General features: G+C 38.7%; 55 protein-coding genes and 1 pseudogene (2 of these 56 only partly in view). 18 read left to right on the top strand and 38 right to left on the bottom strand.

Annotated elements, in window-relative coordinates:
• On the bottom strand, nucleotides 1-955 hold the 5' portion of the coding sequence (locus H4J69_RS00985; RefSeq protein ID WP_182215677.1) for a fumarate hydratase. The gene continues 569 nt to the left of window position 1, outside the view; the window shows 955 of its 1,524 coding nt (coding positions 1-955); it begins with the start codon at nucleotides 953-955; the stop codon falls past the left edge of the window.
• Between the two features lie 169 nt (nucleotides 956-1,124).
• On the opposite strand from H4J69_RS00985, the gene pabB reads away from it, so the two are divergent.
• The 3 genes from pabB to H4J69_RS00970 all read left to right on the top strand — a co-directional run bounded on the left by pabB (nucleotide 1,125) and on the right by H4J69_RS00970 (nucleotide 4,679).
• Nucleotides 1,125-2,546, top strand: coding sequence for an aminodeoxychorismate synthase component I (pabB, locus tag H4J69_RS00980; RefSeq protein WP_182221565.1), 1,422 nt, complete (start codon nucleotides 1,125-1,127; stop codon nucleotides 2,544-2,546).
• Between the two features lie 39 nt (nucleotides 2,547-2,585).
• Nucleotides 2,586-3,155, top strand: coding sequence for a CoA pyrophosphatase (locus H4J69_RS00975; RefSeq protein ID WP_182215674.1), 570 nt, complete (start codon nucleotides 2,586-2,588; stop codon nucleotides 3,153-3,155).
• Between the two features lie 132 nt (nucleotides 3,156-3,287).
• On the top strand, nucleotides 3,288-4,679 hold the full coding sequence (locus H4J69_RS00970) for an L-serine ammonia-lyase (RefSeq protein ID WP_182215672.1): 1,392 nt from the start codon (nucleotides 3,288-3,290) through the stop codon (nucleotides 4,677-4,679).
• 373 nt (nucleotides 4,680-5,052) lie between these two features.
• Here the strand turns inward: H4J69_RS00970 and cysB are convergent, their stop codons facing one another.
• Nucleotides 5,053-6,027, bottom strand: coding sequence for an HTH-type transcriptional regulator CysB (gene cysB / locus H4J69_RS00965; RefSeq protein ID WP_182215670.1), 975 nt, complete (start codon nucleotides 6,025-6,027; stop codon nucleotides 5,053-5,055).
• Nucleotides 6,028-6,353: 326 nt separating this feature from the next.
• Here cysB and H4J69_RS00960 point away from each other — a divergent pair, with 326 nt between their 5' ends.
• The 4 genes from H4J69_RS00960 to H4J69_RS00945 all read left to right on the top strand — a co-directional run bounded on the left by H4J69_RS00960 (nucleotide 6,354) and on the right by H4J69_RS00945 (nucleotide 9,581).
• Nucleotides 6,354-7,121, top strand: a complete 768-nt coding sequence (locus tag H4J69_RS00960; RefSeq protein WP_220465241.1) for a hypothetical protein — start codon at nucleotides 6,354-6,356, stop codon at nucleotides 7,119-7,121.
• A gap of 73 nt (nucleotides 7,122-7,194) precedes the next feature.
• Nucleotides 7,195-7,578: a ribosome recycling factor family protein gene (locus H4J69_RS00955; RefSeq protein ID WP_182215669.1), complete on the top strand. Its 384-nt coding sequence runs from the start codon at nucleotides 7,195-7,197 to the stop codon at nucleotides 7,576-7,578.
• A 78-nt stretch (nucleotides 7,579-7,656) separates the two neighbouring features.
• A complete protein-coding gene (locus H4J69_RS00950) occupies nucleotides 7,657-8,190 on the top strand; it encodes a YaeQ family protein (protein ID WP_070374034.1) in 534 nt (177 codons plus the stop codon).
• Between the two features lie 32 nt (nucleotides 8,191-8,222).
• Nucleotides 8,223-9,581: a M20/M25/M40 family metallo-hydrolase gene (locus H4J69_RS00945; RefSeq protein ID WP_182215667.1), complete on the top strand. Its 1,359-nt coding sequence runs from the start codon at nucleotides 8,223-8,225 to the stop codon at nucleotides 9,579-9,581.
• A 107-nt stretch (nucleotides 9,582-9,688) separates the two neighbouring features.
• On the opposite strand, the gene H4J69_RS00940 is transcribed toward H4J69_RS00945, so the two are convergent.
• Both H4J69_RS00940 and H4J69_RS00935 read right to left on the bottom strand, forming a co-directional pair.
• A complete protein-coding gene (locus H4J69_RS00940; protein ID WP_259364748.1) occupies nucleotides 9,689-10,138 on the bottom strand; it encodes a GNAT family N-acetyltransferase in 450 nt (149 codons plus the stop codon).
• A complete protein-coding gene (locus H4J69_RS00935; RefSeq protein ID WP_182215665.1) occupies nucleotides 10,128-11,024 on the bottom strand; it encodes a DMT family transporter in 897 nt (298 codons plus the stop codon). Before H4J69_RS00935 ends, H4J69_RS00940 begins: the two co-directional genes overlap by 11 nt.
• 203 nt (nucleotides 11,025-11,227) lie before the next feature.
• Here H4J69_RS00935 and H4J69_RS00930 point away from each other — a divergent pair, with 203 nt between their 5' ends.
• Entirely contained in the window at nucleotides 11,228-11,680 is a 453-nt protein-coding gene (locus tag H4J69_RS00930; protein WP_182215663.1) for an isoprenylcysteine carboxylmethyltransferase family protein, read from the top strand.
• Nucleotides 11,681-11,791: 111 nt separating this feature from the next.
• On the opposite strand, the gene H4J69_RS00925 is transcribed toward H4J69_RS00930, so the two are convergent.
• The 20 genes from H4J69_RS00925 to rpsB form a co-directional block, all read right to left on the bottom strand.
• Complete coding sequence (locus tag H4J69_RS00925; RefSeq protein WP_070374039.1) at nucleotides 11,792-12,361, bottom strand: alkylphosphonate utilization protein; 570 nt, start codon at nucleotides 12,359-12,361, stop codon at nucleotides 11,792-11,794.
• A gap of 316 nt (nucleotides 12,362-12,677) precedes the next feature.
• A complete protein-coding gene (gene sstT, locus H4J69_RS00920) occupies nucleotides 12,678-13,916 on the bottom strand; it encodes a serine/threonine transporter SstT (protein WP_182215661.1) in 1,239 nt (412 codons plus the stop codon).
• A gap of 108 nt (nucleotides 13,917-14,024) precedes the next feature.
• Nucleotides 14,025-15,395 (bottom strand): tRNA lysidine(34) synthetase TilS, encoded by a 1,371-nt coding sequence (gene tilS, locus H4J69_RS00915; protein WP_182221570.1) that lies wholly within the window; start codon nucleotides 15,393-15,395, stop codon nucleotides 14,025-14,027.
• Between the two features lie 133 nt (nucleotides 15,396-15,528).
• Complete coding sequence (gene accA, locus H4J69_RS00910; RefSeq protein ID WP_070374042.1) at nucleotides 15,529-16,485, bottom strand: acetyl-CoA carboxylase carboxyl transferase subunit alpha; 957 nt, start codon at nucleotides 16,483-16,485, stop codon at nucleotides 15,529-15,531.
• Between the two features lie 171 nt (nucleotides 16,486-16,656).
• Nucleotides 16,657-20,214 carry a DNA polymerase III subunit alpha gene (gene dnaE / locus H4J69_RS00905; RefSeq protein ID WP_182215657.1) on the bottom strand — a complete coding sequence of 1,186 codons (3,558 nt, stop codon included), beginning with the start codon at nucleotides 20,212-20,214 and terminating at the stop codon, nucleotides 16,657-16,659.
• Complete coding sequence (gene rnhB, locus H4J69_RS00900; protein ID WP_182215656.1) at nucleotides 20,214-20,939, bottom strand: ribonuclease HII; 726 nt, start codon at nucleotides 20,937-20,939, stop codon at nucleotides 20,214-20,216. Before rnhB ends, dnaE begins: the two co-directional genes overlap by 1 nt.
• Entirely contained in the window at nucleotides 20,936-22,138 is a 1,203-nt protein-coding gene (gene lpxB / locus H4J69_RS00895) for a lipid-A-disaccharide synthase (protein ID WP_182215654.1), read from the bottom strand. The genes rnhB and lpxB overlap by 4 nt, the downstream gene beginning before the upstream one ends.
• A gap of 32 nt (nucleotides 22,139-22,170) precedes the next feature.
• Nucleotides 22,171-22,965, bottom strand: coding sequence for an acyl-ACP--UDP-N-acetylglucosamine O-acyltransferase (gene lpxA, locus H4J69_RS00890; protein WP_182215653.1), 795 nt, complete (start codon nucleotides 22,963-22,965; stop codon nucleotides 22,171-22,173).
• Nucleotides 22,966-23,418, bottom strand: a complete 453-nt coding sequence (gene fabZ, locus H4J69_RS00885; RefSeq protein ID WP_070374046.1) for a 3-hydroxyacyl-ACP dehydratase FabZ — start codon at nucleotides 23,416-23,418, stop codon at nucleotides 22,966-22,968.
• A gap of 4 nt (nucleotides 23,419-23,422) precedes the next feature.
• Nucleotides 23,423-24,463: a UDP-3-O-(3-hydroxymyristoyl)glucosamine N-acyltransferase gene (gene lpxD / locus H4J69_RS00880; RefSeq protein WP_220465242.1), complete on the bottom strand. Its 1,041-nt coding sequence runs from the start codon at nucleotides 24,461-24,463 to the stop codon at nucleotides 23,423-23,425.
• Between the two features lie 173 nt (nucleotides 24,464-24,636).
• Nucleotides 24,637-25,155, bottom strand: coding sequence for an OmpH family outer membrane protein (locus H4J69_RS00875; protein WP_259364978.1), 519 nt, complete (start codon nucleotides 25,153-25,155; stop codon nucleotides 24,637-24,639).
• Between the two features lie 146 nt (nucleotides 25,156-25,301).
• Entirely contained in the window at nucleotides 25,302-27,776 is a 2,475-nt protein-coding gene (gene bamA / locus H4J69_RS00870) for an outer membrane protein assembly factor BamA (protein ID WP_182243469.1), read from the bottom strand.
• 27 nt (nucleotides 27,777-27,803) lie between these two features.
• Nucleotides 27,804-29,159, bottom strand: a complete 1,356-nt coding sequence (gene rseP / locus H4J69_RS00865) for a sigma E protease regulator RseP (RefSeq protein WP_182244093.1) — start codon at nucleotides 29,157-29,159, stop codon at nucleotides 27,804-27,806.
• Nucleotides 29,160-30,407 (bottom strand): 1-deoxy-D-xylulose-5-phosphate reductoisomerase, encoded by a 1,248-nt coding sequence (ispC, locus tag H4J69_RS00860; RefSeq protein ID WP_182243467.1) that lies wholly within the window; start codon nucleotides 30,405-30,407, stop codon nucleotides 29,160-29,162.
• A 13-nt stretch (nucleotides 30,408-30,420) separates the two neighbouring features.
• Nucleotides 30,421-31,290 (bottom strand): phosphatidate cytidylyltransferase, encoded by an 870-nt coding sequence (locus tag H4J69_RS00855; RefSeq protein WP_182221573.1) that lies wholly within the window; start codon nucleotides 31,288-31,290, stop codon nucleotides 30,421-30,423.
• Between the two features lie 60 nt (nucleotides 31,291-31,350).
• Nucleotides 31,351-32,094 (bottom strand): polyprenyl diphosphate synthase, encoded by a 744-nt coding sequence (uppS, locus tag H4J69_RS00850; protein WP_182244092.1) that lies wholly within the window; start codon nucleotides 32,092-32,094, stop codon nucleotides 31,351-31,353.
• 99 nt (nucleotides 32,095-32,193) lie between these two features.
• Nucleotides 32,194-32,751, bottom strand: a complete 558-nt coding sequence (gene frr, locus H4J69_RS00845; protein WP_070374054.1) for a ribosome recycling factor — start codon at nucleotides 32,749-32,751, stop codon at nucleotides 32,194-32,196.
• Between the two features lie 24 nt (nucleotides 32,752-32,775).
• The gene (gene pyrH, locus H4J69_RS00840) at nucleotides 32,776-33,516 is read right to left on the bottom strand and encodes a UMP kinase (RefSeq protein WP_070374055.1); all 741 of its coding nucleotides are present in this window, start codon (nucleotides 33,514-33,516) and stop codon (nucleotides 32,776-32,778) included.
• 144 nt (nucleotides 33,517-33,660) lie between these two features.
• Nucleotides 33,661-34,533 carry a translation elongation factor Ts gene (gene tsf, locus H4J69_RS00835; RefSeq protein ID WP_070374056.1) on the bottom strand — a complete coding sequence of 291 codons (873 nt, stop codon included), beginning with the start codon at nucleotides 34,531-34,533 and terminating at the stop codon, nucleotides 33,661-33,663.
• A 122-nt stretch (nucleotides 34,534-34,655) separates the two neighbouring features.
• Entirely contained in the window at nucleotides 34,656-35,384 is a 729-nt protein-coding gene (gene rpsB / locus H4J69_RS00830; protein ID WP_070374057.1) for a 30S ribosomal protein S2, read from the bottom strand.
• 461 nt (nucleotides 35,385-35,845) lie between these two features.
• On the opposite strand from rpsB, the gene H4J69_RS00825 reads away from it, so the two are divergent.
• From H4J69_RS00825 to H4J69_RS00805, 5 genes are all read left to right on the top strand, one after another.
• The gene (locus H4J69_RS00825; protein ID WP_182215641.1) at nucleotides 35,846-36,454 is read left to right on the top strand and encodes a hypothetical protein; all 609 of its coding nucleotides are present in this window, start codon (nucleotides 35,846-35,848) and stop codon (nucleotides 36,452-36,454) included.
• A 76-nt stretch (nucleotides 36,455-36,530) separates the two neighbouring features.
• Nucleotides 36,531-37,319: a type I methionyl aminopeptidase gene (gene map, locus H4J69_RS00820; protein WP_182230101.1), complete on the top strand. Its 789-nt coding sequence runs from the start codon at nucleotides 36,531-36,533 to the stop codon at nucleotides 37,317-37,319.
• A gap of 116 nt (nucleotides 37,320-37,435) precedes the next feature.
• The gene (gene glnD, locus H4J69_RS00815; RefSeq protein ID WP_182215637.1) at nucleotides 37,436-40,057 is read left to right on the top strand and encodes a [protein-PII] uridylyltransferase; all 2,622 of its coding nucleotides are present in this window, start codon (nucleotides 37,436-37,438) and stop codon (nucleotides 40,055-40,057) included.
• A gap of 37 nt (nucleotides 40,058-40,094) precedes the next feature.
• The gene (gene dapD, locus H4J69_RS00810) at nucleotides 40,095-40,925 is read left to right on the top strand and encodes a 2,3,4,5-tetrahydropyridine-2,6-dicarboxylate N-succinyltransferase (protein WP_182215635.1); all 831 of its coding nucleotides are present in this window, start codon (nucleotides 40,095-40,097) and stop codon (nucleotides 40,923-40,925) included.
• Between the two features lie 268 nt (nucleotides 40,926-41,193).
• Entirely contained in the window at nucleotides 41,194-41,523 is a 330-nt protein-coding gene (locus H4J69_RS00805) for a hypothetical protein (protein ID WP_182215633.1), read from the top strand.
• A gap of 13 nt (nucleotides 41,524-41,536) precedes the next feature.
• Here H4J69_RS00805 and truC read toward each other — a convergent pair whose 3' ends face one another.
• Nucleotides 41,537-42,295 carry a tRNA pseudouridine(65) synthase TruC gene (gene truC, locus H4J69_RS00800; RefSeq protein WP_220465983.1) on the bottom strand — a complete coding sequence of 253 codons (759 nt, stop codon included), beginning with the start codon at nucleotides 42,293-42,295 and terminating at the stop codon, nucleotides 41,537-41,539.
• Between the two features lie 110 nt (nucleotides 42,296-42,405).
• Here truC and H4J69_RS00795 point away from each other — a divergent pair, with 110 nt between their 5' ends.
• The gene (locus tag H4J69_RS00795) at nucleotides 42,406-43,455 is read left to right on the top strand and encodes a DUF3549 family protein (RefSeq protein WP_182230102.1); all 1,050 of its coding nucleotides are present in this window, start codon (nucleotides 42,406-42,408) and stop codon (nucleotides 43,453-43,455) included.
• A 15-nt stretch (nucleotides 43,456-43,470) separates the two neighbouring features.
• Nucleotides 43,471-43,770, top strand: coding sequence for a DUF3301 domain-containing protein (locus tag H4J69_RS00790; protein ID WP_070374063.1), 300 nt, complete (start codon nucleotides 43,471-43,473; stop codon nucleotides 43,768-43,770).
• A gap of 306 nt (nucleotides 43,771-44,076) precedes the next feature.
• Here H4J69_RS00790 and H4J69_RS20425 read toward each other — a convergent pair whose 3' ends face one another.
• Together H4J69_RS20425 and H4J69_RS20420 are read right to left on the bottom strand one after the other, a co-directional pair.
• Nucleotides 44,077-44,427, bottom strand: coding sequence for a CZB domain-containing protein (locus tag H4J69_RS20425; RefSeq protein ID WP_259364954.1), 351 nt, complete (start codon nucleotides 44,425-44,427; stop codon nucleotides 44,077-44,079).
• 102 nt (nucleotides 44,428-44,529) lie between these two features.
• Nucleotides 44,530-44,892 (bottom strand): annotated as a pseudogene (locus H4J69_RS20420) (methyl-accepting chemotaxis protein); the annotation flags it as partial.
• Between the two features lie 453 nt (nucleotides 44,893-45,345).
• Here H4J69_RS20420 and H4J69_RS00780 point away from each other — a divergent pair.
• Nucleotides 45,346-45,861: a fused DSP-PTPase phosphatase/NAD kinase-like protein gene (locus H4J69_RS00780; RefSeq protein WP_182244091.1), complete on the top strand. Its 516-nt coding sequence runs from the start codon at nucleotides 45,346-45,348 to the stop codon at nucleotides 45,859-45,861.
• A 177-nt stretch (nucleotides 45,862-46,038) separates the two neighbouring features.
• Here the strand turns inward: H4J69_RS00780 and H4J69_RS00775 are convergent, their stop codons facing one another.
• From H4J69_RS00775 to H4J69_RS00765, 3 genes are all read right to left on the bottom strand, one after another.
• Entirely contained in the window at nucleotides 46,039-47,019 is a 981-nt protein-coding gene (locus H4J69_RS00775) for an MDR family oxidoreductase (RefSeq protein WP_182217968.1), read from the bottom strand.
• Nucleotides 47,020-47,064: 45 nt separating this feature from the next.
• Entirely contained in the window at nucleotides 47,065-47,697 is a 633-nt protein-coding gene (locus tag H4J69_RS00770; RefSeq protein WP_182217969.1) for a TetR/AcrR family transcriptional regulator, read from the bottom strand.
• A 72-nt stretch (nucleotides 47,698-47,769) separates the two neighbouring features.
• Complete coding sequence (locus H4J69_RS00765; protein ID WP_182217971.1) at nucleotides 47,770-48,210, bottom strand: MarR family winged helix-turn-helix transcriptional regulator; 441 nt, start codon at nucleotides 48,208-48,210, stop codon at nucleotides 47,770-47,772.
• 110 nt (nucleotides 48,211-48,320) lie between these two features.
• On the opposite strand from H4J69_RS00765, the gene H4J69_RS00760 reads away from it, so the two are divergent.
• The gene (locus H4J69_RS00760; protein WP_182244090.1) at nucleotides 48,321-48,749 is read left to right on the top strand and encodes an organic hydroperoxide resistance protein; all 429 of its coding nucleotides are present in this window, start codon (nucleotides 48,321-48,323) and stop codon (nucleotides 48,747-48,749) included.
• Between the two features lie 61 nt (nucleotides 48,750-48,810).
• Here H4J69_RS00760 and H4J69_RS00755 read toward each other — a convergent pair whose 3' ends face one another.
• From H4J69_RS00755 to H4J69_RS00740, 4 genes are all read right to left on the bottom strand, one after another.
• The gene (locus tag H4J69_RS00755) at nucleotides 48,811-49,833 is read right to left on the bottom strand and encodes a phospholipase A (RefSeq protein ID WP_259364953.1); all 1,023 of its coding nucleotides are present in this window, start codon (nucleotides 49,831-49,833) and stop codon (nucleotides 48,811-48,813) included.
• 107 nt (nucleotides 49,834-49,940) lie between these two features.
• Nucleotides 49,941-51,140 (bottom strand): sodium/glutamate symporter, encoded by a 1,200-nt coding sequence (gene gltS / locus H4J69_RS00750; RefSeq protein ID WP_182244089.1) that lies wholly within the window; start codon nucleotides 51,138-51,140, stop codon nucleotides 49,941-49,943.
• A 217-nt stretch (nucleotides 51,141-51,357) separates the two neighbouring features.
• On the bottom strand, nucleotides 51,358-52,143 hold the full coding sequence (locus tag H4J69_RS00745; RefSeq protein ID WP_182244088.1) for a 2OG-Fe(II) oxygenase: 786 nt from the start codon (nucleotides 52,141-52,143) through the stop codon (nucleotides 51,358-51,360).
• Nucleotides 52,144-52,222: 79 nt separating this feature from the next.
• Nucleotides 52,223-53,554: an aldehyde dehydrogenase gene (locus H4J69_RS00740; RefSeq protein ID WP_182244087.1), complete on the bottom strand. Its 1,332-nt coding sequence runs from the start codon at nucleotides 53,552-53,554 to the stop codon at nucleotides 52,223-52,225.
• A 136-nt stretch (nucleotides 53,555-53,690) separates the two neighbouring features.
• Here H4J69_RS00740 and H4J69_RS00735 point away from each other — a divergent pair, with 136 nt between their 5' ends.
• Nucleotides 53,691-54,047 carry a winged helix-turn-helix transcriptional regulator gene (locus tag H4J69_RS00735; protein WP_404842393.1) on the top strand — a complete coding sequence of 119 codons (357 nt, stop codon included), beginning with the start codon at nucleotides 53,691-53,693 and terminating at the stop codon, nucleotides 54,045-54,047.
• Between the two features lie 255 nt (nucleotides 54,048-54,302).
• On the opposite strand, the gene H4J69_RS00730 is transcribed toward H4J69_RS00735, so the two are convergent.
• The 4 genes from H4J69_RS00730 to H4J69_RS00715 all read right to left on the bottom strand — a co-directional run.
• A complete protein-coding gene (locus H4J69_RS00730) occupies nucleotides 54,303-54,632 on the bottom strand; it encodes a YbaB/EbfC family nucleoid-associated protein (protein WP_146798582.1) in 330 nt (109 codons plus the stop codon).
• A 63-nt stretch (nucleotides 54,633-54,695) separates the two neighbouring features.
• On the bottom strand, nucleotides 54,696-56,918 hold the full coding sequence (dnaX, locus tag H4J69_RS00725) for a DNA polymerase III subunit gamma/tau (RefSeq protein WP_182244086.1): 2,223 nt from the start codon (nucleotides 56,916-56,918) through the stop codon (nucleotides 54,696-54,698).
• 8 nt (nucleotides 56,919-56,926) lie between these two features.
• The gene (gene apt / locus H4J69_RS00720) at nucleotides 56,927-57,481 is read right to left on the bottom strand and encodes an adenine phosphoribosyltransferase (protein ID WP_220465244.1); all 555 of its coding nucleotides are present in this window, start codon (nucleotides 57,479-57,481) and stop codon (nucleotides 56,927-56,929) included.
• A 52-nt stretch (nucleotides 57,482-57,533) separates the two neighbouring features.
• Nucleotides 57,534-57,671: the end of a response regulator gene (locus H4J69_RS00715; protein WP_182230109.1), read on the bottom strand. Its footprint extends 255 nt past the window's final position; the window shows 138 of its 393 coding nt (coding positions 256-393); the start codon falls outside the window, past its right edge — the gene reads right to left on this strand; its stop codon occupies nucleotides 57,534-57,536.

Raw genomic sequence — 57,671 nt, 5'->3', positions numbered from 1 at the left:
CATTAACACGACGTACGTTTTCACCGACTTCCCAAGTTATTTCTGGCCAATCTTCTAATTTTGGTGGTGTTAAGTTAGCCGGACCAGAACCATCTAAGTGAAAATGAACATGACGCGTTGCCGCACAATTGGGTATCATCACCACAGGTTTTGATGCAGCGTGGGTTGGTGCTGACATAATTTTAATGTCTACAACCGTCGTTAAACCGCCAAGACCTTGTGCGCCAATACCTAATTTATTAACACGCTCGAAAATTTCTAGACGCAGCTTTTCTTCGGCTGTTTCAGCACCACGGTCAATAAGGTCTTGAATATCTACCGGTTCCATTAAACTTTCTTTGGCAAGTACCCCTGCTTTTTCTGCTGTTCCGCCGATACCTATGCCTAACATTCCCGGTGGACACCAACCTGCGCCCATTGATGGTAGTGTTTTAACTACCCAGTCAGCGATTGAATCACTAGGATTTAACATCACCATTTTAGATTTGTTTTCACTACCACCGCCTTTCGCTGCGATCATGATATCGACGCCACCACCGGCAACCATATCGATATGAACAACAGATGGTGTATTATCTTTAGTATTAATACGCGCGCCAGCGGGGTCTTTTACAATAGAAGCGCGCAATGGGTTGTCTGGATTTAAGTAAGCTCTGCGAGTACCTTCATCAACCATTTGCTGAACTGTTAAGTCAGTTTTGTCCCACTGAACATCCATACCCACTTTAACAAAGCAAGTCACTATGCCGGTATCTTGACAAATAGGACGCTGGCCATGGGCTGACATTCTAGAATTAATTAAGATCTGAGCAATAGCGTCTTTAGCTGCGCTACTTTCTTCTTTATGATAGGCTTTTTCAAGCGCTTGAATAAAGTCTAAAGGGTGATAATAAGAAATGTACTGTAATGCATCGGCAATACTTTCAATTAAATCTTGTTGTTTAATGATAGTCATGAGGGTCTCTTTTTATGCAGATCGACAGATGTAGTTCAACGGCATTTACTTACTTACCTGAAATTATAGATAAACTAGGGAAGCTGAAAATGGTTGAAAGTTATAAATTTGCAGATATCATACCCTTCTTGTTAACGAGCTTCCACAATATTATCGAGTAAAACCTGTCATGTTCACTATTTCTGCCCAGCATTTTACTGTAGAAAAATCTATCGATGTAAAAGCTTTATTTTCAGCTTTTAGTCATCAACCTTGGGCGATGTGGCTTGACTCTTGTGGTGAACAACAGTCACCTGCCCACGTTGATAGCAACTTTGATATTCTGGTTTGGCAACCCGAAATTACGCTAACTACTCGCGGCGATCAAACTGAAGTACGCTGGTTAAAAGAAGACAAAAAGCAAATCAGTCATCAAAATCCATTAACGCTGTTAAAAGAAATTCAACAACAATGCTTCAACAACATAACCGTTGCCACCAGCCACTTACCTTTTAATGGCGGCAGTGTCGGTTACTTTTCTTACGATTTAGGCAGACGTTTTGAGAACTTGCCTCATCAAACAACGCAAGATATAGATTTAGCCGACATGTCGATAGGGCTTTATTTTCAGGCATTAATATTTGATCACCAAGCTCAACAGTTTTGGTTGGTTTGCCCACAACCACAACGAGAAAGCCTAACAAAAGCAATAAATCAGCAGTTAGCTTTGATAAAGAAAGCCACACAAGTAAAAGAAAAGTTTTCATTAATGACCGACTGGCAGTCGAATATGAGTAAAGCGCGTTATGATGAAAAATTTAAGCGCATACAAGACTACTTATTGTCTGGAGATTGCTACCAAATTAATTTAGCACAACGCTTTAGTGCTCAGTATCAAGGTGATGAATTCGAAGCTTATTGCGCGTTACGTGATAAAAATAAAGCACCGTTTTCTGCTTTTTTACGTTTTGAAAAAGCCAGTATTCTCAGTATTTCTCCTGAACGATTTTTACAAAAATCAGGCCGTAAAGTACAAAGTAAGCCGATAAAAGGCACTAAACCACGAAGTGATGATGCCGTCATAGACCAACAAAACTCAGTTGATTTACAGCACTCAGAAAAAGACCGTGCCGAAAACTTAATGATTGTTGATTTACTGAGAAATGATATCAGTAAAGTCTGTATTGCTGGCTCGGTAAAAGTTCCTAAGTTGTTTAATATTGAAAGTTTTCCTGCCGTTCATCACTTAGTCAGCACCGTTGAAGGTGAGTTAGCACAACCTTATCAAGCGACTGATTTATTAGCGGCTTCATTTCCTGGCGGTTCAATTACTGGCGCTCCAAAAATAAGAGCCATGGAAATAATTGATGAATTAGAGCCTCATCAGCGAAGTATTTATTGTGGTTCTATTGGTTATATTTCTGCTTGTGGCAATATGGACACTAGCATTACTATACGTACCCTACTGTGCGAAAAAAATAACGCGACCAAAGCGAGTATCATTTATTGCTGGGCCGGTGGTGGCGTAGTAGCTGATTCAAAAGTTGACGCTGAATATCAAGAAACCTTTGATAAAGTAAACAAAATATTACCTGTGTTATCAGCGCTTTAACTTATTGTAGTTTTGGCTTTCGCCATTGATGGATTTATAATGAACAAGCATGATTTTTTACAAAACTTTCAATTTTCAACACTTGATGTTTCCCTCCATCAATACCAGCACCTTGGCGCACTAAAACCTGCAGCCGTGTTAATCGCGCTAATAGAAGAGAATAAACAACTCTCTGTTGTGTTAACAAAACGTGCTAGTCATTTAAAACATCATCCTGGGCAAATCAGTTTTCCCGGTGGAAAAATGGAAGACTTTGATACAAGCTTTATTAGCACCGCCATAAGAGAAGCTGAAGAAGAGATTGGTTTAAATAGTAACAACATTAATATTGTTGGCCAATTACTTCCTTATGAAACAATCAGTGGTTATGTGGTTACGCCCATCATTGCTTTTATTGATAAAAAACAAAATTATGTGATCGATAAAAATGAAGTTGCTGAAATATTTCAGGTGCCATTACAACATTTTCTAGATTTTAATAATCACTACATGGTGACCATTGAGCGTCATCGCAAACCCTTTTCAATTCACTTTATGCCTTTCGAGCACCATAATATATGGGGCGCAACCGCGGTAATGCTGAAAGATTTGGCAATTCAATTATCTTGAACCTTTAAGTTTTTAGTTAATATCAACTATAATTAAACTATTATTGTTTTTCATGATGGTAGCTTTCAGTTACAATTACCGAAGATAATTCCATCTTTTGATAATTTTATCAAAATAAATTCAGGTTTTAGTATGATTAGTGTATTTGATATGTTTTCTATTGGCATTGGCCCGTCAAGTTCTCACACTGTAGGTCCAATGAAAGCAGCGAAATTGTTTGTTGAACAACTTAAAGATGAGCATAAATTAACCCAAACAACACGGGTGAAATGTGAACTTTTTGGTTCGTTAGGGCAAACAGGTATTGGCCATGGTACCGGCAAAGCGGTAATTTTAGGTCTGTCTGGCGAAAATCCAGATACGATTGCCGTCGACGCTATTGATTCAATTCTAGAAGCCGTAGTGGCTAGCCAAAAAATTTCGCTTAATGGCGAGCACTTAGTATCATTCCCTAAAAATGATGCAATTATTTATCATCGCCGTAAAACGTTACCTGCTCATTCAAATGCCATGACTATTTTTGCCTTTGAAGATATCCCAGGAAAAGAAAGTACGTTATTACTAGAGCAAACATATTATTCAATCGGTGGCGGCTTTATTGTTAACGCCCGCGACTTTGAAAAAGAAAAAGATAAAGCATTATCTCTGCACAACAATATCAAACGTCCTCATTATTTCTCATCAGCGACTGAGCTTATCAACGAAGCTAATGAGAAAAATCTCAGGATCAGTACCATCATGATGAATAATGAGAAGTGCTTAGCCGATGAAGCCACGGTTAGGGCTAAACTAGTTAATATCTGGCAAGCAATGAAAGATTGTGTTGACCGTGGTATTAAAACAGAAGGTATTTTACCCGGTGGCTTAAAAGTTGCGCGCAGAGCCCCTGCCCTTTATAAAGCATTATCAGTTGAAAATAACAACGATCCGCTTATAGCGATGGACTGGGTTAACTTATTTGCTCTTGCAGTTAATGAAGAAAATGCCGCAGGTAGTCGTGTTGTAACGGCGCCAACCAATGGTGCAGCCGGTATTATACCTGCCGTATTATGCTACTACGATAAGTTTGTTAGACCTGTTGATGAAGATACCTGTGTACGCTATTTATTAACTGCCGCAGCCATTGGTATTTTATATAAAACTAACGCGTCAATTTCTGGTGCTGAAGTGGGCTGTCAAGGTGAGGTTGGCGTAGCTTGTTCTATGGCAGCTGGCGCATTAACTGAAATTATGGGTGGTTCGCCAAGTAAAGTAGAAAACGCGGCAGAAATCGGTATGGAGCACAATTTAGGATTAACCTGTGACCCTGTTGGTGGCTTAGTTCAAGTTCCTTGTATCGAACGTAACGCTATGGGCTCGGTAAAAGCGATCAACGCATCGCGTTTAGCTTTACGCGGCACCGGTAATCAAAAAGTCCCGCTGGATAAAGTGATTAAAACCATGTGGGAAACCGGCAACGATATGAAAACCAAATATAAAGAAACTTCTCGTGGCGGCTTAGCGGTCAACATTACTGAATGTTAAGACGTTTTTAATCCCAAAGCTGCAACGGACAAAGGGTTAATGGCTGAACATTTGTCGTTCCTTGCTATCGCCGTGCAGCGAAACACTTATGCTTTGAAATACAGGATGTCTGAGAAAGGCCATCCTGAACATTCGTCGTTCCTTGCCATACTTTACATAATTGCCACCACGACATACCCTTCATCCTGAACATTCGTCGTTCCTTGCCATACTTTACATAATTGCCACCACGACATACCCTTCATCCTGAACATTCGTCGTTCCTTGCCATACTTTACATAATTGGCATCACGACATACCGTTCATCCTGAACATAAAAAAGCGACTGATATCAGTCGCTTTTATGTGTTTATTGATTTATATCGCAGCTGCTTTAACGAACAGGCAACTTAATATTTGCAAACATCTCATCTATTTCAGCATTATTTTTCAATAAAACAGCTTTAGTGACTAAATCACGATTTAAATGAGGAGCAAAACGCTCAATAAAATCAAACATGTAACCACGTAAGAAAGTACCGCGTCTAAAGCCTATTTTAGTGGTACTTGAATTAAATAAATGACTGGCATCAATAGCCACTAAATCACTATCAATTCTAGGGTCGATAGCCATAGTAGCAATCACACCAACGCCAACACCTAAACGCACATATGTTTTAATTACATCAGCATCGGTGGCAGTAAAAGCAATTTTAGGCTCTACTCCAAGACTATTAAAAGCAATATCAAGCTCTGAACGTCCAGTAAAACCGAACACATAAGTCACTAATGAATACTTGGCTAAGTCTTCAATAGTAATGCCTTGTTTTTTAGCTAAGGGATGATCGGGTCGCACTATTATACTGCGATTCCAGTGATAACAAGGTAACATCACTAAATCGTTATACAAGTGTAATGATTCCGTCGCAATGGCAAAATCTGCGTCACCTTTGCCTGCGGCATCACTAATTTGCGCTGGCGTTCCCTGAGACATTTGCAAAGAAACTTTTGAATACTTTTTCATAAAGCCTTTGATCACTTCAGGCAATGCATATCGCGCTTGGGTATGCGTGGTTGATATACGTAATTTACCTTCATCGGGTTGAGTATGCTCACGCGCAACCGCTTTAATCGCTTCAACTTTAGAGAGAATTTCTGTGGCAATATTAATAACTTCATTGCCTGGGGCAGTAACATGGGTTAAATGTTTGCCACTGCGGCCGAATATTTGAATACCGAGTTCATCTTCTAGCATGCGAACTTGCTTGCTTATGCCCGGTTGAGAGGTGAATAAACTTTCTGCTGTTGCAGAGACATTTAAATTATTGTTGAGTACTTCAACAATATAGCGCAGTTGTTGCAGTTTCATAATTATACTTCAAAATTTTTGATGCTGATTGCTTATGCAAAAAATATATACTTAAATGAAGACTTATTCCATATTAATTTTCATTATTCTGCTTATATGCGAGATTTAATTTAAAAATGTAGGATTATTACAACAAAAACCACGTAACTAAGTTAAAAATGACTTTTATAGGATAAAATGAAGTTTTTTATTCAAAATAAAAAGTTATATAAATAGCCTTCATTAGTATCAGAGATAAAAGGTTGATATAAGGCTATGCTAATGTGTCCATTTTTTGTAGACTGCATAAAAGATATTTCTATTTTAACAGACGAGTAGTTAACATTATGGGCATTATCATTGCTTTAATTATCGCATTAATCATTATAGTTGTGAGTGTTGGCGCAATTCAACAGCACAAAGAAAAACAAGAAAAAGACAAACGCACAAAAGCGGCTAAGCAAAAAGCAATTATAGATGAAAGTGAAGACCTTATTCTTCATCTTGCTAACCTGCCCAGTAATCCTGGCATCGTCAACATTCTTAATCGACGCAGTTTAACCGCAGCAAAAGCGATGAGATCAATTTTACCTGATTCAAAACAAATTAAAGGTAAAGTGAATGAAATTGAGGCAAGGTTGAAGGCGTCACAAGAACTTGCGGCTTCAACTTCAGGACAAGAGGAACCATTCCTTCTCCCTGATAATGAACAACAACTCGTCAGTATTTTGCAATGTATTAAAAAATTACGAGCTACACTTAAGTCAGAGCAAGTAAAAGGAGCTTTAGACGCACAAACATTTACCCATGAAGATAAAAAGCTTGATGCTATGCAACTACAGATTGGTGTTGAAAGCCTGCTAAAACGTGGCAATATGGCTTACCAAAAAGAAATGTTAGGTTCAGCGCGCCAATATTTTGAGAAAGCTTTGCAAACATTGTCCGCTCATCCTTCGCAAACAGAATATACCGTCAGTAAAAAAGCTGAGGTTGAGATCCAACTTGAAGAAATAACCGATGCACTTAAAAGCACTAATGCTAAAGATGCAGCGAAAAAAGCCAAAGATCAAGAAGATGATTTAGACTTATTATTTCAACCGAAGAAAAAATGGTAATCAACTATTATTAGTAAACTGAAACCAGCATTTTGCTGGTTTTTTTATTCTCTGTTAACGTTACTCGCTCCTTATGAAAACATCGCCGAATCATATACCTGTCATTAATCTGCCCTCATTGCTTAGAAAAGTAATAAAAGCTTATGCGTTAAAAGCAGGAATAAGAGCTAGTGGCTGTGAGCTTTATAGAATTGGCCGTTCACGCAATTGGCAGCTCAAAGCTAGCTTTGAACAACTAGAACACGTTGTCGCTTTTATACAAGACTCAGAAGAGCCGAGTTGGCAGTGGCTAGTTAATTACTTAATGAGTCAAAGGCAGGCACTTAGTCACGATGAACTTATGCGTATTGCTAAATTAAAGTCAGACATTACTGTTAACCAATTGATGGCTCGCACTGATTGCACGATTGCTGAAGCCAGAAAAGTCATTGATGAATTAGAGTGGTTGGTCGAATAAAAGCACTTACCTGCTGTATTCCTTGATGTTATACGAGTATTATAAGCTGAATTAGCATTTCTTACTTTACGGATAATCATGGCACTAAAAGCAACAATAAATAAAGCCAGTATACAACTGTCAGATATGGACAGAAATTACTACGACACCCTCAATTTAACCATCGCCCAACATCCTTCAGAAACAGATATTCGTATGATGGTGCGCTTGTTAGCTTTTATTTTAAATGCAAATGAACATTTGCAGTTTGGTAAGGGTGTAAGTGACGAAGAAGAAGCGGCTCTGTGGCAAATTAATTACTCTGAAGTGATTGAGCTATGGATAGAGCTTGGGCAACTGGATGAAAAACGTCTCAAAAAAGCCTGTAATCGTGCCCAAAAAGTGATTCTTTATGCTTATGGCAGCAGTGCTGAAACCTGGTGGAAACAGTCGCAAAACAAATTACGTCTACTCAATAAACTTTCCATTGAGCTCATTAGCCAAGAAACCTGTGATGCATTAGCAAAACTTGCTGGTCGCTCTATGGACTTTCAGTGCAGTATCCAAGATGGCCAATTATGGTTAACTGCCGGTGATGAAACACTGTTAATTGAGACAACAAAATTACAATAATTAATACCAACATGGATAGGGAAATAATAAGCATGAAAAGTCACCTTACTAAAAGCCGCTTAACTTTAGCTCTTTTTACTGGCATTACACTCCTTTCGGCATGCAGTGAGCCTGAATCACCTAAAGCCAAAATTGCTGAAATGTCATCGGAACAAGTTATTAAAGATATTACTTATCTCGCAAGTGACGATTTAAAAGGCCGAGCCAGCTTCTCTGTTGGTATTGACCAAGCGGGTGATTATATTAGCCAAAGGTTTACCGAAATTGGACTAAGCCCAATGGTAGGCAATAAAGATTTCAAACAAACATTTAATGTAACCAGTATTATGCCAACAGCATTAACGGTGACCTTAAATGGTAAGACTATTGCTGACGCTAACTTAGGCATGGCAAGTACTATGGCCACGCTTTCATGGCAGAGCCTTGAAAATGTTAACACCCATATTATTGCTGAAGCGGATGATATGCGCGCGGCCCTTGGTAAAATGAATAATGACGGTGGCCAGCATCTGGTTATTATCCATAGCGCTCACGCTAAAACCTTTGCCGGTTACCGAGGTTACTTTCAACGAGGCTTAACTAAGCTTAACCTTGAGCACCAAGGGGCTATTGTTATGGTTTTAGCCGATGATAATGAAATTACCACGGTAGACGTTAACGCGAGTACTTCGATAACTGAAAAAACCTTAACCAATATTGTTGCGATACTACCGGGTAAAGATAAAAATCCAGCGACAGCAAAAGAAGTGGTTTTATATTCATCACACTATGATCATTTAGGTGTAACGGCTGATGGTAAAGAGGTTTTTAATGGTGCTGATGACGATGCGTCGGGCACCTCTGCTGTTATTAATCTGGCACAACACTATGCCCATCAAGGTGAGAACAAAAGAACCTTAATGTTTAGTGCTTTTACCGCCGAAGAAATTGGTGGCTTTGGCTCTAAATATTTTTCACAACAACTAGATCCTAACAACGTTGTGGCAATGATAAACATTGAGATGATAGGTAAACCTTCAAAGTTTGGCGCTGGTTCAGTTTGGATGACAGGAATGGAGCGTTCAAATTTAGGTGAATTACTTAACGTCAGCTTAGCGGCTAAAAACAGTGAGATTTACCAAGACCCTTACCCTGAACAGGGTTTGTTTTATCGTTCAGACAATGCAACACTTGCCCGTTTAGGTGTTCCAGCTCACAGTTTTAGTAGTACCCAACTTGATAAAGACCAGCATTATCATAAAACGTCTGATGATATTAGCAGCCTAGACTTAGCGTCGATGTATCAGGTTATTGAGTCGTTATCAGTGGCTACGCAAGGACTAGTTGATGGCAGTATTACCCCAACACGTATTGATGTAAACACCGTTCGAGCGAGTGGTAAAATCTACTAAGTTTGACCGTTCATCCTGAACATCGTCACTCCTTGCCATCCATGGCATCGTGACATACCGTTCATCCTGAACATAAGGTCAGTGATTTGTTAATTACTGGCCTTATTTTATTGTAACCAGCACATTTGATACTCAACTTTATTCTGGCCAGTGACAACAAAACCATGGCGTAAATATAAAGAAATAACCGGATTTGCTAACAAAACATTTAATGTTATTGGTAGTTTTAACTCTTTTGCTTTTCTTTTAATTAAGGCTAAAACCTTACCACCAATTCCTTTTCCTTGATGTATAGGTATAATTTGTAGCTGCCTGATGTGTAACTTATCCGCTAAAACTGCTATTTTTATTAAGCCTATCGGGGCATTGTTCATCAAGATAATAGTTGAATCTGCAAAAAATTCATTCACTCGTGCAAGGTGTTGCTGATCAGATAAATCCAAACCTGCGGCAATAAGATGTTCACCCATTGAGGCTTTTCTTAATTGTAATAAATAGCCTATATCACTCTGCTGGGCTTGTCGAAATCCTATGGTTACTTTTTCATCAGTGATCATATTTATTACGATGGTGTTTAATCACTAAATCGCCCCATTGATAAATAGCTAAACCAGCAATGATAGCTAATGCGCCAACGATTAAATTAATATTAATTGTTTCATTATTTAATAGTAACCCCAGTGAAATGGCAATCACTGGGGTGATCATAGTGATCAATGCCACCGTACTCGCTTTTAGGCGTTGTAATATATAGAAATAAGCAATAAAGCCCACTAAAGAGCCAATAACACCAAGATAAACGACACTTAATATTGATTTGTTACTCCATGTTTGATGCGCAATATTGCCATCGAAAATAAGCCAAACTAAGATAAATAAAGGCAGACTTAATAATAGTGAACCTAGGGTTGTTGCCATAGGGTTTATAGCAACTTCAACACTTTTTACCAATACACCACTTAAACTAAAAAATGAAACAGCAATCAATACCGCGATAATGCCAATATATCCATCATCTTTAAGTGATATTTTATCAAAACATACCGTAGCTAAGCCGCAAATAGCGATCGCCAATGCTATTTTTTTTGCTGGTGATAATGCAGACTCAGCCAAAATGCGCTGACTTAGTACCCCAGATAAAATAGGTGCCAAGCCGAACATTAACGACATCAGCCCAGAAGAAATGTAGCCAGCGGCTAAATACGCAAATAACATCCCACCAAAAATACCTATCGCTGAAAAACTATAAAGTTTAAGCGCACTTTTATGCCAAGGAAGCTCAATACGAAAAGCTTTCAGTATTAACCAACCAGGTACAACCGCAATCAGCATCCGCAACAAAACCGCTAAGGTTGGATGAATAGTTTCACTGCTCCACACTATCGCTAGAGGTGTTGTTGACCAGATAAGAATAACGGCAAAATAAGCGATGGGGACTGACATTTCATAAATCCTTTATCGGTACTATATTGAAAATTTAACAGGAAGAAAGCTAAAGAAACATAACGAGTATACAAATGAACAATGGCGATATTATCTGACTACGTCAATAACACCTAAAAATAAACTTATCGAATAGTGTGCTTAATAGCCACTAATACCTGCTAAAATAACAGCCAATAAACTTTTTAAGCTTAAGGTAAATCATGGAGTTAAAAGTAATACCCGTTGTGCAGATATTAATAGCCGTGTTATTAATGATGATTTTTTATAAAATATCACCCGATCTCACCTTGAGCTGGCCGGCTCATGTGCCTGTTGCCCTCGCGCTGTTATTTATCGCGATAGTTGTGGGCCTTTGTGCAATAGTCAGTTTTAAAAAACACAAAACAACTGTTAACCCCACTAAACCAGAAACAAGCTCAACCGTGGTAAGTTCTGGTATATATTCATTTTCAAGAAATCCAATGTATTTAGCCATGCTGATTTCACTGATCTCGCTCGCTTATTACTTACAACATTTAGCATCTTTACCTATTATTTTAATATTTATTGGCTACATGACACGTTTTCAAATAATCCCCGAAGAAAAAATGTTAACAAAAATATTTGGTCAACAATACCGTGATTATCAGCTAAAAGTAAGACGTTGGTTATAAACGATATGAGTAAGACAGTAAAACCGCAATGTTGGGGCTTTACTGACTTACTTTGATGCTTTTTTTGACTTTACATAGCTTTTTAAGGCGATTATAAACAGCAAGTTTTGCTTAAGCTTTTTTCAGATACGCCGAGACTAAAACAATACGTGTACCGTTAACTTTTCCTTCAATATGCTCAGGATTATCCGTTAAGGTAATGCCACGCACCATAGTGCCCTGCTTAGCCGTAAAGTTAGCGCCTTTAACTTTTAAATCTTTAATCAAGGTAACATCGTCGCCGTCTTGTAAATCAGTGCCATTACTGTCTCTTGTTGGCCCCTCTCGCTCAGCAGCGGCAATGCCTTGCTCAGCCCAAGTTTTAACATCATCTTCCATGTAAATCATTTCTAAAGCGTCTTGTGCCCAACTCTCTGCTGACAGTTTATGAAGCAAGCGATACGACATAACTTGCACAGCAGGTTCTTGATTCCACATACTGTCGTTCAAACAACGCCAGTGACTTACATCCATTGCAGTGTCACCATTAATTTGTGCTGTGCATGTAGCACATAGATATACACATTGCTGAGCACTTAAGTCGCTAGTTGGTGGCACAGGAAACACCGCTAATTGTTCAGTTGACGTACATAATTCACAGCTAGCATTACTGCGTGCTTTTAAGGCATTTTCGGTAGGCATAATATTAATTCACTAATTTTTGAAGAAGATTTTTCGCTATTATGCTCCTAATTCAGTGATTTAAAAAGTGCTGATTAAAAACGGGGAATAATTGACCTGAGCCATTATTTAAAGGCTGCACTTTACTTTGGCTAAAACGTGACCATATAGCTTAGTTGCTGAATACTAAAGTGGCGGTATAGCTCTGTTGCTGAATATTAAAGTGAAAGTATAGTTTTGTTACAGGGCTATAAAGTGGCAAAAAAGCTATCCCCTGAATTAGCTTCAGGGTCTAAAATCAACCACCTCTATATGAGGTGGTTAACGAAGACTTCATTTATTCTAGATTTTTAGTGATGTGATGCGAAGCGGCTGCGGTGAAAATAACATCGGTAGAGCTATTTAAGGCTGTTTCGGCAGAGTCTTGAATAACACCAATAATAAAACCTATCGCGACTACTTGCATAGCAATATCACTGTCTATACCGAATAAACCACAGGCTAATGGAATAAGTAACAATGAACCACCTGCAACACCAGAGGCACCACAAGCTGATACTGAGGCGATGACACTCAATAAAATAGCGGTTGCAAAGTCAACTTCAATATTTAAAGTATTGGCCGCAGCCAGCGTTAATACCGTAATGGTGATCGCCGCACCAGCCATATTAATGGTGGCACCTAAAGGAATAGAAACCGAATAGGTATCTTCATGTAAATCAAGTTTTTCACACAGTTCCATGTTAACCGGAATATTTGCTGCAGAGCTACGCGTAAAGAAAGCGGTAATGCCGGATTCTTTTAAGCAAGTAAATACTAGCGGATAAGGGTTTTTACGCGTAATAAAATAAACGATCAGCGGATTAACCACCAAGGCAATAATAACCATAGATCCTAAAAGTAATAGTACTAAGTGTCTAAACTCGCCTAAGGTATCAAAACCTGTGGTCGCAACCGTATTTGCGACTAAGCCCATAATACCTAAAGGTGCAAAACGAATAACCAATTTAACGACACTTGAAATTGCTTCGGCTAAATCATGAACCATGACCTTCGTTGATTCACTGCCTTTTTTCAACGCGAAACCTAAGCCTAAGCCCCACGCTAAAATGCCAATAAAGTTTCCAGTAACAACCGCATTAAACGGATTATCAACAATTTTAAACGCTAAGGTTGATAAGACTTCACCTAGTCCTTGTGGCGGATTAGCACTTGCGCCAATAATATCTAATGTTAACTGTACCGGGAACGCAAAGCTTAGTGCTACAGCAACCAGCGCAGCACTTATTGTGCCGAGTAAATAAAGCCCAACAATCGGTTTTAAGTTAGCATCGCTATTTTGTTTTTGGTTAGCAATAGATGATGCGACTAAAACTAACACCAAAATAGGAGCAACCGCTTTTAGTGCACTAACAAATAAACTGCCGAGTATTGAAAATGACTGTGCAACTTCAGGTAAAACAAGCGCTAAAACAATACCAACAACAAGTGCAATAATGATTTGATTGACGATGTTAATAGCTTTTAGCTTACCAAAAAGTGATGTTTTTTCTACAGAGGTATTTTGTGTTGTCATAGTTTGTCTTATTTTAGTTATTGTTTTTGTTATTAAGATAACGCATCGATGAAAGATTTTTACCACTTATGCACCGACACTGTCTAGTTTATTCGTTACACGGTACCTTTAAAGAGGCAGTTGACCATGCCATGATAGCGTAAATGCTGAGTCACTGTTCTCGGCTAGATAGCGCTGACAAACAAACTGTCCGACTACCGCAACCAACTCATTATCATAAAAGATAAAAGGTAACCTTTTTCTCTGCCATGTTGGTATAGCAAGCTCTTGTAAGACTTTCTTTAATGGTCTTGAATGCTGTCGATATTGTGGCAAACACCTTGGGTTTTCGTGAGAAAAACTAATCGTCACTTTTTGTTGCTCTGCCGGTTTTTTTATCACCGACTGCCAGTCACTGTTTTCTTGTACTTGTGCTGATAAATTCGAAAAACTTAACCAACCTAATTGATCGGGAAGACAAACATCTAACGGTTTATCATCGGCTAACAGCGCTAATGCTAGGTTTTGTTGCCACAGCGACAGGTCCTGATAGATACCCGTTAGATGTAACTCACCTTGATAACGTCTGATGCAACACTCAGCTAATTGCACAACTGGCGACTTATCCGCTTGTGCATTAAGCTGCTGGCATATTTGCATTAGTTGCTTTTGGCTTGGCATTAAAAATCCATGGCAAGATAAAAAATAGCGCAATAGATTTTTAAGACGTGCTTCGCTGAGCTTATTTAAATCAACAACACTCAGCTTATTAGCTGAAGACTGGCAAGCAATTAAATCTTGCTGCGCTAATTCATCGAGTAATTGTTGTGCTTCAAAGCAATGTTCAGCACTGCGTGCAATCGTCTTATTGATGCTTGGCCAACGTTGATTTAACTTAGGTAAAATTTGATGGCGGAGAAAGTTTCTGTCGAAACGCTCATCCGTATTCGATTCGTCTTCTATCCAAACTAAGCCATACTCTTTCGCATAGGCTTCAATATCGGCTCGTGAAATAGTTAATAACGGTCTGACCAGTAATTGCTGCCCCAACATCATTTCACTTTGCATCGCTGAGAGCCCTTTCAAACCTGCGCCTCTTTTTAGGGCGAGTAGAAAAGTTTCAGCCTGATCGTCACTGTGATGACCAGTAACAATTAAATCACCTGCTTTAGCTACTGATTTTAGTGCTTGATAGCGGGCATCGCGCGCAAGCGCTTCTAAGCTTTTTTGGGCAACAGCTTGCACGTTTACTTCAATAATGTCTAACGGCAGGCCAAATAGTTGGCATTGAGCTTTAGCAAAGGCTTGCCATTTAACGGCATTAACACTCAATCCATGATTAACATGACAAACACGAATATCGCTATTAATAGCATGTTGTGTTTTTAAAGCACCAAGGCAATGTAACAGCACTTGAGAGTCGATACCGCCACTGTAGGCAATAAGCAGTGATTTTTGAGGGTGGTTGGAAAAAAAATCTATTAAGGTCTGTTTAATCATAAAATACTTGGTTAATTGACACTGAAAACAAAAAAACTGTAGCCTTAACTTAGAGATAGAATCAGTAAGATAAGACTACAACTTCATCAGCAAAGTATTCAATACTACTTTGCTCGTGTCGATTTATAACAACTTAACAATAACCGAAAGACATTAATCTGTCATAACGTTTTTCAATTAATTCTTCTTTTGACAAGCCTTCTAGTTCGGCAAGATTTGATTTTAATTCTTGCTTTAAGTTAGCCGCCATAATATCCATATCACGATGCGCGCCACCTAATGGCTCTTCAACGATATTATCGATAAGTTCTAATTCTTTAATACGCGTAGCGGTAATACCCATAGCGGCAGCTGCAGTAGGTGCTTTTTCAGCAGTTTTCCACAAGATTGATGCACAACCTTCAGGAGATATTACCGAGTAAGTAGAATATTTCAGCATGTTGACACGGTCACCAACACCAATCGCTAATGCACCACCAGAACCACCTTCACCAATAACCGTACAAACAATCGGCACGGTTAAACGTGACATAACCTTTAAGTTCATCGCTATCGCTTCACTTTGGCCGCGCTCTTCTGCACCTATACCCGGGTAGGCACCAGGAGTGTCAATAAAGGTAATAATGGGCATATTAAAACGTTCAGCCATTTGCATTAAGCGTAAGGCTTTACGGTAACCTTCTGGACGAGGCATACCAAAGTTACGTTTAACTTTTTCTGCTGTTGAACGCCCTTTTTGATGACCAATAATCATCACAGGTTTACCGTCTAAACGCGCAGTACCACCAACAATGGCTCTATCATCCGCATAGTGTCTATCACCGGCAAGCTCATCGAATTCAGTAAAAATGCGTGGTATGTAATCAAGCGTATAAGGACGCTGAGGATGACGTGCCACACGAGCTGTTTGCCAAGGGTCAAGATTTGCAAAAATCTTTTTGGTTAACTCAGCGTTTTTACCGCGTAATTGAGTAATTTGATCTTCAAGGTCAAGATCTAATTCTTGACCGTTATTGACTAATTGTAGCTCTTCAATTTTGGCATCAAGCTCAGCAATAGGCTGCTCGAAATCTAAAAAATTTAATGACATATGATTATTCTTACCTATGTTCTATGCCGTTTTATAACAACAGCATGATTATTCAAATAGAGTACTTAATAATTTTAATTTGATTATTAAGTTGCTAACAAAGCCGTCATCGACCTTGTTATAAATTTTTTATAATGGTTAACAATAAATAACCCTTTAATGCGCCCTAAATTATTTAAACCTTAAAGTAACGTCGCCATCACCTAATAAGGTTCTTAATTCATGTAATAAAGGGTCTGCAGGCGTAACGCGCCATTGTACGCCTAATTCTAGCATAGCTTTTGCTTCATCTCTTTGATAAAACAACCGAACAGGACACGTACCATCCTTATAAGGTGTTAATACCTCGGTAAATTTATCAATAAAACCTGCGCCTGCCTTGTTTTTATTGACATTAATATCTACTGAAGAGACATAGTTTTCACGAGCATCACCAACCGTCATGATATCTCGAGCGGTCATTGTAATGCCTCCGGAGTATTCATCAAAGCTGACCTGTCCGCTACAGACCAAAATAGCATCACTTACCAGCAATTCAGCAAAATTATCATAGTCATCGGGAAAGAGTCTAATGTCCATGCGAGCGCTTTTATCGTCAAGCGTAACTAAGGCCCATCGTCTGCCGCGCTTATTGACCATGACTCTAACACCTAACACTAAACCAACCGCAACCGTGGTTTTGTCTTTACTGGTCGGTTGCAAGCTTACTAACCGTCCAGTCGCATAATGCTTTATTTCACTTAAGAAACGATTAATGGGATGACCGGTTAAATATAAACCTAACGTTTCTTTCTCTGCATTGAGCCAAACTTCTTCAGCCCACATCGGCACATCTTTAAAGGCTTGTCGCGGCTCTGCTGACGCTTCATTAATTAAGCCAAATAAATCATTCTGTCCAACTGCCTGTGCTTTTGCATATTGGTCTGCAGCCTTTATTGCTTCAGGTAATGTTTCAAATAAAACAGCACGATGTGGTACTTCTTTACCGTTGATAATTTTTTTAGGCCCTAAACTGTCCATGGCCCCAGCTTTAACTAATTTTTCTAAAACACGTTTATTAATTTTTTTAAGATCGAGTCGCGCGCAAAAATCAAAAAGATCGGTAAATTCACCGCCGGCTTCGCGTGCGGCAATAATGGCATCAATAGGACCTTCACCTACACCTTTTACTGCGCCAATACCGTAGACAATTTGATCTTGCTCGTTAACGGTAAATTTATATTGACCGGCATTAACATCAGGAGGCAGTAAATCTATCCCCATATTGCCACATTCATCAACTAGGGTAACAATTTTATCGGTGTTATCTATGTCGGCTGACATTACCGCTGCCATAAATGGCGCAGGGTAATGTGTTTTCATCCATAAGGTTTGATAAGAAACCAAGGCGTAAGCCGCTGAGTGCGATTTATTGAAACCATAACCCGCAAATTTCTCCACCAGATCGAAGATCTTCATCGCAAGTTCGCCGTCAACACCTCGGTTGATCGCGCCTTGCTCAAAGCCATCACGCTGTTTGGCCATTTCTTCAGGTTTTTTCTTACCCATAGCGCGGCGAAGCATATCCGCGCCACCTAACGAGTAACCCGCCAATACTTGCGCAATTTGCATAACCTGTTCTTGATATAAAATAATACCGTAAGTCGGTTCAAGAATAGGCTTTAAGTCAATATGTTGCCAAGTAGCATCCGGATAGCTTACTTCTTCACGACCATGCTTACGTTCAATAAAGTTATCAACCATGCCAGACTGCAATGGCCCCGGTCTAAAGAGCGCAACCAAGGCGATAATATCTTCAAAGCAATCAGGTTTTAATTTGGCAATAAGTGATTTCATACCACTAGATTCGAGCTGAAACACTGCCGTCGTCTCAGATCTTAATAACACTTTAAAACTGGCTGGGTCTTCTAAATTAATCCGGGTAATATCAATAGGCGCTTTGCCTTGTTTTAACAATTTTGCATCAGCCATTTCGATGGCCCACTGCAAAATTGTTAACGTGCGAAGTCCCAAGAAATCAAACTTAACTAAACCGGCATCTTCAACATCATTTTTATCGAACTGAGTAACCGGGTTTTTACCCTCTTCGTCACAGTAAAGTGGCGCAAAGTCGGTAATGGTGGTTGGTGATATAACCACACCACCGGCATGTTTACCGGCATTACGTGTTGTGCCTTCTAAAATACGGCACATATCAATTAAATCTTTGACTTCACTGTCTTGTGCGTAAGCTTCTGGCAACTTAGGCTCTTCTTCAAAGGCCTTGGCTAGTGTCATGCCTGGTGTTGGCGGTATAAGCTTAGAGATGCGGTCAACAAAACCATAAGGGTGACCGAGTACTCGACCAACATCTCGGATAACCGCTTTGGCTGCCATGGTGCCAAAGGTAATAATTTGCGACACGGCATCACGGCCATATAGTTCAGCAACGTGATCAATAACTTCATCACGCCTGTCCATACAGAAATCGATATCAAAATCTGGCATGGAGACACGTTCAGGATTCAAAAAACGTTCAAAGAGCAAATCGTATTCAAGGGGATCTAAGTCGGTAATTTTTTGGGCATAAGCAACCAGAGAGCCTGCACCAGAACCACGACCAGGACCAACAGGAATATTATTATCTTTACTCCACTGAATAAATTCCATCACGATTAAAAAATAACCGGGAAAGCCCATATTGTTAACCACTTTAAGTTCAATGGCTAAACGTTCGTCGTAGGGTTTACGCTTTTCAGCAAAATCTGCTGCGTCTTTATCAAATAAGGTCTCTAAGCGGTCTTGTAAACCTTCTTCAGACACTTTAACCAAGTAATCTTCTATCGATAAACCTTCTGTTGGAAAATCAGGGAGAACATACTCTCCAAGCCTAACCGTAACATTACAGCGTTTGGCGATTTCAACCGTATTCTCAATCGCTTCAGGGATGTCTGAAAATAACTCACACATTTCCTCTTCAGTTCGAAGGTACTGCTCTTTAGAATATTTTTTCGGGCGACGTTTATCGTTGAGGGTAAAACCATCATGTATGGCAACACGTATTTCATGGGCATCAAAGCGCTTAGGAGAAATAAACATCACTTCGTTCGTCGCTACCACAGGGAGTGACGCTTTTTCTGCCAGCTCGACTGCCAAATGGATATAGTTTTCTTCGTTTTCTCTGTTGGTTCTGATCAGTTCAAGATAAAAGCAATCAGGAAAGTAGCTTTGGTAGAAATCGACCATTTTATTGACCAGCTCGAAATTTCCCTTAATCAGCGCTTTACCAATATCACCTTCGCGACCCGCCGACAATAAAATCAAACCCGGAGCATAGTCAATTAACCAATGCTTATCGATAACCGCCTTGCCTTGAACATGACCCCGAAGGTAGGCTTTAGAAATGAGTTCAGTGAGATTTTTGTAGCCGACATTATTAGTGGCTAAAACAACAATGCGGGAAAGTTCATTCTCTAATTCATCACTTTTAACCCAGAGATCGCAACCAATAATTGGTTTTATACCCGCGCCGTGAGCAGCATGATAATATTTAACCAGACCACAAAGGTTTGTTTGGTCGGTTAGCGCGATGGCTGGCATCCCTAAAGCTGAGGCTTTGGCGACAATAGGTTTTACTTTATTTAAACCATCACATAATGAATAGTCACTGTGCACTCGCAAATGAATAAATTTTGGTTGAGCTTTGACTGACACTAATTCGGCTGCATCAACTAATACTTGCTCTGACATTAACACTTCACCTGAGAGTCTTCTTGTTTAGTTTTTGTTGGTAAAACACCCTGCATAGCAATAACTTGTGCTACTGGCTTAAAGCTTGCTCGGTAGCAATCAAGTACACCGTGCTCTACTATTTTTTCTAAATGGGCTTTGGTTGGGTAACCTTTATGTTTTGCAAAACCATACTCGGGATGTAATTCATCTAAAGCGAGCATTTCATCATCTCGAACAACTTTTGCAAGAATTGATGCCGCACTTATTTCACTAACCCGATCATCGCCTTTAACCACAGATTGGCTAGCAATGTTGCCGTTCACCTGCATAAAAATAGGGCAACGATTACCATCAACTAAAACATAATCAGGTGTTACTGATAAATCTTGTACTGCTCGCTGCATCGCTAACATAGTGGCATGAAGAATATTTAAGGTGTCTATTTCTTCCGGGCTTGCTCTTCCAACAGCCCAAGCAATAGCTTTTTCTTTGATTTCCACCGCAAGTAACTGACGCTTTTTATCTGATAGTTTTTTTGAATCCATTAAACCTTCAATAGGGTTTTCGGGATCAAGAATAACCGCCGCGGTAACAACGTCACCCACCAAAGGTCCTCGCCCAACCTCATCGACTCCTGCGATACAGTAAGCAATAGGGTATTCAAAAGGTGGGAAAATCTTTTTAGCTTTTGCCACTTTCTTACGGGGGGTTAAACTGGTATCGCTTACCGCTTCATTACTCATTTTGACATTAGATCCATTACAGCTTTCGCCGCTTCTTGACTGGCATTTTGTTTTAAAGCGAGATGAATTTTCATATATTCATCTTCAAGTGACGATTGGTCTTGGTATAAACGTTCTTTAACTAACGGCACAATGTTATCAACGCTGACTTTACCTTGCAGTAATTCAGGTACCAGTGTTTTTTTCGTCAATAAATTAGGTAGTGAAAACCATTCTAATTTTACTAGGCCTTTAAACATGTGATAAGTAAAAGCATTGAACTTATAGCAAATCACCATGGGGCGTTTAACTAACGCAGCTTCCAGTGTTACCGTACCTGAGGCCATGAGTAAACAATCACTGGCAGCCATCACTTGTTGGGTTTTATTAGTAATAATTGTTACCGCTAAATTTGGCGCTATCTTTTCTTTCAATTGGCTAAATTGTTCGGTTCTCTTATCGCTGATCATCGGCACAACAAAATGTAATTGTGGGTCTTGTGCTAAAAGTTGTACCGCAGAAAGTAAGAAAGGCTCGGTTAATCGAGATAACTCACCACCACGACTACCAGGCATAAGCGCAAGTATTTTTTTATCAAGCGGTAAGTTGAGTGCTTGTCTCGCTTCACGCTTATCCGAATGAAATGGAATGTCGTCTGCTAGCGGATGGCCGACAAAAGTACAGGGCACTTCATATTTATCATAGAAATCTTTTTCAAAAGGCAATAACGACAGCACCATATCGGTAGCCGCTTCAATGGTAAAAATACGCTTTTCACGCCAAGCCCAAACAGATGGGCTAACGTAATGAACTGTTTTAATACCCGCTTTCTTTAGTTGTCTTTCTAGCCTTAAATTAAAATCGGGTGCATCGATGCCAATAAACACATCGGGTCTATTATTAATAAACTGCGCGGCTAAACAGTCTTTGACATGAAATAAGCGTTTGAGGCGGCCCAATACTTCAAAAATGCCCATCACGGAAAGCTCTTCCATTTCAAACAAACTTTCGAAACCCAAAGCTTGCATTTTTGGACCACCAATACCGATAAACTTGGCATTAGGATAGACAGATATTAGAGAGCTCATAAGACCAGCGCCGAGCGTATCGCCAGAATGCTCGCCAACAACAAGCCCAAACACGGGCGATTGTTGAGCAGTTGAACTATTTATAATGGGTGATGTTTGGAGAATAGCCTGTTTTTCTACTGTTTTTGTCATTAACCTTTACTCTATACTTTTAACAATCGTGTTTAGCGGGCAATGCCACGGCTAGAGTTTTTAATAAACTCAGCAAACAAGGTTAACTCTGGCATATCATCGGCTAATGCGGCAACTTTTTCTAAAGCTTCGTTAACGTTTAAACCTTTACGATAAACTTCTTTATAGGCTCGTTTGATCGTTAAAATAACCTCTTTGTCAAAACCTCGGCGTTTTAACCCTTCTGAGTTTAAACCAAAAGGAGAAGCCGGTTGACCAGACACCATCAAATAAGGCGGTATATCTTTTAAAATCAGCGAATTTGCCGCAACAAAGCTGTGCGCGCCAATATGACAAAACTGATGAACGCCTGTCATACCACCTAAAATAGCGTAATCACCTACATGAACATGGCCAGCAATAGAGGCATTATTTGCAAGAATACAGTGACTGCCAACAATACAATCATGGGCAACATGGGTATACGCCATAAACAAATTATTACTGCCTATTTGCGTTAGGCTGTTATCTTGAATCGTGCCGCGATGGACTGTACAAGATTCACGAAAAACATTATTGTCACCAATAATCAATTCGGTTAACTCGCCGGCATACTTTAGATCCTGACAATCTTCACCAATACTGGCAAATTGAAAGAATTTGTTGCCTTCGCCAATTTTTGTTGGGCCTTTAATGACAACATGAGAATTAATCACACAGTTGTCACCAATAACGACATCTTTAGAAATATAACTCCAAGGGCCAATACTAACATTTTTGCCAATGCTAGCGCCTTCTTCGATAATCGCCTGAGGGTGAATTAAGCTCTGCTTATTGGAAGTCACCATTTATACCACTCTTCTTGCACACATAAGTTCAGCGCAGCAAACAACTTTACCTTCAACCCTAGCTTCGCCATAAAATTTCCACATACCACGACGCTCTTTTAAGAACTCGACATGCAAATGCATAGTATCGCCTGGCACAACAGACTTTTTAAATTTTGCCTTATCAATTGAAGCAAATAAGTACATTTCATTTTTATCTCTGCCATCTGTACTTTTAAAGCCTAAAAGCCCAGTTGCTTGCGCTAAAGCTTCGAGGATCATCACACCAGGAAAAATAGGGAGATCAGGGAAATGACCATTAAACACAGGTTCGTTAATACTAACATTCTTAATAGCATGCAATGTTTTCATTGGCTGATAATCTAAAACGCGATCGACCAAAAGCATGGGGTAACGATGTGGCAGTAATGCTTTGATTTCTGCAATTTCAATGGTGTTTTTTGGTAATTCCAACGGACTATTCCTTTTCAATAATATTGTTTAAGTGCTCGATGTCATGCTCTGCACTCTTAATGCGCTTAAGTATACTTTCTAATTTGCGAATTCTGGCATTATTTTTATTCCATTCTTTATTTGGTTGGCACGGCATGCCCGAAGAATAAACACCGGATTCATTAATATCTTTGGTCACCATGGTCATGCCGGTAAAAACACAACCATCAGCAACTTCAATATGACCATTAATACCAACAAGGCCCGCTATCACACAATTTTTGCCAATAACGGTACTGCCTGCAATAACACTACAAGCTGCCATCGCGGTATTTTCACCAATAACAACATTATGAGCAATTTGAATTTGATTATCTAAAATAACACCATCTTTAATCACTGTATTTTCTAGCGCGCCACGATCGATAGTCGTGCTGGCACCAATTTCGACTTTGTTACCAATAATAACGCTTCCCAGCTGAGGTATTTTCAACCATTTACCTTGGTCATTTGCATAACCAAAGCCATCAGAGCCAATAACCGTATTCGCTTGAATTAGACAATCTTGGCCAATTTCAACACGATGATAAATGCTAACATTGGACCATAATTTAGTACTTGCGCCGATTTTTGCTTGAACACCAATAAAACAGCCCGCACCAATAGTAACATTATCACTAATAACTACGCCCTGCTCTATCACAGTATTAGCGCCGATGGCGACATTATCACCTAAAGTAACATCCGCTGAAATTTGAGCCGAGGGATGAATACTGTTAGCCGGTTTTGGAGTGGTATCAAGTAATTGTGCGGTAAGTGCATAACCCAAATAGGGATTATTCATCACTAGCGCATGGGTATTACAGTCATTAAGGTGTTGAGAAGAAATAATAACCGCACCAGCTTTAGTATCAGCAAGCTGTTGGCTGTATTTTTTATTGGCTAAAAATGCAATTTGTTGTGCATTAGCGGTTGATAATGTGGCAAGTGAATGAATGATATATGTTTCATCACCATGAACCTCAGCACCAATTTTTTCAGCTAGCTGTTTGAGAGTATAAGACATAAACACTTAATATTTTTATGGATGCTCAATGAGCATAACTGGAAAAGACGCTAAAACCAATATGATTTTATTAGGCTAGAAAAAAAACTTGCAACTAATATTATTAATAATAGTTGCAAGTTTTATAACGGTAAGGCTTAAATTAACCTTATATCTACTACTTAGCGGTAGACTTAGTTAAGTTTACTAACCTGTTCAACAACCTTATTAGTGATCATTGCATCTGGCTTAGCAAAAATAACGGCTTGCTGTTCTAAAACAAGGTCATATTTGTCTTTTGCTGCAATGCTGTCGATAGCTTGACGAACCAAGGCTATAATTTTGTTTGTTTCTTCGTTCTTACGCAAGCCAGTTGCTTGTTGGAACGCTTTACCTTTAGCTTGGTAATCTTGATATAATGTTGCGATTTGAGTATCAAGTTCTTCGATATCTTTAGCGCTCATTAATGAACCGTCACGCTGTTTCTTTTCTTGGTAGTACTTAATGTCTTTTTCTAACTGAGCTAAAATAGCTTTATCATCTTTAAACTCAGCTTCTAGTACCTGCATTACTGCCGTTGTTTGTGGGATTTTACTCATCACTTCTTGGAAATTAACCACGGCGATTTTTTGATCAGCAGCCATTACAGAGCTTGCTAATAACAACGTTGACGCTACTGCAGAGCAAGTAACTGTTTTAATGAATTTTTTCAATTTTATCTCCAAAATATTATTACTTCACAACTTTGATATAAGTTGCATTAATTTTTATAATTGTCATGTAATAGCTATGGGGGCTAACTATAAGAATTAAACCCCCTTAGTAAATTTATACGCACTATGCCTAAAAGTTCTCTTTATTAAAATGTTTTACCTATATTAAAACTAAAGAACTCTTTATCATCGTCTTTTTCTGATTTTAGTGCTTTCGCGAAACTAAAGATCATTGGGCCCATAGGAGATAACCACTGCACTGATAAACCGGCAGAGCTTCTATAACGACCAACATCTGAATAATCATCAATCTTTTCAAATTCAGAGGTTACTAAATCGTTGTAGTCTTCTAAGTTGAACTCTGTATCCCAAACATTACCAACATCGACAAAAAAGCTGGTACGAACACTGTTCGAAAAACCTTCATCAAGTAATGGTGTCGGTACAATAAGTTCGATACCCGCGACAATAATGGCATTACCACCAACAGAACGCTGTGAGACGTTAATAAAATCGTGATCTTGCCCTAAACAACAACTACTTCCACCCTCGACCGGATCAGGAGTACCTGTGATTTGTGTTGGATAGCGAAATACCGCACGTGGGCCAACAATGTTATTTTCAAAGCCACGTAATGTATCAGAACCACCCGCTCTAAAGTTTTCCCAGAAAGGCAATATCTGGTCATTACCATCTATGGTGCCATAACCATTACCGTAACCGGCGTTTAAACGTGCTAGCACTGTCCAACGTTGATCTTGTGTTAATGGGAAGTACCATTTAGTGTCTAAGTTAATTTTAAAATAATCAACATCTGAATTTGGCGTTGTCATTTTATAAGTCAAACTTTGACTTGAGCCGTCTGTTGGAAAGGTACCACGGTTCAATGTCGTGCGAGATATAGCCATCGACAAATCGAAACTTTCAAATTCTAAACCACCATCAGGATTATTAGGATCAGAATATATCTCGTAAAATTGTTGAATTTGTTCATAAGTTTGTAAACGTGTAATACCGTTACTTTTGTAACCTACGCCAAAGTTTAAACGAACATATTCATTAATAGGAAAGCCTAAGTTAAGCCCAACACCATAAGTTCTATTATTGTATTCAACTAAGTTCGCATTACCCGCATTAAACTCGCTGTAATATATTTGCCCGCCTAAAGAAACAGCATCTACAGTAAAGTATGGGTCGGTATAAGAAATACTCGCACTTTGCTGATAACTCATGGTATTAACATTAAATGCCAAGCGGTTACCTGTTCCTAAAAAGTTGTTTTGCTGTATACCTGCACTTAAACTTAAATTAGTCGTAGAACCATAACCAATACCGGCAGTAAAAGACCCTGAGGGTTGCTCTTTAACCGTAAAGTCAATATCAACTAAGTCATCATCACCTGGTAACTGTTTAGTTTCGTATTCAACATCTTCCAAATAAGGTAAACGCTGTAGCCATGCTTTTGAACTTTCGGCAGCATTATTCGATAACCAAGCACCTTCCATTTGACGCATTTCACGGCGTAGTACTTTATCGGCAGTAACATTATTACCTTCGAAGTTAATACGGTTAACGTAAACACGTTTGCCAGGGTCAATAGAAATAGTCAGTTTAACCGTTTTTTCTTCTTCATTAATTTCAGGAATAACGGTTACTTTCGGGTAAGCATAACCATAACGGCCTAGATAACGGCTGATAGTTTCTTCGGTATACGTTACCTCTGCACCATTATAAAGTTTACCTGGACGTAATGGGTTAATAGCTCGGATCGTACGTTCAAACCCAACCATATCACCAATAAAATCTATTTCACTGACTTTAAATTGTTCACCTTCAGTGATATTCAAGGCAATATAAACCGCTTTTTTATCAGGGGTCATTGACACCTGAGTCGAGTCTACTTTGTATTGCAGATAACCACGGTCTAAATAGTAACTTTTAATCGTTTCTATATCACCTTGTAAGGTTTGTTTTTGATAGCGGTCTTGCGCCATAAAATCCCACCAAGGAGAATCAAAGGTAAGTTCTATGCGTTCAAGAAGCTCAACATCAGAAAATATCTCGTTACCAACGACGTTAATCTGCTCTATAGCTGCAGCATCGCCTTCGGTGAAAACAAAATTTATGTCAACACGGTTACGAGGCAAGTGAATAATTTCAGCTTTTACATCGGCATTATATTTACCAATACTGTGGTAGAAATCTTCTAAGCCTACCTCAATACCGGAAATTATAGTCATGTCGAGTGTTTCACCGACTCGAATATTACTGCCGTCAAGACTCTCAGTTAGTTGCTCTGCTTTTAAATCTTTATTGCCATCGAAGGTGATTTCACTGATCGTTGAACGCTCATGAACACGATAGATAACTCTATTACCTTCACGATAAACGACAACATCATTAAAATGTCCTGACTTGTAGAGAGACTTTATCGACTGAGAAATACGGAATTCATTGAGCGTATCTCCCGTATTAAAAGGGATATGAGTCAAAGCAGCGCCGAGTGCGACACGCTGTAACCCTTTTACTTCAATATCTTCTACTTGAAATTCTTCAGAGGCTTGTGCTGTTGTACCTAAGGCACCTAATAATACCGCAAGGGCAATTTTTTTAATTATCATAAATGCTAACTTTTATTACTTCTTTTGTTATAACCGCGAAAAATCGTTAAATAATGCGATACTCATTAAGCCTAAGAGGGCTAGTGTACCAAACTTAAAACCTATTTCTTGTATTTTTTCTGATACGGGTTTACCTGTGACAATTTCCACAAGATAATAAAATAAATGCCCGCCATCAAGCACTGGTAAAGGTAATAAATTTATAATACCTAAGTTAATGCTAATTAAAGCCAGAAAACCTAGGAAATATACCAAACCATATTGTGCACTACTTCCTGCTCCTTGTGCGATAGAAATAGGCCCACTTAAGTTCTTAACAGAAATATCACCCGTCAAGAGCTTGCCTATCATGTCAAAACTCAATACTACTAAGTTCCAACTACGCTGTAAGCTTTGTCCTAAAGCATCAACAACGCCGTAACGTAACTCAAATAAATATTCTTTTGGGTAAGAGTCAGATTTTGGAACCACACCCAAATAACCTATTTTCTTACCCGCACGTTCAATTAAAGCCGGTGTTACCATTATCTCTTTGTTTTCACCAAGTCTTTCGACGACTAAAATAACGTTTTGTTCCGGAAGTTGACTAATATTTTTTGAAAACATCGCCCAACTGCCATTAATACTTTCGTTATTGATGCTAATTAACTTGTCATCAACTTTTAGGCCGGCCTTATCTGCAACACTACCTTCTTCAATAAAAGCTAGCTCAGCATAAACAGCGGCTCTATAAGGAGCAATACCTAAACTACTAATGGCTGATTCTTTATCGGGTGAAAAAGACCAGTTAGCCGCATCCAAATTATAAGTTTTCGGTGAAGCACTACCTTGTTCTTTTGTTTTTATAGTAAAAGCGCTCTCACCTATTTGCGAGACTAACGCTAGATTGACATCTTGCCAATCTAAGGTCTTTTGACCGGCAACTTCAATGATTTCACTGTTACTGGTAAGATTCGCCCGCTGCGCTATAGATTCTGGCATTATTTCACCAACAATCGGTTTTACACTCGGCACACCAATTAGAAACATCAGATAAAAAGCAAAAATAGCAAAAGCAAAGTTTGCTAGAGGCCCAGCAGCAATAATCGCTATACGCTGATAAACCGTTTTATTATTAAAAGTTTTATCGATATCTTCGGGCTTGACCTCATCAACGCGGCCATCAAGCATTTTAACGTAACCACCCAATGGAATTAAGGCGATAACAAACTCTGTACCTTCTTTATTAACTTTTCGCCATAATACCTTGCCAAAGCCAATTGAAAAACGCTCTACTTGCACGCCGTTTCTGCGGGCAACCCAATAATGGCCGTATTCATGCACCGTAATCAAAATACCTAAAGCGACAACAAAAGAGGCTAAATTCCAAAAAAAATCAAACAACTATAGATTACCTTTTTCGTTAACTTCATTAATCGCCACATCATTGACTACAAAGCAGCCACTGGCAATTAAATTACGTGAAAATTCTCTAGCACTTGCATCAAGCGCAACGACATCATCAATTGATGCCACCCTTTCTGAGACAAATTTATTCACAGAAGTTTCATTTATTTTTGCAATATCAGTAAATTTTATTTTTTCGTTCAAAAAAGCATCAACGGCAATTTCATTAGCGGCATTTAAAGCTGTACATGCACCTTGGCCACTTTTACAAGCCGCTATGGCTAATTTTAAATTAGGATACTTTTGATAATCGACATCTTCAAATTCAAATGATGGCGTATTGAAAAAATCTAAGGGTGCGACACCTGAATCAATTCTCTGCGGATAAGCCAAGGCATGAGCAATGGGGGTACGCATATCAGGATTACCCATTTGAGCTATCACGCTACCGTCTTTATATTGCACCATTGAATGAATGGTACTTTGCGGATGTAAAACAACGTGGATATCGTCAGGGTCGATATTAAATAACCATTTTGCTTCAATAAATTCGAGGCCTTTATTCATCATGGTCGCAGAGTCTACAGAAATTTTACGGCCCATTTCCCAATTAGGGTGGGCACACGCTTGTGCTGGGGTTACTTCTGCTAACTGTTCGACTGAAAAAGTTCTAAACGGACCACCTGAGCCGGTCAGTAATATTTTACTGATGCCATTACTTGCTAAGTCGCATCGACCTGGCTTAGCTTGTACATTAGCGGGTAAACACTGGAAAATAGCATTGTGTTCACTGTCTATCGGCAATAATTCTGCACCATACTTTTCAACCGCATCTATAAACAAAGCGCCTGAAGTCACTAAAGCTTCTTTATTTGCTAACAGTACTCTTTTACCCGACTTAACTGCAGCCATAGTAGACAAAAGACCTGACGCTCCAACAATAGCAGCCATGACCGTATCTGAGGTATCAGCTTGAGCAATATCAATTAAGCCTTGTCCGCCACTGAGTACTTCAATATTTTGTAAACCGTTTTGGTCGAGTTTTACTTTTAAAGCTTGTGCCGCATGCTCGGCCACCATAACGACAGTGCTCGGTTTAAACTCCAGACACTGCGCCAACATTTCATCAACCCGGGTATTCGCCGATAAAGACTCAACAGAAAATAACGTGGGATGAAGCCTAACAACCTCTAAGGTGCTAACACCTATCGATCCTGTTGAACCTAAAATACAAAGTTTACGCATCGTTTATATCAACCTACTGCCAGCCTAATAAGGCATAACATAATGCATAAATCGGCGCAGTAGCCGTTAAACTATCAATTCTGTCCAAGATACCGCCATGACCAGGTAAGATTGCGCCACTGTCTTTTATGCCTGCTTGTCGTTTAAACATACTTTCATTTAAATCACCTAGCACTGACACTGTTGTGATGATAGCGGTGACAATTAACGCTAACGTAAATTGATGTTGCTGCCATCCGAGCGAGTAACCGGCAATACTGATAAAGATACAGGCACAAACAACACCACCAATAAAGCCTTCGAGGGTTTTGCCTGGACTGACATTGGGTAGTAGTTTACGTTTACCGATAGATTTACCAACAAAATAAGCACCTACATCAGCACTCCACACCATTAAGAATAAAAACATAATCAGCTGAGCGCCATTATACGGATCTTGGTTGTAATCATTACTGCGCAGCACCATAAAAGCGAGCCAAGTAGGAATAAGCGTTAACCAGCCAAATACACCACGAATCGAGCGATGGCTTGACCAAAACTTACTGTAGCGAGGATAAAGAAAGGTTAGCGTTGCTGATAGCACCCACCAAGCAACAGCAATCCATAATACCAGCGACACCCCTGAATGGAGCTGCCCATCATTAGACCAGAGTTGTAACAATGGTAGTGCGTACCAAAGCACAGATATAAGAATAATCGTCGCACAAACAAAAGCAAGACGACGGCGTTTATTGGCAAAGCCCATTAAAGGCCCCCACTCCCATGCACCAATAGCCATAACAGCCATAAACAAAGCCGCAAATTGATCTAGAGGTAAATAGAAAATGGCGAAAATAGTTAAAGGCGCTAAGATAACAGCGGTAATAATACGTTGTTTTAACAAATGGAAACCCTTATAAATGCTATTTAATTTTATCGTTATTATTGTTTTAAATTTATAGTCTTAAATTTTTATTTGTTCACCTGTTTGACCAAAACGTCGTTCTCTTTGGTCAAAGCATCCCATTGCGTTAATGAGCGCTTGTTCATCAAAATCAGGCCATAGTGTTTCTGTAAAATAAAATTCTGCGTAAGCTGCTTGCCATAGCAAAAAATTACTTATGCGAAAATCACCACCGGTACGAATAAGTAAATCAAGTTCAGGCAAGTTAGCTAAACAAGTATATTGATGGAGTGTTTCTTCGGTTATATCATCAACAGACATGGTGTTATTGGATACTTTTTCAGCTAAAACTTTAGCGGCATTAGCTATGTCCCAACGTCCGCCATAGTTAGCTGCAACAGACAATACCATACCTTTATTGTTTGCGGTTAAATCTTCTGAAACTTTTATTTTTTTTTGTAAATTTTCTGAAAAACGTGAAACATCGCCAATCACTTGGAAGCGCACATCATTTTTATGAAGCTTTTTCACTTCTCGTGTTAGCACAAACATGAATAAATCCATCAATACGCTAACTTCTTGTTCTGGACGTTGCCAATTTTCACTACTAAAGGCAAAAAGTGTTAATGCTTTCACCCCGTATTTTATCGCAGTACTCACTGATGTTCGAACTGATTCAACACCTGATTTATGACCTGCAACCCGTGTTTTTCCACGTTGTTGTGCCCAGCGTCCATTACCATCCATTATAATGGCAACGTGTTGCGGTACTTTGATTAAAGTATCTGTTATTGCTTCAGTCATAATCGTTCCGTCATACTAATCAAGCTAGATTCAAATTTTCTGTAAAAAAAACCGTAGTGATCATTTAATAACTACGGTTTATATTATCGGTTAAAGAAGTTATATTTCCATTAACTCTTTTTCTTTAATAGATAAGATATCATCAACCTGTTTTACATAAGTATCGGTTAATTTTTGAATATCATCTTCAGACTGATGCATTTCATCATCATTAATTTCTTTTTCTTTATTCAATGATTTTACATCTGAATTAGCATCGCGGCGAATATTTCGAATAGCGACCTTGCCATTTTCAGCTTCATTTTTAACCACTTTAACAAGATCTTTACGACGCTCTTCTGTTAAAGGTGGTAAAGGAATACGAATAAGTGTTCCTTGAGATGATGGGTTCAAGCCCAAATCAGATTTCAAAATTGCTTTTTCTACCGCGCCGATCATGCCTTTATCAAAGACAGTAATCGCTAAAGTACGCGCATCAGGTGTAGCAATGTTGCCCACTTGACTTAATGGTGTTTCCATACCGTAATAATCAACAACAATATTATCAAGTAAAGAACGATGTGCTCGCCCCGTTCTTACTTTGTTTAAATTGCTTTTTAATGATTCGATACTTTTACTCATACGGTCTTGAGCATCTTGTTTTATTTCATTTATCACGTTGAATTTCCTTTAAATCAAAAATTAAACTAAATTTTCTGAATGGTCGATAGTTGTACCTTCATTACCGCCCATTACCACTGCTTTTAGTGCACCTGGCTTATTCATATTAAAAACACGAATAGTCATATTGTGATCACGCGCGAGCGTAAATGCGGCTAAATCCATTACTTTGAGTTCTTTTTCTAATACTTCGTTATAACTTAATTGGCTATATAAGGTAGCATCAGGGTTTTTAACAGGGTCATCTGAGTAGATGCCATCTACCTTAGTCGCTTTTAAAACCACATCAGCTTCAATCTCAATGCCGCGTAAACAGGCTGCTGAATCTGTGGTAAAGAAAGGATTACCGGTACCGGCACTGAAAATAACAACACGGCCAGATTTTAATAAACTGATGCCTTCAGCCCAGTTATAACGGTCACAAACACCTGCCAAGTCAATAGCAGACATTAATTTAGCATTAACAAAAGCGCGATGTAAGGCATCACGCATCGCAAGACCGTTCATTACGGTTGCTAACATACCCATTTGGTCACCAACAACGCGGTTCATTCCTGCTTCTGCAAGACCAGCGCCACGGAACAAATTACCGCCGCCAATAACTAAACCCACTTGGATGCCCATTTCAATCAGTTCTTTAATTTCTTGAGCCATACGATCCAAAACTTTAGGGTCGATACCGAAACCCTCTTCACCCATTAAGGCTTCACCACTAAGTTTTAATAAAATTCGACGATATATTGGTTTTGGACTGATGCTCATAAAAAACATTCCTGTATTTTGTCTATAAATAGGCGAAAAAAATAGCCGTGATCAATTTGACCGCGGCTATTTTAATACGTTTAGCTGACTATCGAAAGTCTAAACTGAAAAAAGAACTGTTTTACTGAATTAAATGCTTAAAAATTAAGCTTTTGATGCAGCAATTTGTGCTTCAACTTCAGCAGCAAAATCTTCTTCTTTCTTAGCAATGCCTTCACCAACTTCTAAACGAACAAAGTTAGAAACCGTAATGCCTTTCTCTTTAAGAACAACACCAACAGTTTTCTTAGGTTCCATGATGAATGCTTGACCTGTCAAAGAAATTTCACCGGTAAATTTCTTCATACGACCTATGATGATCTTTTCAAGTAATTCAACAGGTTTTTTCTTTTTATCATCAAGAGCATCGTTTTCAGCTTTTAAGATATCTAGTTGAATACGCTGTTCATTTTCTACAACACTATCAGCAACATCTTCAGGTGTTAAAAATTCAGGCTTACTTGCAGCAACGTGCATAGCAATGTGCTTTAATGATTCAGCATCGCCTTCACCAGCAACAACAACACCAATACTAGCGCCATGGCTATATGAAGCTAATGCAGCACCTTCAACGTATGAAACGCGACGGATATTGATGTTTTCACCAATTTTAGTCACAAGCGTAATACGCTTTTCTTCGAATTGAGCTTGTAACTCTTCGATTGTCGCTTTTGATGCTAAAGCAGCGTCTGCAACTTCGTTAGCAAAACCTAAGAAGTTAGAATCTTTTGCAACAAAATCAGTCTGACAGTTAACTTCAAGAAGTGCAGCAACGCCATCAGCGCTTTTAATTAAAATAGCACCTTCAGCAGCGATGTTACCGGCTTTTTTAGCCGCTTTTGCTTGACCGTTCTTACGCATATTTTCAATCGCAAGTTCCATGTCGCCTTCAGCTTCTTGTAAAGCTTTTTTACAATCCATCATGCCCGCAGCTGTGCGTTCACGAAGTTCTTTTACCATTGCAGCAGTAATTACCATGAGAGAATTCCTCAAATTTTGTTATCCCCTAAACTATTTAAAGCCGGGCATAAATATTAATATGTTGCCACAAGCGCTAACACGCTTGTGGCAATAGCAAAAAAGATTATGAAAAACTGAAATTATTCAGCTTCTACAAAACCGTCTTTTTCAGCTTGAACAACAATGTTCTTTTCACGACCAGCTAAAACTGCGTTAGCAGCAGAATCAGTGTATAAAGTCACAGCGCGAATTGCATCGTCGTTACCCGGGATAATGAAATCAATGTTATCTGGGTTTGAGTTTGTATCAACTACAGATATTACTGGAATACCTAAGTTTTTAGCTTCTTTAATAGAAATGTGTTCGTGATCAGCATCAATGATGAATAAAACGTCAGGTAAACCACCCATGTTTTTGATTCCACCAAGACTTTTGTCAAGTTTTTCCATTTCACGTGTACGCATCAAAGCTTCTTTTTTAGTAAGAGCTTCAAAAGTACCGTCAGAGCTTTGTGCTTCAAGATCTTTTAAACGCTTGATTGATTGACGAACTGTTTTCCAGTTAGTCAACATACCACCTAACCAACGGTGATTAACGTAAAACTGATCACATTTGATAGCAGCATCTTTAATTGCATCGCTTGCAGCGCGCTTAGTACCAACAAATAAAACTTTACCTTTTTTCGCAGAAACACCTGATAAGAAAGCAAGGGCTTCATTGAACATAGGAACAGTTTGTTCAAGGTTGATGATATGAACTTTATCGCGTGAACCAAAAATGTAAGTTTTCATTTTTGGGTTCCAGTAACGGGTTTTGTGACCGAAATGAACACCTGCTTTAAGCATATCGCGCATAGAAACGTTTGGCATGATTTTTCCTTTATTTGGTTTAGGGGGTTAAGCGTTCATACATTCAAATATACCTGACTCTTTATTGTTCGATTATTTGCTTATAATTAAGACAAATTCAAACTGAGCACCCCGACATATTCTTAATAAATGTATGTGAATTTATAATAAGTATTATTATTTTTAATAATACAAGTTTAAAAGCTAAACACTATCGATAACAACAAGTTAGTAATCGGATAACCGAAAACACTGAGTAATACTTAGATAAAATCTAAATAACTATGCTATTCAATCGACAAATTTAACGGCGCACTTTATACCATATTAATTTACCAAAGGCTAGAAATTAACAATTAAAGGTCAATATTTCTTAATTAATATAGTAATAATATTACTGGGATAATTTTACTGTACGCGCTAAAATTAGCGGTTCTATATTTTATTAAATTTTTGACTTAACACTACGGCGATATATGACCATGTCTACTGAACTCTTTTTTATTTATGACACACACTGCCCTTGGAGCTTTGCGACAACTTCTTTAGTTAAAGAAATTGCTGATGCTTATCCAAATATCACTTTAAATTTATGGCACAGTGCTCACTATGAAGGAGATGAGAAAGTCAGCCGAAAAACTATTGATGCCGTTGAAGATGACGCTAACATTGAATTTAGTCACGAATATGTGAAGACACTTAACGTAGAGAAAGACTCAACATTAAGTGCTAATTTAATAGGATGGGTCAGTCAAAAAGTGCCTCACTTAACTTTAGAGCTTATTACCGCTATCCAAAAACAGCATTTTGAACAAGGCACAGCGTTTACGCACGAAAGTGATTTTCAGCCTATCATTGATGAACTTAAGCTATCACCGCCTGCAAAAGTATTTAAAGAAGGTAAAATAGCTAAGGAAGCCGAATTTGTTTTACAAGAAATTTATGACTTTCAAGAGTATATTGGTACAAAAGCGATCCCCGCATTACTAATTGCTCATAATGAAAACCTAACCTTACTCAATCATAACTTATATTTACAAAACCCTAGTGCAATAATAGAAGCTGTTGAGCTTGAACTTGCAAAAAACTAGACCAATAGACAATAACGACACTTTTAGGCAAAATAACAACCGTAGCCTTTACACTAAACAGACAATAGAGGAATAAATGGGTATTACAATTAAAACTCAGCAAGAAATAGAAAAAATGCGTATAGCAGGAAAACTTGCCGCCGACGTATTAGAGATGATCACACCTTATGTAAAAGCGGGTGTGACAACCAATGAGTTAAATACCCTATGCGCTGACTATACAGACAAAGTGCAAGATGCCATTTCAGCGCCATTAAATTATCATGGCTTTCCTAAATCAATTTGTACCTCAGTTAATCACGTGGTGTGTCATGGTATTCCTAACGACGTGCCATTAGTTGATGGCGACATCGTTAATATGGACATCACTGTTATTAAAGATGGCTATCACGGTGATACCAGTAAAATGTTTCTTATTGGCGAAGTAAGTCTTGAAGACAATCGTTTATGTCGTATCACCAGAGAAGCTTTGTACGTCGGATTGAAAAAAGTAAAACCTGGCAACACCTTTGGTGAGATTGGCACTGCTATTCAAAAGTTTTTAAAAAAATCAGGTCGTTACTCTATTGTAAAAGAATATTGTGGCCATGGTATTGGCAGCGTTTTTCATGAAGAACCACAGATCGTTCATTATAAAAATACCGACAAAGAAAAAATGCTTGAAGGTATGTGTTTTACTATCGAACCTATGGTTAACCTTGGTCGTGCTAATACACTACTAGATAAAGAAGATAATTGGACCGTTTACACCTTAGACGGCAAAAAGTCGGCACAATGGGAACATACACTTGTGGTTACTCGCACAGGCTGTGAAATTTTAACATTGCATAGCGATGATACGATTCCAAGACATCTACATAACTAGTTTTATTACTGGTTTTGTTAACAAAGTATAAGTTAGCGATAGTCGTTATTTGCTTTTTAATGGCTAAATAAAGCATGATGTCTATCGCCTTAACTTATTGAGTAAAATATTCAGCTATGCAAACTCTTTTTCCGATAGAATATAGTACCCCATTAGCCGTTAGCTCCCCTTTTATTTCTACTCAAGATATTTGTCAACTTAGCCGCGATTTTCAGCAATGGCAAAAAGATAAATTTCCTTATGTAGAGGTATCCATATTAGTATCAACGCGTTCAGAGTTTGTCGACAAAATTCTCCATAAACTTTGGTGCCAGCACAATTTAGATGAAGATCAAATTAGCTTACTTGCTGTTGGTGGTTATGGTCGAGGTGAATTACATCCTTATTCTGATGTCGATATATTATTACTGACTAAAGAAAAGATCAGTGATGCCTTATCCGAAAAAATATCTGCTTTTATTACTCAGCTATGGGATGTAAAGCTCGATATTGGTCACAGTGTCCGCAGTGTTAAAGAATGTGTAAAACAAGCAAAAAGCGACGTTACCATAGCGACAAACCTGATGGAAATGCGCCAAATTTGTGGCAATGAAGCCCTCACTCAGAATTTATACCCGTTATTGGCAAAAGATGGCTTTTGGACCTCAAAAAAATTCTTCTTGGCCAAACGCGAAGAACAATACGAACGCCACCAACAATACCATGGTGCTTCTTATACGCTAGAGCCCAATTTAAAAGCTAATCCGGGTGGCCTGCGAGACATTCAAACCATAGCTTGGGTTGCCAAACGACATTTTGTTGCCGACTCACTTGAAGAACTTGTTGCCCATCACTATTTAACACAAAACGAATTTTTTGAATTATTAGAGTGTCAAGACTACCTATGGCGGATGCGTGCCGCTTTGCACATTATTGCGGGTCGTAATGAAAACCGTTTACTCTTTGATTACCAAGGTGAAGTTGCCAGTTTAATGGGCTTTGGTGATGAAGGTAAATTTGCTATTGAACGCATGATGAAGCGATTTTTTCGTATTATTGGCCGTGTTGCTGAACTTAATAAAATGCTATTACAGCATTTTGAATATGCCATTATCAAAAAGAATCATCCGGTTGAAAAGATCCCCCTGACTAAAGATTTTATTATTATTGATGGCCAAATAAATGCAGTAAATGACAGAGTTTTTATGAGTTCAGTAAAAATTATGGAACTGTTTTTACTGGTTGCTCAAAATGAAAATATTACCGATTTACACCCTCAGACACTAAGATTATTAAGAAATGCCCGTAGACGTTTAATTTCAGGGCTGATGGATTACGCCGAATGTCGACGAATCTTCATCGAAATTATGAAGCATCCTAATGGCTTAGGATTAACCTTTAGCTTAATGCATCGCCATTCGATTATTGCCGCTTATTTACCACAATGGCGAAGTATTGTTGGGCAGATGCAGTTTGATTTATTTCATGCATATTCAGTTGATGAACATAGCTACCGCTTAATTAAAAATATTTACCGTTTTAGCCAACCTCAACACGACAATGATTATCCGCTTTGTAGCAAGATAATGCAGCGTATTCGTAAGCCAGAAGTATTATATATTGCAGGCATTTTTCACGATATTGCGAAAGGTCGTGGTGGTGACCATGCAAAGTTAGGTGCAGTTGATGCCTTAGAATTTAGCAAGGTTCACCCGATAAGTGATCACGATGGGCGCATGATAGCCTGGTTAGTCAAAAACCATTTAGTGATGTCGGTAACCGCACAACGTCGAGATATTGCTGATGAAGAAGTGATCAGAAATTTTGCTGCTATTGTCAGGGATGAAGCTCACTTAGATTATCTCTATTGTTTAACCGTTGCTGATATGCGTGCAACCAATGAAAGTTTATGGAATAGCTGGAAAGCAAATTTACTGCAAGAGCTTTATTTTAATACCAAAAGAGCCTTTCGCCGCGGACTCGAAAAACAAGTTGATTTACGTGCAAAAACACGAGAAAACCAAGAAAAAGCACTTGAACTGCTCAAAGATTACGAGTGCGATGCTAATCAAATTAGAACCTTTTGGAAAAAGCTTAAAGCCGAATATTTTTTACGTTATTCACCGGTACAAATTGCTTGGCATAGCCGTCATATAATAAAACATAGTATCGTAAAACCTTTAGTGTTGATCAGTCCTAAACCTTATCGAGGCGGTACTGAAATATTTATTTATACCAAAGCCTCAGCAAATATTTTTGCAAAAATGGTGACCTTACTCGACGCGCAGCGTTTATCGATTCATGATGCTAAAATAATTAGCAGTAAGAAAGGCTATACCTTAAATACGTTTGTGGTATTAGATCAAAAAAACAGAGCGATTACGGACAGCAGTCGGGCATTAGATATAGCAAACAAACTCACTAAATCATTAATGAAGCCACTGCCAAAAGTAAAAAACAAACCTGCTCCCGCTTATATTGATAACTTTAAAGTTCCTACTAAAGTGAGCTTTATCGAAACGGCAACCGATAAAACTACGGTATTAGAAATAATTGCGCTTGATCATCCCGGCCTATTAGCTAAATTTGCCAAAATTTTTCAAGAAAACAAACTAAATATTCACTCAGCAAAAATCACAACTTTTGGTGAAAAGATAGATGATGTTTTTACGGTTTCAAACACTGATAATTTAGCGTTAACACAAGAACAACAGCAAAAACTTTCAGCGATGCTATGTGAAAAACAATTTAGCATTTAACACTTTAGACCATAAATTTAAAAGAATAGGAATTACCATGTCAAACTTACAAAGCACCATAGAACAAGCTTTTGAAGATCGAATGAACATCACGCCAAAAACGGTTTCAACTGAAGTAAAGCAGGCGGTGTTAAACGCATTAGCCGCCTTAAATGATGGTTCAGCACGTGTTGCAGAAAAAGTAGCCGGTGAATGGGTTGTTCATCAGTGGCTAAAAAAAGCAGTTTTACTCTCTTTTAGAATTTGGGACAACGCAGTCATCGACGGCGCCGAAAGTACCTTTTTTGATAAAGTTCCGATGAAATATACTGATTACACACAAGCAGACTTTGAAGCTGACGGTGTTCGTGTCGTTCCTGGCGCATCTGTGCGCACGGGTAGTTTTATTGGTAAGAATGTAGTGGTTATGCCAAGCTTTGTTAATATCGGCGCTTATGTTGATGAAGGCTGTATGGTTGATGCATGGGCAACTGTTGGTTCATGTGCTCAAATTGGTAAGAATGTACACTTATCTGGTGGTGTTGGTATCGGTGGAGTTTTAGAGCCTTTACAAGCGGGACCAACCATTATTGAAGATAATTGCTTTATTGGTGCACGATCGGAAATTGTTGAAGGTGTAGTTGTTGAAGAAGGCGCTGTAATCTCTATGGGCGTTTACATTGGTCAAAGTACTCGCATTTTTGACCGTGAAACGGGTGAAATACATTATGGACGTGTGCCAGCAGGCTCAGTAGTCGTACCGGGCAACTTACCTTCTAAGTGTGGTACCTACAGTTTATACGCAGCGATAATCGTTAAAAAAGTTGATGCTAAAACACGCGCAAAAGTTGGTATTAATGCTTTACTTCGTTCGGTATCAGAAGAATAAAGCGATAAATTCTTTGTAAAAATAGCGGTGAATTTATCACCGCTATTTTTTTGACAGCTGAACAGTCTTTGCTATAGCTTGGCTGTCAAAGTTAATGTTCTTTACAAAAACACTTGCTTTCATTAAATAAAAAATTTAAAAATTCTTTATAAATAACAGTTAATTAATTATTCTCACTTCATTTAGCTCAACTGATTTAACAATCAATAAAACACTTGGCATACCATTTGCCATCTAGAGGTATCACTTGTTTTATTATTGACTGATCATGAAAAATATTTTAACTTTGCTTGTTGTTCTTAGTGCTTTATTTCTGACGGCTTGTCGCTCGACCCCTCAAGTAGCAATAGAAAAAAAACCATTGCTCTCTGACCATCATTTGATGATGTCATTGCTTCATCGTCCAGTAACGGAAGATCAGCAAATGATGTTAGCATTTGCTCAGCAACGCGAACGTTATAGTAATGATATTTTTGTTAATACTGTCAATATTAAAGGGCCAAAAATTAGCGACGATAATAGCCAACGAACCACACATGTTTATGCTGCTTTAATTGCTAGAGATGTAAATTCTATTCGTATTATTACCGCTGAATAAGCTAATGTAATGATTACGTTAAGGTCTTTATTATTTTAGTCTCCCAAGATAGTTCATCAAAAACCTCTAGCCATTGCTGATCAAATTCAGCTTCAATTGTCAGCTGTACCTTGGTAATAGGGTGAATAAATACAACTTTTTTAGCGATTAACATCAGCCGCTTAAAGCCAAAATGTTCAATGAAAAATGGATTTTGTTTATTATCCCCATAATTAATATCACCTAAAATAGGATGGCGTAAATGCGCTAAATGACGGCGAATTTGATGTCTTCTTCCCGTGGTAGGCAGTAATTTAATTAATGAATAACGCACACTATCAAATTTACCGACCTTAATAGGTAAACTTGCAGTTAATAAAGACTCGTAGTGAGTAACAGCATCTTGCGGCGCTTTATCAAGGCTAACATTTTTATCACCTAATTTATCGAGCTTCTCTTTAAGGGGATAATCTATTTCGCCTGCACCCAGTAAATGACCACGCGTCAAAGCAAAGTATGTTTTTTGAATTTTTTTATCAATAAACACTTGCCCCATTAATCGGGCTACTTCTTCGTTTAAACCAAATAATAGAACACCTGATGTCGGGCGATCTAATCGGTGAAGGGGATAAACATATTTACCCACTTGGTCACGCACCAATTGTAAGGCAAAATATATTTCATCTTTATCCATATAACTTCTATGAACAAAAAGTCCTGCTGGTTTGTCAACGGCAACAATGTAATCATCTTGATATAATATCGTTAAGATGGGTTTTTCATCAAAAGGCATGATTATCTCTAGGTTTCTTATCTGCTATGCAAAAAGCAAATAGTATTGATCTATTATTATCTCTATAATGCCAACATTATTCGATTATTATTTTATTTATTATTTAAGCTATGAATACTATTTCTTCTATTTCTGAATTATTAAAGCTTTCTGGCTCTCAATATCGGGTATTTGATATTGGCCGAAAAATAGATAAATTATCAAAAGATAGTTTTACTAAAATTGAAGCAAACCAGATCCCTTATCCATTCCCTTCTCAAGGCCATGCCTTTATAGCAATAGCTTTTTGGCAAAAGCAAAACGCTTCACCATATTTATGGTTTGTAAAGATACCTCTTGATGAGCGTGGTTTACTTAACTTAGCCGCAAGGGATCATTTTATAGCTATTATTATTGAAGCATTAGGTGCTGAACTTAGTACGGCGCCAAGCGAGCAACAAGAAGCCTTACTTAAAAGTAATCCTTATCATTTTACTCCGCCACAATACAAACTAGCCTATATGAACAGTTTAATTTCGCTAGAAACAAAAAATAATAGTAGCCAATATTTTTCAGGCGCATTAAGTTATTTATCGGGCGAAAATTCTTGGCAGGATTACCACAACGTAGGCGTGCAAGGCTTAAATGATTTTGCCGTACGTTTATCAGCTAAAGAAATACAAAAAATAATAGTCAACGCTCTTCCTCAATTACCTTCGCAGGTTCTTAAGCCATTATGTTCAGCATTAGAAAATGTTAAGTTATCAGTAGATATTATTGATAGACTCATTGCAGAATTTAAGCTGCGTGAGAGTGCAAAAGATGAAGACAGTAACGCTGAGCTGAGTTTTATATTACGAAGTTTATCATCAAGTTGTGAACACCCTCATGTGGTAATATTTATTAATACCCTGATTAAGCAAGCGTCGCCTGCACAAGGAATGTCTGAAGAAATAGCGATAGTGATTGCTGGGAGATGTTGGCAAGTTTTCACCAGTGAACCGCAAATCATGACTTTTTTGGAGTTATTAGTAACTCAGCATGATATTGCCGTTTTCCAAGCTATTTTTAAAGATTTAGTGGCTATTCCTACTTTACGGCCATTAATATTTCAATGTATGAGAGCGCCAAACCGTAGCAATGAGTTAAGTAAAGCTATTGGTATGTTATTTCAACGCTAATGATAGAGAGCTAGAATGGAAAATATTTATTTATTACTGATTGTCTGTTTATTTTTGTGGTATTTCATTTACCTTAGAAAAGTTTCAGAATTCGCATTACGCCACATAACAGCATATTGTGAAAAAGATGGTTTGCAGTTCATTTCGCTTTCGCGGCGATCAAGTCGCTTAACCTTTAGCAAAGCTTTGGGACCCCATTGGATCAGTATTTTTGATTTTGAGTTCAGCGGTGACGGTGAGTCAAGTTATCAAGGTCAAGCAACATTAAAGGGTTACAAATTAGAAAACACCCATGTGCCCATGTACAAAATATAAGTACTTACCAACGAGTGACCTAGCGACTAAAAGCTAAATAATAAACACAGACCGCCATTGGCCGCTCGGTAACTGCTGCTGTATTACCCTACTCTCTACTCCCTGCATCTATGCAGTTCTGAACATATACGTTCCTTGGCATCCATGCCACCACGTTATACCGTTCATCCTGAACATATACGTTCTTTGGCAGCGAAGGTATCGATACCTAAGAGCTGCCATGACCGTTGACGTGCAAGGATGCACTAATGTATCAAAAGACAGGATGTCTGAGAGAGGCCATCCTGAACAATAAAAGCTAAAGTGCTACTTTTTAGTTGCTGAATTAATATTTTGAGCAACTTGTTGAGAAAGCCCCGTTAATGCATCAACCACTTTAAAACTCGCATTTTCCATAACAGTAAGGGCTTTTAATGCACGAGCCGAGTCTCCAGCCTTATGAGCCTTTAACGCCTCAAGCCCATGACTATGAACATCGATATGTGGGCCTTCTATTTGTTTAAAAGCGCTTTGTGTTGCATATTTTTCAGCGCCCTCCCCTTGATAAAACCATTTCCCTAATCGACACATAGTATGATCAGCAAAATCTTCAAGGCATTTATCAGACATACCTAACATCACCTTATAGACGTCAAGTTTCCAAACAACGTGATCCATTTTAACCGTCTGTAAGAATGCATCGGCTGTTGAATGAGTAATAACCGAATACATATTTTTTGATAATGACACAATACGATTCGCGGTATCTTCAATAGAAGAAGTACTGGCGCTTATTGCTTGGCTCTTCTCGCCTACTTGACCAATACCATTAATAACATCGCCCATTTGTGTATTAACTTGCTCTATTAAGTTAGATATTTCATTGGAAGCCTCCGCTGAGCGTTGGGCTAATGTTCTAACTTCGTCAGCAACGACAGCAAAGCCTCGGCCTTGTTCTCCAGCCCTTGCTGCTTCTATGGCGGCATTTAACGCTAATAAGTTAGTTTGATCAGAAATACCTTTAATGATATTAACAAAGTCATTAATGCCAGAAGTCACTGTTTTCAATTGGTCAACTGATGTTGATGCCGATTGCGTCTCATTAGAAATCTCTGACGTGGAAATAATATTTGTTGCTAACATATCCATGATTTGATCAAAGAGTTGCTGCGACGACTGAAAGGTATCACGATGCTCAATCATACCGGTAGATGAAGATGCTAACTCTTGACGAATTTGGTCAATTAAACTTGAAGACTGCATCCAAAGCTTATTCAGATCTTCATGTGTACGAGCACGACTATCGTTAGTAGACATATCTTCAGCTAACTGAGAATTATCATTTTCGGCTAATAATAATTTTTCTTCTAGTGATTCAATACGATTTTTTAATTGGTTATTCTCAATTTTCAAACGAGAGATTTCTTCTTTGTTTTTTGCACCAAAAATCATTTTATTTTGCTACCTTTAATATCAAGTTTTATACAATTAATATATATTAAAAAACTGCTATGACTAGCGTTTTTTACATCTTTGCATAAAGTATGTTCAAAACAAAAATCATATAAAGTTAATTCGCCAATTGGAAGTACACTAATGAATAAACAAGCAAGCGTAGTTTTTATCTTTTTAATTTTAATGTTCACTTTATCTGGTTTTAGCCAAGCTAATGACGTTAGTGATAAGCTCTCAGCCAAAAATGCTACACAATATAGCCAGCAATTTATTATTGGTGGGCAACCCAGCGAAAATGATCTCATTATGCTGTCAAAAAGTGGTATTAAAACGGTAATAAATTTACGGGGTAATGGTGAATTTGACGATTTTGACGAACAAGTTAAAGTAGAAGCCTTGGGCATGAATTATATTGCGATACCTATTAGTGGTGCCAGTGATATCAATAAAGAAAATCTCGCATTATTTACTGCTGCCATCACAAATAAAGAACAAGCTTTTGTTCATTGCGCCAGCGGTAACCGTGTTGGTGCTATGTTCGCATTAGATTCGCACTTCAATCACAATAAAAGCATTGATGAGGCGATTGTTACAGGAAAAAAAGCGGGGTTAACTAGCTTAGAAGCTACCGTTAAAAAAGTGTTAAAGACTCAATAAGGTTAACAATCCAGCTGTCTTTATGTCGTAAAGGCTCAAGAAATACTTGAGCCTTTACTCTTTGTCAGTTACAGCTAACTAAGATGTTCTATTATAAAAAATTTTTAATAGAACATCTTAGTTATGAGTAAAAACTTACAAAATATCAGTTTTTACTCATTTAACTTATAGCTTTCACTAACTGATATTAACAACCACTCGACCACGCACTTTACCTGCCATTAAATCACTGGCCACATCGACAGCTTCTACCAAGGTGATGTCGGTAGAAATATCTTCAAAAATATCGGGGTCTAAAATATCAGCAAGTCGTTGCCATGCTTCAATCCTGTCTGCGAGTGGGCGCATCACACTATCAATACCCGCTAAAGTTATGCCACGTAAAATAAAAGGTGCAACAGAGGCAGGAAAATCCATGCCTTGCGCTAAACCACAGGCTGCAACAGTACCACCATATTTCATACTCGCACAAACATTCGCTAACGTATGACTACCTACTGAGTCAATTGCGCCAGCCCAACGTTCTTTTGTCATTGGGCGACCAGGTTGCGATAACGTTTCACGGTCGATAACGGCTGATGCACCTAGTTTTTCTAGATATTTCACTTGATCAACGCGACCTGTTGAAGCAACAACTGTATAGCCTAATTTCGCTAGGATTGCGATTGAAAAACTGCCGACACCACCGTTTGCTCCGGTCACTAAAATTTCACCTTTATCTGGAGTGACGCCATTTTTTTCAAGTGCAATGACACAAAGCATCGCGGTATAACCTGCCGTACCAATAGCCATGGCTTGGCGTGGTGTAAATGCTTTTGGCAATGGGATCAACCATTCACTTTTTAATCGAGCTTTTTCAGCTAAACCGCCACAGTGCACTTCACCGACACCAAAACCATTGAGTAGTACACTATCGCCAACCTCAAACTTATCACTCTCAGTGTGTTCAACTGTTCCGACTAAATCGATACCGGGAACCATAGGGAATTGTCTAACTACCGGACCTTTACCTGTGATGGCCAAAGCATCTTTGTAATTAAGCGTGCTATGAGAAACTTTAACGGTAACATCACCTTCTGGCAGTAAGTTGTCGTCAATATCTTTAACTGTCGCGCGGTAACCTTGGTCGTCTTTTTCAATTAAAATGCCTTTAAACATCTGCTATTCCTTATTTAGACCGATCGTCTATAAATGATGAAAAAATTATCGGGGTAAACCGACTATGTAAAAATTCAGGTAATTATCTAAGGGTGAAGTATTTTGAACTAGCTTTGCTCTACTAACCGCGCCTTCCCAACCCATCCAAAAGTATTCAGCCAGTCGATCGCAATCTGCGTTTGGTGAGATTTGACCTTGCTTTTGTGCTGCTCTGAGACATGTAGCCAAGCGATGCTGCCAACAAAGGAATATATCAATCAATTGCTGTCTAAAACTTTCAGGAAGTAAATCAATTTCTTGGCCTAGATTGCCGATTAAACAACCACGCTTAAATTGATAGCGGACCATGCCTACTTTGGCGCTTTCAACGAAATGACTAATACGTGTTAAAGGAGGAAATGCTTCATCCAACAAACATGCATCTAACTTGTTAGCAAAATAATTAGCGTAGTTTTCAATGACCGCCTGACCAAAAGCTTCTTTGCTGGCAAAATAATGATAAAAAGATCCTTTGGGTACAGCCACTTTCTTTAAGATCTGATCAATTCCTGAAGAGGCAAAGCCATTTTCAGTGAGTTGTTCTAGACCACTGCGAATTAACTCCGCTTTGGTATCTTGATTTTCACGCGCTACTTTGGGCGGTCTACCGCGGCGTGCTTTAATTGCTGGAATATTCATTTATTAATAATAGACCGATCGTCTAGTTAATGCGAGTATTATTATTTTAACTGGTGGTTTATTTACATTTTGTTATGTTTTTATCGCTAAATCATTGACTACTAGGTCGAGTAATTCCATAAGTTGGCTGGCTTGTGTGCTGTTAATATGGGTAAATTTGCAACTGATTGTATTAGGAATACTTGCAGCCTTTATTTTTAATTCTTGCCCTTGTTGTGTTAATTGCACTAGGCGCTTGCGCTTGTCGTTGTCGTCTTTAATTATTTCTAGAAGGCGCTTATCAACCATTTTCTTTAAAATTTGTGTCATCGCCCCACCATCAATCATGGTTTTATCTAAAAGCTCAGCAATAGTTATTTTGTCATGCTCCCACAATGCCATCATGACCACATATTGTGGGTAAGTAATATTGAGTTCGCTTAATGGCTCACGGTAAGCGCGAACAATACTGTTTGATGCCATATATAATCGATGGCAAAGCTGGTTTTTAAGTTTTAATTGATCAAATGACATAATACTCTCCTGAAGGTTACATTTTAATTTGCACACAAAGTATTTGCAATCAGTATTTGTTTCCTATATATTTTGCATACAAAGTAAATATTAATAACTTGGAGTTTATTATGAACGTATTAGAAAACATTGCTTACACAGCAAAAGCAACAGCAACGGGTGGCCGCGCAGGTACAGCAAAATCTGATGATGGTCGCTTAGACATAACCTTATCTACGCCAAAAGGTTTAGGTGGAGATGATGGACAAGGTACAAACCCTGAGCAATTATTCGCTGCTGGTTATGCTGCTTGTTTTATTGGTGCACTTAAATTTGTTGCTGGTGAAGAAAAAATCAGTTTGCCGAGCGAAACTTATATTAATTCAGAAGTCTCTATTGGTGCTATTGAAGGTGGTTTTGGTATTGCGGTAAAATTAGCGATATCATTAGGTGATATGGATAAAGCACAAGCTCAAACAATGATAGATAAAGCGCATCTTGTGTGCCCTTACTCAAATGCGACACGTGGTAACATTGAAGTCGTACTTTCAGTAATTTAATATCCGACATAGTTTGACAATAAAGCACGCCTTTATAAAATAAAGCGCGTGTTTTTTGTTGCTATAAAATATCACTGAGTGAGATGCCAATACCAAACCTAGTTTGACTATAGTTATAATCGATAAGGCTTTCACCATAACCAGTAAACACCATTGCGTAGCCCCTTAATTTACCCCATAGCGGAAAAGTAAAACCAAGCTCAGCAGCGCCGTAATGACTACTGAAATTTTGTCGACCTTTGAAATTGAATTCATAGTCACGCCATTTATAGGCCATGCTTAACTCAAAGTTACCCATGTAATCTTCGATATCAGGGTTATCGTCTCCGTCGGGATCTAAAGCAAAAGTTTTTTCCTTCTCAGATAACCTTATCCAAGGTTTAATCGATAGCGCAAATTTTTCTTTCTCAAAAAGGATATGTGTGTAAATACGATTCCAACTACGTGATAAGTCTTGTGCTCGCCCGTTAGACTCGTGCTCTACCCCGACAATAAAGCCTGTATTACCTCCAAACGGATGCCAGTTAAGCGGTGCAAGATAGAATATTTCTGGCTGATAATTTGTTTCTCGAAAGGGTTTAGAAATGCCACTCGCATAAATTTGCCACCAGGCACTTAAGGTAAAAGCTGCGTAAAGCCCATCGCCTTCTATAAATATTTTGTCATAATTTAAGGGGACTTTAAGGCTTAGTTGAAATTTTGCTTCAACATTTTCTAAGTTGTCTTCATACCCTTCAAAGGATCTATATGCTTGCTTGTTCACTTTATTTGTTGTCATTGCTGGCAATACAAAATTCATTCTATGAGGAGTAAGCACATAAGGTTCAAACTCAGTCATTTTCTCACGTTTTATTCTATCGGTAATACCGCCTGTTCTACTCTGTAATTCTGTTTGCTCGGTCTTTTTTTGTTGTCTAGTGATATCATTTTCTTGGCTAGCACAAACAGATCTAATTTCGCCAAGCGTCATCGATTCAGCGCCAAGGGTAAACAACTTCATGACGCATGACGCTTTATCTTGCTTAGCACTTACGTATGTCGAAACAAAAATTAATATAAATGCCAATGGCAGCGGATTTTTCATTAGAGTATTCCTTTAAGTAGACGAACAAAGCGAACATTTACAGCCGTTTTAAAAGCCAATAAGTCGCTAACGCTAAACTTTCTCGATGTAGGCAAAGTCAATGCGCTTTAAAAATTTAGGGCTATCCTGATGATAAAGGCATTGGTAATATCAACAAAAAATGCACCGACCAAAGGTAATATAATGAAAGCCATTGGTGCAGCGCCATGCGCTTTAGTCACCGCCGTCATATTCGCAATAGCGGTTGGTGTTGCCCCCAGCGCAAAACCACCAAAGCCGGCACTTAAAACAGCGGCTTGATAGTTTCGCCCCATTAATGGAAATAAAATATAAATAATAAATAACACCGCAACACAGGTCTGTACACCTAAAATTATAAATAATGGCCCGGCTAAATCAGCTAGGGTCCAAAGTTGCATACTCATCAGTGACATAGTTAAAAATAGGCTCAATGAAAAGTCAGAAACGATGGCCAATGAGCGAGTTCTAGCGGGCCAATGTAATTTAGGTAAGAGATGAGGAACCGTGTTGGACAGTAAAATTCCTGCTAACAGGCAAGTCACAAAAAGCGGTAATTTTAAACCCATCTCCATAAACATCTTATTGGCAAAAAAACCAATAATGATACAAATATGAATAACCAGTAATACCGCCATAAAACTCAGGTGGCTAAAGGACTCTGTATCCGTTTTATGATAAGCAATACCGATAGAAGGCTTTGCTGTTGATTCACTTGAAAGCTGATACTTAGCCAATAAATATTTAGCAATAGGTCCACCAACTAAACTCGCTACAACAAGTCCAAGCGTAGCAGCTGCAACACCTATTTCAAGAGCATTAGGTACTCCAAGTTCAACAGCATCGGGAGCCCAAGCTATTGCTGTGCCATGACCTCCAATTAAAGAAACCGAGCCAGCCAACACGCCAATGGTTGATGGTAAATCAAGAAGTATTGCGCTGGTTATGCCAACAGCATTCTGGATCACAATAAAAGACAGGGTTAATACTAATAATATCAGCAGAGGTTTTCCCCCTTTAACTAAATCAGAAAACCTAGCGTTGAGCCCAATAGCGGTAAAAAAATAGACTAACAGTCGATCTCGGGTTGATAAGTCAAACGCTATTTCGCTACCCGTAAAAATATAGACTGCATAGATAAATAAAGCAGCAAGCAAGCCCCCCGTTACTGGCTCTGGAATATTAAAATCTCGGAGAAACTTAATATTTTTTGTTAAATACACACCCATAAAAAATACCACTATACCTATAGTGTAAGACATATAATTATCAAAGGGCATTTCAATCATAAGGTATATCCAATTTTACTTTTTCTATCCATGGCAAGACTAAAAATAAGCGCGTCAATAAGGCTAATGCTCATCTAACAAAATATCTCAGCTATATTGACTGATATTCTTTACGTGTTCAATAAGCAGTCACCTTAAAAGTTATTAGATTTGCTCTACCGACGACAAAGCACTTTTACACACGTCAATGTAAAGCGACTTGGCCATTGAGAAACACTTATAATTCAAATAAAACATCACTGCGAATGATATATTTAATCCCCTCAGTAATAGGTAGAGAGCTATGAATACATTGTAAAGGATGCATACCATGAGGAAAACATAATATACCGCCTACTGGGGTTCGAACATCGACATTTTTAACCCTGTCATTTCTTGATGCTGGCTGGTTGGGATCATCAGCATTGACTAAAAAACGTGTATCTCCACCTTGAAAGTCTTCACTTAATAAGATTAAAAAAGTCATTTCACTATATCGGTCAGAATAAGCATTAGTGACTAGCTCGTCACCAATAATGCGACTACCCGGCCAAGAGCCATCAGAATGAGGCTTAAAGTAGTCAGCAGGGTTATAACGATAGAATCTAAAACGTGCATTGATCCCTAACGCTTTACGACCACCAAAAATAGCCTGTCGGTCGTCCATTAAATGCGCAATTCGTTGCCAAATAGTGCCATCAGTTTGTTCATCAACTATCCAGGTTAAACTGTCATTGTGTCGAACACTGCGCGGCAAAGAAACGGCAGCATCTGGCAAGAAACCTAATTGTTCACTAATATCGATAAGCTGCGCACACTCATCTTTGCTCAAGACATTCAATAATTGAAATGCTCCAGGCACCTCTATCAGTTCTCGACGTTCAATATGACTGATATCAAAATCTTTGCTCAAATTAGCAGGATTAACCTGACGGTTCCCCCATGCAGGTAAAGCCGGGTGCTCTGCGCCGGCTTCTAATGCGGCGACAAAAAAGTCAGTGTTTGTGTCTATTGTTTCTTTCATATTTTACTCTTTCAATAATGGGTATACTGGCCTTAACGCATTTGCTTAGTTAAAGAGTTGTGCTGACCATAGTGTATTGCTATTGGTTGATAATGCGTAACTGGCTAAACTGGCGATGACCAGCTGCCGTGCCATGAAAACCAAAACCACTTTGTTTCGCCCCAACCCAAGGTCCAAGGCCTCCAGCGCCTTGATTAATAGCGACCATCCCCGCTTCCATTTGCTCTGCAACCTTATTAGCACCATCATGACCAAAAACCACAGCACCTAAACCATATGAACTGGCATTGGCTCGTTCAACCGCTTCAGACAACTCATTAAAGCGACTAATAGCCACCACAGGGCCAAAGGTTTCATCTTGCTCTAAAAGCATATTAGCGGTAATACCAGTGACAACAGTAGGCTGTATATAAGGCAACTCGTAGTGATGTGTCCCTAATAAAAATTTTGCACCTTTAGCGTGTGCATCTTTAAGTTGCGATAAAACATGAGCATGCTGCTTAGGATTAACAATCGGGCCAAAGTTGACATGTTTTTGATCCCAAGCGCCCACTTGATAACGATTAGCTAAAGCCGTAACTTTCTGCTCGAATTCATCGGCGATCTGCTCATCAACATAAATGCGCTCGGTAGACGTACACATTTGCCCGGCATTTTCAAAAGAACTTGCAACAGCAAATTGTACCGCTTTGTTAATATCTGCGTTTGCCATCACAATAAGCGGATCGTTACCCCCCAACTCCATAACTAAGCGTTTAAGCCCTGCTGCTGCACTTGCCATAATATGCTTGCCAGCCGCGAGTGAACCGGTAAAGGCGACCATATTAATATCGGCTTCAACTAAAGCTTTGCCCGTATCTGCATTACCGTGCACTATTTGTAATACGTTTTCAGGTAATAATTTATTGAGTGTATTGACAAAAAGTTCAGCAACCAAAGGTGTTTCTTCTGATGGCTTTAACACCACACTATTACCGGCAATTAATGCAGGTAATAGCAAGTTATTCGCCATGGCCAGTGGATAATTCCAAGGCGATATAACCGCAACTACACCTAAGGGGCGATATTGCATTTGTGCATTGTTTGTTATCGCCTCACTTTTGAGCGCTTGCACTATTTCTTCAGTAAAATAAGAGGCGTTCTGAACGGTGCCAGCCACTTCATAACTTGCTCTTCGGTGATCTTTGCCCATTTCTTTGCTAATTAGTAATGCCAGTTCGTCTTCAACCATAGCCAGTCCTTTATAGGCCTTGTTTACACTTTGTTGGCGTTGTTCAAGAGACAGTGCTGACCAAGCTTTTTGTGCTTGCTTTGCACGTAACACAACCGCTGCCATTTGTGGGGCTTGAGTAACAGGGACTTCGCCTAAAGGCGCTCTATTAATGGGATCGTATGAGATAAGTTTTGGCATAAAATAGTTTCCTAAGATTGCATTAACATTAATGCATCGAGAGAGTAAATTGGCTATATACTCACATTATGCTAGAGTGGTTAATTAAAGCAACCAGTATACTTTTAGTAACCACTAAGATAAAAATAGAATAATGATTACAAAAACAATAAAAACAACAAGTAACGTAAAAAAAATAAATTCACAAAGCTGTGAAGAACCCTGTCTGATTGAGCGAGGTATGCGCGTTTTAGGGGGGAAGTGGAAAGCCTCTATCCTTTGGCATTTAAAAGATGGACCCGTACGCTTTAACGAATTATCTCGCATGTTAGGGGGCGCAAGTAAAAAGATGGTTGATCAACGCCTTAAAGAATTAGAAGTTCAAGGCTTAGTAACGCGTGAAGTTATTAGCGATCGTCCTATTGCCGTCGCGTATGAAATCACCGACTTTGGCCGTACCGCATTAGATATTTTAGAAAAGCTCAAAGATTGGACACAAGCAAACAATATTTAACTATAAAGCGGCGCAGTTGCCACGGCATTACAGTAAATTATAGCCCTTTATATGGAAAAACAGACGGCGCTATGCTTTAACCTGGGCCTGGGACTAATAAACAGAATGCTCCAAAACGCACTAAACCGACAGTTTATTGAAACTCTATTATAAACGACGTGCCAAAACGTTAAAGAATCTATTTGAGTGTTATCTTAAATCCTTGCCTAAACAAAAATGGCACCTTAAAGGTGCCATTTTTATTAAGAGTAAAGCTTAAAAAGGCATTTTCATCCCAGGAGGTAACTGCATACCACCTGTTAGAGCGCCCATTTTTTCTTTATTTTGTGCTTCAACGCGACGAACGGCATCGTTAAACGCGGCTGAAACTAAATCTTCAAGCATATCTTTATCGTCTGCCATTAAGCTGTCGTCAATTTCAACACGTCGAACACTGTGTCCGCCTGTCATAGTCACTTTAACCATGCCAGCACCTGACTCACCAATAACTTCCATTTTAGCTAATTCTTCTTGAGCTTTAGCCATTTTATCTTGCATTTGTTGGGCTTGTTTCATTAAGTTGCCCATGCCACCTTTCATCATAATTTTTTCTCCAAAGTTCTGTTGCCGCCAAAGATAGATCTTAACGCGACAAATATCAAGTAGCAGTTACAATGCTACAATCGAATTTTCATCTAATTGTGCTTGAAAGTGAGTTTTCAAACCAATAATGATTTCATCATTTTGTAATAATTCTTTCGCATAGTCATAACGTTTATCATTAATATGTGATTGAATTTGATACGGATCATGAGAGGTCTCATCGACAATTGTCAATTCTACCGTAATTTTTCGTTGTAAAAAATCAGAGATACATTGTTCTAACTTTTTATGAGCAACATCACTGTTTAAATGTTTAGTCGCTTGATTCAAGTTAAGTAGCAATAAATCGTCGGTAGACCTTTCATCAACGGTTGCATGTATTGCCAATTGACGCAGTCGCCCTGTTAACGACATGGCGTCAATCATATTTGCCCATTTGTCGACTTGATTAGCAGAGCGTATTTTTGCTGGGTCTATCGCACTAACATCAAAAGCCTGCTCAGAAATAGATGTTAATGCAGGAACATCTGAACGAGGCTCTTCTTGAGTTATTGCTTCAAGAACATCTGGACTCTTTGTGTCTTGACGCCCTTTAGCGTCATTTGACTTTTTTGCGCTATTTTCCAACCCTTTTTTTCGACTACGTAACATGTTCCGGGTCGCTATAGCTTTTTCTATAGGCGATTGAGAAGTAGGCGTATCAATATTTGGGGCTATTTCAGCTAAATCTATAGAGGGAGGCATCGCACTATGCTCTTGCTCTGAGGGCGCATCGGGTACAGCAAAATACTCAGGCGCAGTAATCATAGATTGTTCTTCTAAAGGGCTTGCTGTTGCTGGCGAAGCATTGCCCGTCATAAGGTTGGGTCTACTTTCTTCAGCTGAGTCTATAGAGGGAGACATCGCAGGATGCTCTTGCTCTAAGGGCGCTTCGGGTACAGCAAAGTACTCAGGCGCAGTAATCATAGATTGTTCTTCTAAAGGACTTGTTGTTACTGGCGAAGCATTACCCGTTATAAGGTTTGGTCTACTTTCAGCTAAATCGGCTATAGGCTGATCAACTGATGGTTGCTCGACTAGGGGTTGCTCAACTAAAGAAGACGCAATAAAATTATCAGGTTTATTAATATTGCTTTTAGCAAAGCTTACATCGTCAAAGTCGCTGGTTTGACTGACCTGAGTATCGGGTAAACTTTCGCTATTTTTGATTGGTGTAAATGCTAATAATCTCAGTAAAAGCATATCAAAGGCTGCTTGTTCATCAGACGCATAAGGTAAGTCTTTACGGCCATTCAGCACTATTTGATAATAAAGTTGAATATCTTCAGCACTCATTGCTTTACTGAACTTATCAACCAATTGGTTATGCTCAGGTGACAAATCAAAGTGTTGACCAACAACTTGCGTCATAGCAACTTGATGGAGTAACTGAATAAGCTCTGCGGTTAAGCGGCTGTAATTAGGTGCGTATGAGGCTATATCGAGAGAAAGTAGCATTAGCGCTTTAGGATCTTGCTTTAATAAGCTTATCAGTATTTTAAAAACCCAATTTTGATCGACACCGCCCAACATCTGTTGAACATTGGCGAGAGTAATACTTCCCTGCCCTTGCGCGATACTTTGGTCGGTTAAACTTAAACAATCACGCATACTGCCGCGAGCGGCTTTAGCTAATAAGGTTAAAGCACCGGGTTCAACTGAGACGTTTTCAGCGGTAAGAATTTGCTGAGTCTTTTGCTCAATTTGGCCGACGGTTAATGCTTTTAAGTGAAATTGTAAGCAACGAGATAACACGGTTACCGGTAGCTTTTGAGGATCTGTGGTCGCTAAAATGAACTTCACATGTTCAGGTGGCTCTTCAAGCGTTTTTAATAACGCATTAAAGCTACTACGAGACAACATATGTACTTCATCAATTAAATAAACTTTATAACGACCACGTGTCGGTGCATATTGAACGTTATCAAGTATTTCACGAGTATCATCAACCTTTGTTTTAGAAGCCGCATCAATTTCAAGTAAATCGATAAAACGGCCCTGGTCAATATCTTGGCATGTATCACAAACACCGCAAGGCGTTGAAGTTATCCCTTGTTCACAGTTCAAGCTTTTAGCAAAAATTCGAGCTATCGTTGTTTTACCGACACCACGAGTACCGGTAAATAAATAGGCATGATGAAGACGTTGCTGCTCTAGTGCGTTAACTAGCACAGTGACAACATGCTCTTGACCCACTAATTCTGTGAATTTTTTAGGGCGCCATTTACGTGCTAATACTTGATAACTCATATGACTGCCTAATCGCCGTTATATTGCAGTAAAGAATAAATCGATAAGCCAAGATCCGTTAAACGTTTTTCACCGCCTAAATCAGGTAATGAAATAACAAATGCAGCATCTGTAACTTCTGCACCAAGCTTTTTAGCAAGCATGAATGTTGCTTCGACAGTGCCACCGGTGGCAAGTAGATCATCAACTATCAAAACTTTATCATCTGCGGTTAGTGCATCTTGATGAATTTCTAAGGTGTCTGTTCCATATTCAAGTTGGTAACTTTGGCTAATTGTCGCTCTTGGCAACTTGCCTGGTTTGCGGACAGGAATAAAGCTAATACCAAGCGCTAATGCCAAAGGTGCACCAAAAAAAAAGCCACGAGCTTCAGTACCAAGAATCTTAGTAAAACCAGAATCTTTATATTTAGCAGCAAATAAATCTATGGTTAACTGGTAAGCAGCCGGATCATCAAGTAAGCCGGTAATATCACGAAATAAAATGCCTGGTTTAGGATAATCAGGTACGGCGTGAATAGAGTTTTGTAAAAGAGAGAGTTCTGTATCGGTCATCGTTAGCATATCAAAAGTAAAAATTTATCATGGCTAAAGAATAAAGCAAAAGTACGATGATTTACAGTGAATAACGACTTGTATTGGTATTATTTAATTGATTTATTTCATTTACTGCATTTAACAAACTGTTTTCATTAATAGGCTTGGCAATAATGGCATGAAAATAGAGTGAACGAGTTAAAGCGATGACATCAGT

The organism is Colwellia sp. BRX10-9, assembly GCF_014077405.1.
Taxonomy (GTDB): Bacteria; Pseudomonadota; Gammaproteobacteria; order Enterobacterales; family Alteromonadaceae; genus Colwellia_A.
This window is presented reverse-complemented; position numbering and strand designations above follow the sequence as displayed.

Coding starts and splice junctions, on each gene's coding strand:
- pabB (WP_182221565.1), top strand. CDS start 1,125: ATGTTCACTATTTCTGCCCAGCATTTTACTGTAGAAAAATCTATCGAT.
- H4J69_RS00975 (WP_182215674.1), top strand. CDS start 2,586: ATGAACAAGCATGATTTTTTACAAAACTTTCAATTTTCAACACTTGAT.
- H4J69_RS00970 (WP_182215672.1), top strand. CDS start 3,288: ATGATTAGTGTATTTGATATGTTTTCTATTGGCATTGGCCCGTCAAGT.
- cysB (WP_182215670.1), bottom strand. CDS start 6,027: ATGAAACTGCAACAACTGCGCTATATTGTTGAAGTACTCAACAATAAT.
- H4J69_RS00960 (WP_220465241.1), top strand. CDS start 6,354: ATGGGCATTATCATTGCTTTAATTATCGCATTAATCATTATAGTTGTG.
- H4J69_RS00955 (WP_182215669.1), top strand. CDS start 7,195: ATGAAAACATCGCCGAATCATATACCTGTCATTAATCTGCCCTCATTG.
- H4J69_RS00950 (WP_070374034.1), top strand. CDS start 7,657: ATGGCACTAAAAGCAACAATAAATAAAGCCAGTATACAACTGTCAGAT.
- H4J69_RS00945 (WP_182215667.1), top strand. CDS start 8,223: ATGAAAAGTCACCTTACTAAAAGCCGCTTAACTTTAGCTCTTTTTACT.
- H4J69_RS00940 (WP_259364748.1), bottom strand. CDS start 10,138: ATGATCACTGATGAAAAAGTAACCATAGGATTTCGACAAGCCCAGCAG.
- H4J69_RS00935 (WP_182215665.1), bottom strand. CDS start 11,024: ATGTCAGTCCCCATCGCTTATTTTGCCGTTATTCTTATCTGGTCAACA.
- H4J69_RS00930 (WP_182215663.1), top strand. CDS start 11,228: ATGGAGTTAAAAGTAATACCCGTTGTGCAGATATTAATAGCCGTGTTA.
- H4J69_RS00925 (WP_070374039.1), bottom strand. CDS start 12,361: ATGCCTACCGAAAATGCCTTAAAAGCACGCAGTAATGCTAGCTGTGAA.
- sstT (WP_182215661.1), bottom strand. CDS start 13,916: ATGACAACACAAAATACCTCTGTAGAAAAAACATCACTTTTTGGTAAG.
- tilS (WP_182221570.1), bottom strand. CDS start 15,395: ATGATTAAACAGACCTTAATAGATTTTTTTTCCAACCACCCTCAAAAA.
- accA (WP_070374042.1), bottom strand. CDS start 16,485: ATGTCATTAAATTTTTTAGATTTCGAGCAGCCTATTGCTGAGCTTGAT.
- dnaE (WP_182215657.1), bottom strand. CDS start 20,214: ATGTCAGAGCAAGTATTAGTTGATGCAGCCGAATTAGTGTCAGTCAAA.
- rnhB (WP_182215656.1), bottom strand. CDS start 20,939: ATGAGTAATGAAGCGGTAAGCGATACCAGTTTAACCCCCCGTAAGAAA.
- lpxB (WP_182215654.1), bottom strand. CDS start 22,138: ATGACAAAAACAGTAGAAAAACAGGCTATTCTCCAAACATCACCCATT.
- lpxA (WP_182215653.1), bottom strand. CDS start 22,965: ATGGTGACTTCCAATAAGCAGAGCTTAATTCACCCTCAGGCGATTATC.
- lpxD (WP_220465242.1), bottom strand. CDS start 24,463: ATGTCTTATACTCTCAAACAGCTAGCTGAAAAAATTGGTGCTGAGGTT.
- bamA (WP_182243469.1), bottom strand. CDS start 27,776: ATGATAATTAAAAAAATTGCCCTTGCGGTATTATTAGGTGCCTTAGGT.
- ispC (WP_182243467.1), bottom strand. CDS start 30,407: ATGCGTAAACTTTGTATTTTAGGTTCAACAGGATCGATAGGTGTTAGC.
- uppS (WP_182244092.1), bottom strand. CDS start 32,094: ATGACTGAAGCAATAACAGATACTTTAATCAAAGTACCGCAACACGTT.
- pyrH (WP_070374055.1), bottom strand. CDS start 33,516: ATGAGCATCAGTCCAAAACCAATATATCGTCGAATTTTATTAAAACTT.
- tsf (WP_070374056.1), bottom strand. CDS start 34,533: ATGGTAATTACTGCTGCAATGGTAAAAGAACTTCGTGAACGCACAGCT.
- rpsB (WP_070374057.1), bottom strand. CDS start 35,384: ATGCCAAACGTTTCTATGCGCGATATGCTTAAAGCAGGTGTTCATTTC.
- H4J69_RS00825 (WP_182215641.1), top strand. CDS start 35,846: ATGTCTACTGAACTCTTTTTTATTTATGACACACACTGCCCTTGGAGC.
- map (WP_182230101.1), top strand. CDS start 36,531: ATGGGTATTACAATTAAAACTCAGCAAGAAATAGAAAAAATGCGTATA.
- glnD (WP_182215637.1), top strand. CDS start 37,436: ATGCAAACTCTTTTTCCGATAGAATATAGTACCCCATTAGCCGTTAGC.
- dapD (WP_182215635.1), top strand. CDS start 40,095: ATGTCAAACTTACAAAGCACCATAGAACAAGCTTTTGAAGATCGAATG.
- H4J69_RS00805 (WP_182215633.1), top strand. CDS start 41,194: ATGAAAAATATTTTAACTTTGCTTGTTGTTCTTAGTGCTTTATTTCTG.
- truC (WP_220465983.1), bottom strand. CDS start 42,295: ATGCCTTTTGATGAAAAACCCATCTTAACGATATTATATCAAGATGAT.
- H4J69_RS00795 (WP_182230102.1), top strand. CDS start 42,406: ATGAATACTATTTCTTCTATTTCTGAATTATTAAAGCTTTCTGGCTCT.
- H4J69_RS00790 (WP_070374063.1), top strand. CDS start 43,471: ATGGAAAATATTTATTTATTACTGATTGTCTGTTTATTTTTGTGGTAT.
- H4J69_RS20425 (WP_259364954.1), bottom strand. CDS start 44,427: ATGGATCACGTTGTTTGGAAACTTGACGTCTATAAGGTGATGTTAGGT.
- H4J69_RS00780 (WP_182244091.1), top strand. CDS start 45,346: ATGAATAAACAAGCAAGCGTAGTTTTTATCTTTTTAATTTTAATGTTC.
- H4J69_RS00775 (WP_182217968.1), bottom strand. CDS start 47,019: ATGTTTAAAGGCATTTTAATTGAAAAAGACGACCAAGGTTACCGCGCG.
- H4J69_RS00770 (WP_182217969.1), bottom strand. CDS start 47,697: ATGAATATTCCAGCAATTAAAGCACGCCGCGGTAGACCGCCCAAAGTA.
- H4J69_RS00765 (WP_182217971.1), bottom strand. CDS start 48,210: ATGTCATTTGATCAATTAAAACTTAAAAACCAGCTTTGCCATCGATTA.
- H4J69_RS00760 (WP_182244090.1), top strand. CDS start 48,321: ATGAACGTATTAGAAAACATTGCTTACACAGCAAAAGCAACAGCAACG.
- H4J69_RS00755 (WP_259364953.1), bottom strand. CDS start 49,833: ATGAAAAATCCGCTGCCATTGGCATTTATATTAATTTTTGTTTCGACA.
- gltS (WP_182244089.1), bottom strand. CDS start 51,140: ATGATTGAAATGCCCTTTGATAATTATATGTCTTACACTATAGGTATA.
- H4J69_RS00745 (WP_182244088.1), bottom strand. CDS start 52,143: ATGAAAGAAACAATAGACACAAACACTGACTTTTTTGTCGCCGCATTA.
- H4J69_RS00740 (WP_182244087.1), bottom strand. CDS start 53,554: ATGCCAAAACTTATCTCATACGATCCCATTAATAGAGCGCCTTTAGGC.
- dnaX (WP_182244086.1), bottom strand. CDS start 56,918: ATGAGTTATCAAGTATTAGCACGTAAATGGCGCCCTAAAAAATTCACA.
- apt (WP_220465244.1), bottom strand. CDS start 57,481: ATGCTAACGATGACCGATACAGAACTCTCTCTTTTACAAAACTCTATT.